The organism is Streptomyces sp. SAJ15 (assembly GCF_007595705.1).
GTDB lineage: Bacteria > Actinomycetota > Actinomycetes > Streptomycetales > Streptomycetaceae > Streptomyces.
Map to the genome: position 1 here is coordinate 1 of NZ_NISY01000023.1, position 54,706 is coordinate 54,706.

The window sequence follows — 54,706 nt, forward strand, 5'->3', positions numbered from 1 at the left end:
GGCCACCGACTGGACCGCCTACCTCGCAGCCCGCGCCCGTGGCGACCAGCGGAATACAGCACGTTCGGAATGACGCTCCCCGCCAGCTGGGGCCTCCGCCTGGAGCGCGCAGGAGCGGCAGGAGTACGCCAACGACCTGGGCGATCCACGCTCCCTGGTGGCGGTGATGGCCTCCGAGAACCGGAAGAAGGCCGACCAGGACCCCGGCGAGTGGCTGCCGCCGGACGACGAGGCCCTCTGTCGGTACGTCACCGAGTGGACCGTGGTGAAGACCCGCTGGCGGCTGGCGGTCGACGGCGGCGGGGCGGCCGCGCTCCAGCGGCTCGGGGCGGGCTGCCCCGACGACTCGATCACCGTGGTGCTCGCCCGCTGACCCGCACGGGCGCCGGAACCCATACTCCGTTGTTCTCCAGTTCACACGGGTCGGGGAGAGTGGTGGGGGGCGCCCGCCAGCGGTCTCGGCCGAGGCGGACGCGGACGCGGACGCCACGGCGCGTGGACGGTCGACGCGAGGCCGAGGCCGAGCCCCCGCTTGAGCGGGCGTGAGTCGGCGTGGGCGAGGGCCTGACCGGCGGGTGCCGACGACGGCACGGCCGGGGATTGGTCTTGACCAAGGGTGAACGCCGTCCTATCGTCGCAGTCATACATACTGAAACAACCTTTAATAAAGAAGCGCGCATATCTTGGCGGGGACGCCCGTCCCCGGGGGACACTCGGCGATCGCGGAGGACAGGGTGGGGACCACGCAGCTCGAATCGGTGCCGGAGCCGAAGTACTGGCACCTGAAGACCGTGCTCAGCGACGCGCTCGACTCGGAGTTCGCCGTGGGCGAGATCCTGCCCAACGAGCGCGAGCTCGCCGCCCGCTTCGGCGTCGCCCGCGCGACGCTTCGGCAGGCCCTGGAACAGCTGGAGCTGGAAGGGCGGTTGCAGCGTCGTCGCGGTGTCGGCACCACCGTCGCGCCGCCCCGGGTGGGCGTGGCCGTCGGCGACCCGGAGCACAGCTGGCCCGGCGCCGACGACGCCGCCGACACCTGGGAGCCGGTCGAGTGCGAGGAGGCCGCGCCGCCCGCGGCCGTCGCCAGGCTGCTGGGCGTCGCCCAGGACACCCCGGTGCACGTCGTACGGCGCAGCCGGATGTCGCACGGCCAGCCGCTCGCGGCCGAACTCGTCTACATCCCGGCGGAGTCCGTGCCCGGCCTCAGCGCCATCGACGCCCCCAGCGGCGCGGCCCGCGCCCGCACCGTGCTGCGCGAACTCCGCCGGCTCGAGCTGGAGGGCCGGGAACAGTCCGTGGAGCTCGGCTCCGCCCGCGCGGACGACGCCCGACAGCTCGACCGCCTCCCCGGGGCGCCGGTCCTGCTCGTCACCACCCGCTATGTCGCGGAGGGCCGTACCGCGGCCGTCGCGATCGCGACCTACCGCGCCGACACCTGCCGGTTGACCTTCGGCGACGCGGGCGCGGGCGTCCAACTCCTGGCCGGCTGACCCACCGTCCGTTCGACGAGGCGCGGCCGGAAGACCACCTTCCGGCCGTGCCCCAGCCCTGCTCGACGCCTCACGCCCGACGCCTCACGCCCGATCCCGCGCACCGGATGCCACGCGTCCGGCGCCCCACGCCCGATGCCGCGCGTTCGACGCCGCGCTCCCACGCCCGACGGGCCCTCAGAAGTGAAGGTGTCGGCCGGTGTCCAGCGGCCGTGCGGCCCGATCGGGCTCGGGGTGCGGCCGCCACCGGCCGCGTCGCGGCGTAGGACGTCGTACGGCGAGCCGCAGGGGGAGATCGCGGCAGGGACGCCGCGCGGCACCGCGTGAGGGCCTCAGCGCGTCGAGCGTCGGGCGGTCACCGTGCTCTCCACCGCGAAGAGCGCCTCCTCGACATGGTCGAGGGCCAGCCGCAGCGCCCCCGTGGCGACGGCGGCCTCGCCGAGCAGCGACTGGGCCACCAGGGGCGGGCGCAGGCAGTACCGGGCCAACTGTTCGCGCAGCGGGTCCAACACGCCGTCCAGCCCGGCGGCCCAGCCGCCGACGACCACCACCTCCGGATCGAGCGCGAGGACGAGCGCGGCGACGTCGTGGACCAGCCGCTGGATGAAGCGGTCCACCGCGGCACGGGCCCGCGGATCGCCCTTGCGGGCCAGCGCGAAGACCCGGGCGACCTGGGCCTCGTCGAGGGGCAGGAGCGGCTCGCCGGTGGTGGACAGCATCTGTTCCGGCGTCGCCTCGCGGCCCAGCAGATGGAGCGCGCCGATCTCCCCGGCCGCGCCGCCGAAGCCGCGGTGCAGCCGCCCGCCGATGAGCGAGCCCGCGCCCGGGCTCAGCCCGGCGAGGACGAACACCACGTCGTCGGAGCCGACCGCGGCGCCCTTCCAGTGCTCGGCCACGGCCGCGGCGTTGGCGTCGTTCTCCACCAGAACCGGGCAGTGGAAGGAGCGGCCGAGGCGCTCGCCGAGCGCCAGCCCGGTCCAGCCGGGGAGCGCGGTGCCCAGCCGTACGGTGCCGTCCGCCTCGATGATGCCGGGGGTGCCGACGCCCACGGCGCGCAGTCCGTCCCGGCTGACCCCGGTGCGGCCCAGCAGATCGGCGACGGCGTCCCGGACCCGCCGCAGGCGCTCGTCGGCCGGCGCGCTCTGGGCGACCTCGCGCACCGCCGAGCCCAGCACCCGGCCGTCGAGGTCGGAGAGCAGGGCGGCCACCCGGTGCGGGCCGATCTCGATGCCGAGCAGATGCCCGGCCTCCGCGCGGAACCGGAAACGGCGGGCGGGACGGCCCTGGCGGCGTACGCCGTCGTCCTCGGGTGCCGCCTCCGCGGCCAGACCGCTGGCCATCAGGCCCTCCACCACGCCCTCGACCGTCGGCCGGGACAGCCCGGTGGAACGGGTCAGGTCGGTGAGGGTGGCGGAGCCGGGAGTGCGCCGGCCGGAGCCCGGTCGGGGGGCCGTGGCCGCACGGAGGGCATGCAGGACCACGGCGGAGTTGATCCGCCGGAGCAGCGACGGATCCCCGCCGGTGAGCCGCCCCACGTCGGCCTCCCTACCTGTGCGTGTGTGCCGGATCGTATCCGGTGCCCAGGGGAGCGGCGAGGGGCGGTACCCCGTCCGAGCTCAGCCGGGGGTGACGAATCCGGACTCGTACGCCGCGATCACCGCCTGGGTGCGGTCCCGGGCTCCCAACTTGCTCAGCACCGCGCTGACATGCGTCTTGACCGTCTCGGTGCCCAACAGCAGAGTCCGCGCGATCTCCGCGTTGGACATCCCGCGCGTCATCAGCCGCAGCACCTCGGCCTCGCGGTCGGTCAGCGCGGCCCGCGCCATCGTCTCCCGGGCGCCCGCGTTCGCGCGGCCGGCCGCCAGCTCCCGCACGGCGGCGGGGAACAGCAGCGAGTCGCCCTCGGCGACCAGCCGCACCGCGTGCACGATCTCGGCGGGCCGGGCCCGCTTGAGCAGGAAGCCGTCGGCCCCCGCGCGGAGCGCCTCGTAGACGTACTCGTCGTTCTCGAAGGTCGTGATGACCAGGATCTTCGGAGGGTCCGGGACCGTGCGCAGCACCGCGCGGGTCGCCTCGATGCCGTCCAGCAGCGGCATCCGCACGTCCATCGCCACCACGTCCGGCCGCAGCTCGCGGACCAACGGCAGCACCGCCGCCCCGTCGGCGGCCTCGCCCACCACGTCGATGTCCGGTTGCGCGCTGAGGATGGCGGCCAGCCCGGCGCGCACGAGCTGTTCGTCGTCGACGAGGAGAACGGATATCGGCACGCGATCACCTTAAGCCGGTGGGGTCGGCCCGGCCGACGCCTACACGTCCGCGGGCAGCCGGACCAAGACCCGCCACTCGCCCTCGTGCGGCCCGGTCGCGGCCTCGCCGCCGAGGAGGGCCGCGCGTTCGCGGATCCCGCGCAGGCCGCTGCCGGAACCGGCGCCGCGCAGCGTGGCCTGGGCCCCGTCGCCGGGAAGGGGGTTGCGGATGTCGAGCTCCAGCGCACCGGTGCGGTCGTCGGCGGCGACGCGGACGGTCACCGGCACCGGACCCGCATGGCGCAGGACGTTGGCGAGCGCCTCCTGGAGGATGCGGTAGCCCTCGCGGGAGACCGGGCCGGGGAGGGCCGCGAGGTCCCCGGTGACACGCGCGTCGAGGGACGAGCCGGCGGCGCGGGCGGACTCCAGGAGTCGGTCCGCGTCGACGATGCCGGGACGGTCGGCGGGGCGCTCCGCCGGATCCTCGCGCAGCAGCCGCAGCACGCGCTCCAGGTCCTCCAGGGCCTGCCGTCCGGTCTCCTCGATGGCCGACAGCGCCCGGTCGGTGAACTCGGCGGAGCCGGCGGCCCGCGCGGCGCCCGCCTGCACGACGGCGACGGTCAGGGCGTGCCCGATCGAGTCGTGCAGCTCGCGGGCGAGCCGATTGTGTTCCAGCAGACGCTCGGTGCGCTCCTCCAGGGCGGCCAGCCGCTCGCCGGCCGACGGCCCCAGGAGACGGGTGGCGACGGCCGTCATCAGGGCTCCGGCGCCGACGACGTACGCCGCCAGGGCGACCAGGGGAAGCGGCGCGAGCAGCGCGTACCAGCCCTGGTGGCCGCCGGGTCGCGGCACCGGAAGGCCGTCGCCGGCACCCCCGGCCGGATCGCCGGTCGCCGCGCCCAGCAGCGCCCCGGTGAGCCCCGGCAGCCACATGCACAACAGGACCGTCACACAGCCCGCTTCCAGCCGCAGCACCAGCCACAGCGCGGTGAGCCAACGATCGCCCCAGGAGGCCGCGGGGGCGGCGGCGATCCGAGCGACGGCGACCGGCTCAACCGCCGCCCCGCGCGGGCCGCCCCGCGCGTGGGTGCCGGACAGGAGCAGCAGCCGCGCCTGGAGGCCCTCCGCGAGCCGCGCGCCCGGCACCATGGCCCACCCCACCAGAAACGGCACCGGCAGCACCAGCAGCCACAGTGCCCCGACCGTGGTCAGGCCGGAGAGGCCGGGATAGACCAGCGAGCAGACCGCGGCCGGCACCGCCCCGCTGAGCAGGTGCAGCCACCGGGTGTAGAGGACCGCGCGGGTCAGCGGAAGCACCAGCGCGCGCACCGGGCTCAAGATCGTCGTCACCCCGTCATGCTGTCACCGCGCGGCGCGCCCGGCCTCCCCCGCGCGGGGGAGGCGGAACCCGCGCCCGGGGGAGGGCGAACCCGCGCCCGAGGGAGGCCCGGAACCCCCGCCGCGCGGCACCGTTGACGACATGACAGCGATCGACATCCACGAACTCACCAAGGAGTACGGCTCCGTCCGCGCGGTGGACGGCCTCACCTTCAGCGTCCGGCCGGGCCGGGTCACCGGATTCCTCGGCCCCAACGGTGCGGGCAAGTCCACCACCATGCGGGCGGTGGTCGGCCTGGACCGGCCGACCTCCGGCACGGCGACCGTCGGCGGCCGCGCCTACCGCGAACTGGCCGAGCCGCTCCGCCACGTCGGGGCGCTGCTGGACGCGGGCGCCATCCACGGCGGCCGCACCGCCCGCGACCACCTGCGCTGTCTGGCCCTCGGCAACCGGCTGCCGTCGCGTCGGGTGGACGAGGTGCTGGCCGAGACGGGCCTGACCGCGGCGGCCGGGCGGCGCGTCCGCACCTTCTCGCTGGGCATGCGGCAGCGGTTGGGCATCGCCGCGGCCCTCCTCGGCGACCCGTCGGTGGTGATGCTGGACGAGCCGACCAACGGGCTCGACCCCGAGGGCGTCATCTGGATCCGCACGCTGATGAGGCGGCTGGCCGACGAGGGCCGCACGGTCCTGGTCTCCAGCCATCTGATGGCGGAGACCGCGCGGGTCGCCGACCACCTGGTCGTCCTGGGCCGCGGCCGGCTGCTCGCCGACGCGTCCCTGGAGGGCTTCCTCCGGGAGCACGGCGAGCGGCGGGCGCTGGTCCGCTCCGCGGAGCCCGAGCGGCTGCGCGAGGAGCTGACCCGCGCGGGATACACCGCGGTGCCGGACGGCACCGGCCGCTGGGCCGTGGAAGGCGCCGAGGCCGGCGACATCGGCGCGCTCGCCGCGCGGCACGGGATCGCGGTCCTCGAACTGACCGGTGAGGGGGGATCGCTGGAGGAGGCCTACCTGCGGCTCACCGCGGGCGAGACCGAGTACGCGGCACCGGCCGCGGCAGCCACGACACGGAAGGTCTGAACACATGTCCCAAGACACCCGGGAGCAGGTCCTCACGCACCCCGCGGACCACCTCGGCCAGAGCCGCGCGGGACGCGCCTCGATCAGAGCGGTCGTCCACTCCGAGTGGACGAAGGTCCGCACCCTGCGCTCCCTGTCGCTCGCCCTGGTCGGCGGCCTGGCCGCGACGGTCGGCGGCACGATGCTGGCGTGCGGCACCTACGGGAAGGCCGAGCTCGAGGCGGCGGACTTCGACCCGGTCTTCGCCTCCTTCTTCGGCCTCAACTTCGGGCAGATCGCCGCCATCTGCTTCGGCGTGCTGGCGGTCGCCGGGGAGTACGCGGACGGGGGGATCCGCGTCTGGCTGGCCGCCGTTCCCCGGCGCGGACTCTGGTACGGCGGCAAACTGGCCGTCGTCGGCGGGCTCTCCCTCGCCACCGGACTGGTCACCGGCTTCGCCGCACTGCTCGGCGGGCAGGCGCTGCTCGACGGGCACGGCGTGGGGCTGGGCGCACCGGGAGCGCTGCGCGCCGTCCTGGGCTGCGGGCTCTACCTCACCCTGCTGACCCTGCTGGCCGCAGGTGTCGCGGCGGCGCTGCGCAGCACCGTCGGCGCGATCGGGGTGCTCGTCCCGGTGGTCTGCTTCCTGTCCCCGGTGCTCGGCGAGGGAGCGACGACCCGGTTCCTGCCCGACCGGGCCGGACAGCAGATCCTGCACGCCGCCCCCGAGGGCGGCCTGGGTCCCTGGTCCGGGCTGGGCGTGCTCGCCCTGTGGACGGCGGCGGCGATCTGGGTCGGTTGGCGCGTGCTGGAACGCCGCGACGCCTGACGCCCCGGTGACGGCCGGCCCGTGGTCAGACGGCGCGGGTCGCGCACGGGGAACGCCCCACGGTGGGACGGCCGGTGGGCGGTCGCGGACGCCGATTGTCAGACCCCCCGGCTTTACTGACGGCATGACGGACATCGCCCGGCACCTGGCCGCCATCGACGAGCTGCGCGCCCGACCGTTCCCGGACCGCCCCGTGAGCGGACCGTTGCTCGAGAGCGGACCCGGGTTCCACATCGCCGACCTCCGGGTCAGCGAGGACTTCTGGGACGCGGACCTGGCGCGCGTCGCCGAGGTGGACGAGGAGTTCGACGCCGAGCTGCGATGCCTGATCCAGGCGCTGTCGCGGCGGTGGGGCGAGCCGGAGGCCGTCGACCTCACCGACCATCTGGAGCGCTCCGCCCTCCACGAGCCGGTCCCGCCCCCGCTGGACTCCCTCTGCTCCTACGTCGGCCGGCTGCACGCCTGGCGGGTTGACGGGCGCTGGGTGGCGGTGGGAGTGGGCCAGGGCGACCGCGAGCTGCCGATCCAGCTGGTGGCGGCGATAGGCGAGGGCGACATGCGCTGATGAGGGGGCCGGTCGTGCCCGGCGGGGTCGTTGGCGACGAGCGGCGCCGGCGAAGGAGCCGGCGGAGGCGTCAGCGACGAGGGGCCGGTGACGCTTCGCGGGAGTGGGCGTGGACGAGTGGCGGCGGTGGCGTTTCGAGGGGGTGGGCGTGGACGAGCGGCGGCGGTGGCGTTTCGAGGGGGTGGCGGCGATGAACGCGTGCCGGTGGGGCCTGGTGGGCGCGTCAGTCGTCGGCGAACGCCGCCGCCCGCAACCGCCCGTACTCCTCGGCCATCCTCTCGAGCGTCCAGTGGGCGTTGAGACCGCTGGGGTTGGGCAGGGCCCAGACACGGGTGGTGCCTATGGTCCGCTCCTGCGGGCCTATCTGTGCGCGCTTGTCACCGAAGGCCGCGCGGTAGGCGGTGACGCCGGCCACCGCGAGCCAGCGCGGCCGCAGCCGAAGCACCTTCTCGGCGAGCAGCCGCCCGCCTTCCTGGTACTCCCGGGCAGACAGCTCGTCGGCGCGCGCGGTGGGACGGGACACCACGTTGGTGATTCCGAGCCCGTAGCGGAGCAGCTCGCCCTGCTCGGCGGGGGCGAGCCGGCGCGGGGTGAAGCCTGAGGCGTGCAGCACCGGCCAGAAGCGGTTGCCCGGCCGGGCGAAGTGGTGGCCGGTGGCCGCCGACAGCAGCCCCGGGTTGATCCCGCAGAAGAGGACATGGAGCCCGTCCGCGACCACGTCGGGAACGACGCGGTCGCGGGCGGCCTCCAGCTCCTCAGGCGTGAAGGAGGAGGTCAGAGGATCGCCCCCGGCGTGTAGCCGGCCGCCTCCGGGTGCTGCTTGACGATCTCCTCGACGCGGGCGACCACGGCGGCGACCTGGTCGGCCGCGGCGCCGGTGAAGGACAGCTTGTCGGCCATCAGCGCGTCCAGCGCCGCCCGGTCCAGCGGGATGCGGGCGTCGGCGGCGAGCTTGTCCAGCAGGTCGTTGCGCTCGGCACCCTGCTCGCGCATGGCCAGCGCGGTGGCGACCGCGTGCTCCTTGATCGCCTCGTGCGCCTCCTCGCGGCCCACCCCGGCGCGCACCGCGCCCATCAGCACCTTGGTGGTGGCGAGGAAGGGGAGGTAGCGGTCCAGCTCGCGGGCGACGACGGCGGGGAAGGCGCCGAACTCGTCCAGCACGGTCAGGAAGGTCTCCAGCAGACCGTCGAAGGCGAAGAACGCGTCCGGCAGCGCGACCCGGCGCACCACCGAGCAGGAGACGTCGCCCTCGTTCCACTGGTCGCCCGCCAGCTCACCGGTCATCGAGGCGTAGCCGCGCAGGATGACCGCGAGGCCGTTCACGCGCTCGCAGGAGCGGGTGTTCATCTTGTGCGGCATCGCCGAGGAGCCGACCTGGCCCGGCTTGAAGCCCTCGGTGACCAGCTCGTGCCCGGCCATCAGCCGGATGGTCTTGGCGAGCGAGGAGGGCGCGGCGGCCAGCTGCACCAGGGCCGTGACCGCGTCGTAGTCGAGCGAGCGCGGGTAGACCTGGCCGACGGAGGTGAAGGCGTGCCCGAAGCCGAGGTGCGCGGCGATCCGCCGCTCCAGCTCGGCCAGCTTGCCCGCGTCGCCGCCCAGCAGGTCCAGCATGTCCTGCGCGGTGCCGACGGGGCCCTTGATACCGCGCAGCGGGTAGCGGTCCAGCAGGTCGGTCAGCCGGCCGTAGGCCACCAGCAGCTCGTCCGTCGCGGTCGCGAAGCGCTTGCCGAGGGTCGTGGCCTGCGCGGCGACATTGTGCGAGCGGCCCGCCATGACCAGCTCGGCATGCTCACCGGCCAGCTTGGCCAGCCGGGCCAGCACCGCCACCGTGCGGTCCCGCGCCAGCTCCAGGGAGAGCCGGATCTGAAGCTGCTCGACGTTCTCGGTCAGGTCGCGGGAGGTCATGCCCTTGTGCACGTGCTCATGGCCGGCGAGGGCGTTGAACTCCTCGATCCGGGCCTTGACGTCATGCCGGGTGACCTTCTCGCGCTCGGCGATCGAGGCCAGGTCGACGTCCTCCAGGACCCGCTCGTAGTCGGCGAGCGCGGCGTCCGGCACCTCGATCCCCAGGTCCTTCTGGGCGCGCAGCACGGCGAGCCACAGCCGCCGCTCCAGCGTCACCTTGTACTCGGGGGACCACAGGACGGCCAGCTCCGCGGAGGCGTAGCGGTTGGCCAGGACGTTCGGGATGCGGGGCTTCGCAGACAGAGCAGCAGTCACGTGACCAGAGTCTACTGGCGGTTTACGCAGGCCAGCGCCCCGCCCCGCTTTGTGGCTTACTACGAAAGCCCGCGGGCGCGGGTGGGCCCGTACGGTCGGCACCCGCCCGGCGCGCCGGCCCGGTGTCCGGTCGGTCACGCGGTGGCGCCTCGCCCCGGTGTCCGGTCGGTCCCGCGGCGCGGCCTCGCTCCGGTGTCCGGTGGGGCGGCGGCTCCGGGGCCCCGCCGGGCCCCGCGCCCTGCGGCCTCGGGTGTGGCGCGGCGCCGGGCGACGCTCACCTCTCGTACGGCAGCAGCTCGGCCCGCTTCGGCGGCCGTCCGTCGCCCGAGGAGCGGCCGGTCAGCCGCCGGCCTATCCAGGGCGCCAGGTGCAGACGGGCGAACCGCAGGTCGGCGCCGCGGCGGGCGCCCCAGCTCGCCGGCGCGGCCAGCGGCAGCGGCGCGTCCCAGTCCTCCACCGGCTCATGGCCCAGCGCCTGCCACACCGCCTCGGCGACCCGTCGGTGCCCCTCGGCGTTCAGATGCAGCCGGTCGTCCGCCCACATCCGCGGATCCCCCAACGCCTTGGAGCCGAAGAGATCCACCACGACCGCCCCGTGTCGCCCGGCGAGCGTGTCGAGGTGCGAGAACAGCGTCTCCATCCGGGGCCGAAACCGCTCGAAGACCGGCCCGCGCCGGCCCGGGCTGCGCATCAGCACCAACTGGCGGCAGCTGGGGGCGAGCCGCTCGACGGCCTCCTCCAGCAGGGCGCACACCCGCGCCACGTCGCACTTCGGGCGCAACACGTCGTTCAGCCCGCCGACCAAGGTCACGAGGTCGGCGCCCATCGCGGCTGCCGGCGCCGTCTGCTCATCGACGATCTGCCCGATGAGCTTGCCGCGCACCGCGAGGTTGGCATAGCGGAAGCCGGGGGTACGCGCCGCGAGGCGCGCGGCGAGCAGGTCCGCCCAGCCGCGGTAACCGCCGTCCGGAAGCTCGTCGGACATCCCCTCGGTGAACGAGTCGCCGACCGCGACGAAGCTGGTGTAGGTGGCGTTCATCTGCATGGCGCGGTGATCATACCCATCGGTATGTCGGCTCCCTCTTCTTGGGGCTCGGTTCGCCTCCGGGCGCTGCAAGCGACTGCCGACGGTCGACCGTGCTCGCCTGCGCGCCCCTTTTCAGGGCTCGGTTCGCCGGTGCGTGCGGGGTTGGAGTGCGTACGCGGCCGTGGGGCGGCGAGTCGGGGCGACCCTCACTCGGCCAGGAATCCGGCGTCCAGCAGCTCACGGGCCAGCTCCGGGCTCCGGGCCGCCACGAAGGAGATCGGCTCGTCGTGCCGCGACCGCTCCGCCGTCGTCGGGTGGCCGTGCGGGTCCAGCACGCAGCCGCCCGCGGCCTGGACCAGGAACAGCCCGCCGCACACGTCCAGGAGATAGCCCCCGTGGCAGACCATGCCGTCCAGCACCCCTTCGGCCACCAGCGCCAGGTCCAGCGCGGGCGCCCACAGGTTCACCGCTCGCCGGCACCGCTCGGCGGCCAGGGCGTCCGCGCGTCGGAACCAGGCGTGGCCCCCGTCGGAGTAGTTGGTGACGAGGGAGATCACCGCCTGCCGCAGGGGGACGCCTTCGGCGGGCGGGGCCGGCGGCCGGGCGCGGTCGCCCCCGCCGACGGTGCCCGCGGCGTCGACGGCGAAGCACTCGCGGTCGAGCAGGGGATCGAAGACCAGCGCGAGGACGACGCGCTCCCGCTCGAAGAGGCTGATGGCGATCGCGCAGTGGGCGATGCCGAAGCCGAAGTTGTTGGTGCCGTCGAGGGGATCCACCGCCCAGGTGAGCGGGGTGTCCGGCCACCGGGTGTACGGCTCCTCCTCCGCCACCACCCCGTAGTCGGGGAACTCCGCCCGCAACTGCCGGGCGATGATGTCCTGCGCGGTGACGTCGGCCCGCAACTGCACGTCATGGGGGCCCTTCGCGGCGCTGATCAGCCGGGAACCGAACTGATCGCGCAGGGCTTTTCCGGCGCTCCGCGCGGCGTGCCGCGCGACGGCCAGTTCGCGCTCCACGTCGCGCCGGTGTCGGTCGTCCGCCCCGCCCGCCGACGAGCCGGTGGAAGCCATCTCAGTCCCCGTCCTGTCGTCGGTTCGCCGAGCGCCGTCCGCGCCTCAGGCGGTGTTCCTCGATCAGAACGGCGGGCACGGTGGCGCCCGCCACGGGAAGCACGATGCTCGCGGCGGCCGCGAGCACCTGGCGCGTCCCCGAACTCGACTGCAACTGCTCGAACACGCCCCCCTGCCAGAGCCCCAGCATCGTCACGGCCACGGTCAGGGCCGACAGCCACACCGCGCCGACGCGCCCGATGCGGCCGCCCGCCGCCGCGCCGTCGGACGGCTGGGCGACGACCCGGCCCAGATGGGCCTGCATGACGCGGCGGTCCTGCTGGACGTACTGGTCGACGGCGACCGGCACCAGCGTGCGGGTGCTGGCCCGCAACACCGTGCGCAGGGCGAGGACGGCGTCGTGTGTCGCCCACACCGGTGGTGAGTCGGGTGCGGTCACGCTGCACCTCCAGGTGCCGTTGGGCTGTTGGAGTGCGAGGAGTCGACGCACTCCGTCCAGCACCACGGCCTCGTCCAGGTCGTGCCCGGCCAGGCTCAGCGCCGTCAGCGCCCAGGGTGTGGCGAAGTGGCGGTAGTCCATGCGGATCGAACGCCCGGGATCGACCGGGGTGTTGGCCGTCGTGGACTCCCACGGCTCCTCCCGGAGCGCGTCGAACGTCTCCACCAGATAGTCGCAGCCGGCGACGACCGCCGTGTCCGTTTCGGGGGAACGGGCCGCGAGCAGCGCCACGATCGCGTAGCCGGTGTACGCGGGGGACGACGGCCGCGCGCTGTCCGTCGCCCGCGGTGAGGCCCCCCAACCGCCGTCCGGACACTGCGCGTGCCGGAGCCAGGACACGCCCCTGGAGACCGAGTCGACCCGGTTGAAGCCCGCCAGCGCCCGGATCGCCGCGGTGGTGGGGAAGACCATGGACTGGCTGTCCTCGGCGGAGGAGGCCCAGCCGCCGTCCGGCCGCTGCTGCTCTTCCAGCCAGGCGATGCCCTTGGTCACGGCGGAGTCGGTGTGCGACCAGCCCGCCTCCCGGAGGGCGGTCAGGCAGGCGGCCGTGGACTCGGTGATCGACAGGCTGCTCATTCCGCCGATGAGCGAACTGCGCACCCGCCAGCCGCCGTCGGGGTTCTGCTCCGCGGCCAGGGTCTGGGCCGGGCGGCTGACGAACTCGCCTCGCGCCCCGGCGTGGATATGGGCGAGCACCGCCTCCGCGGTGGACAGGATGCCGATGCTCCTGCCGTCCTGCCACTGGTTCCACCCCCAGCGGCCGTCCTCCGTCGACAGGTGGCTGTCGAGGTAGGCGATGGAGGTGTCGAAGGCGCGTCGGATGGCGGTGCTGAGCTCGGCGGCCCCGCTGGCCGCGCGGTGCCAGCGCACCGCGGTGACCAGGTGTGCCGCGTGCTCGATGTCGGCTCCCCGGTTGCAGACCTCCGCGACGCTCAGCGTGCGCCAGCGCGCGTCGTGGGGCATCGCCAGCCGCTCGGGTCTCAGCACCGCGGCGGCCACCAGCCGCCCGGTGCCCCCGGTGTGCTCGTAGGCCAGCAGGCCCATGAACGCGACGTCCACCCCGAACTCGCGGGCGGCCGTGCGCTCCACCAGGGTGTCGATCCCGTCGTCGGGGCGCCGGCCGGTGTCGTCGGGGAGTCCGGCGAGCTCCAGCCGGAGGCAGACGAGGCGGGAGCCCTCGGCCCGCAGCACCACCCGGTCGCCCTCGGGCGCCAGCAGGATCAGATCGACTCCGGTGGTCACAGGGCGAGCTCCTGGGGCGGTGGGGGACTCCGGCGCGCGGGGGGCGCGGACGCTCGGTCTTCGGGCGTGCGGCGTTCGGAGGCACGGCCATCGGACGCGCGGTCTTCGGGTGTGCGGCGTTCGGAGGCGCGGCCATCGGACGCGCGGGCTTCGGGCGCGCGACACTCGGGCGCGAGGGCGTCGAGTGAGCACCGCTCGGGTGACGTGCGTCGTTCCGGGGGCTCACCGCCCCCGGCGAGATGACCCAGCAGCCGGGTCAGCTCCTCCGCCAGCTCCCCGGGGGACCGCCTGCGGAGCGCGATCGCCGCGCCGTGGGCGAGCGCGTGCTCGGCGTAGACGTCCACCGTCGAGCGGCGGTCGCGGCCCTGGAAGACCAGGCTGGCGGTGGTGGCGCGACGGTCGCCGATCACCCGGTGCAGGACGTCGGCGGAGAGTTCATAGCCGGTGCCCGCCGCCATATGGGCGTCGAAGACGCGCTCCAGCCGCTGAACGCCGACCGGGACCAGGGAGTACGTGGAGGAGTCGTCCGCGGAGGCGTAGCTGTAGGCGTGGAACTCGCGCGCGGGCGCCGCCCCCGCCCGCGGGGCGGACGAGGAGCGGGCGGGCGGGGGCGTGAACTGCTGGTAGCGGTAGCCGCCCGAGATCAGTGTCGAGGCGAAGTCCCAGCGGTGGTTGTGCACATTGGGGGCCTCGTCGTCGTCCGGCCCCTCGCGCCGCCACCAGATGTGCAGTCGCAGTCGGTGCGCCGGACCCGAGGCGAGGACGATCTTGGAGAAGCCGTTGGGGTGGGCGTACGAGCGCTCCGCCACCGCGGCGAGGCGGCGCTCGTCCCGTAACAGGGCGCGCAGCATGGCGCACACCGATGCCCTGTCCGACAGGGGGGCGAGGGCGGCGGCGAGCGAGCCCGCGCGGCCCTGGGCGTGCGCGTCCGCGAGGGCGGCGAAGCGCGCGTCCAGTGCCGCGAGCGACGAGGGGTTCGAGGAGGTCGCCATGGCCTCAGCCCCGCGCGATGTCGGCGTTGGAGAAGGCCGGATGGCCGGTGACCTCCCTGTCGATCAGCAGGAACTCGGGCAGGGACACCTGCTGCCGCTCCTTGTCGAGCTGGACCTCGAGGATGCGGCAGGCGCGGCTCGCGGGCTCGCGGATGATGTCGAGCTCGAACAGCCGCCCCCGCCAGTCGAAGAGCCATCTCTCCTTGACGACCGGCTGCCGGCCCGGATCTCCCCGCCGGCGGAGCCGCGCGTACGCCTCGGGGCCGATCTCCCGCTCGTCGATGGTGCGCACCCCTGGTCGCAGCGGGGTGAGCAACGTGTGGAAGAACCGCTCGGTGTCGCCGCAGCGCCAGTGCCGGATCCGCTCCTCCCCGGCCGGGCCCACGCTGAGATAGATCTGCTCCAACTGCACCCGCCGTGCGGCGCTCAGCACGGGATGCCCGGGGTCGGGTGGAGCGGCCAGCAGGAACTTCCGTTCGATCTCCACGGACAACGTGCCCCCCAGGACGTCGTCAAGGATTGCGCCGCCCGCCTCGCGATGAGCCGAGACGGTGAGGATGAGCTCATCGTACCAATCCGGACACGCTCCGTGGGCGGGTTCGCCGGAGTCCGATCGCCCGGCGGTGCCCGGCTGCGTGGGGCGCCGGGGGCGCGCATCATGAGCCCCATGGTGATGACCCATATCTACTTCGAGGGCGGTGCGCGCAACGGCACGACGGTGATGTGGAACCTGGAGCCGGGCGCGGACGTCTACGACGACAACATCTTCCGGCCGCCCGAGCTGTACCGGCGGACGCATCGGGCGAAGGTCATCGGCGGTATCGAGTACGCGGTCTTCCGCTACGACCCCACCACCACCCGGCTGCCGGGCGCGGGTACGCCGGGAACGGGTGCGTCGAGCGGTGCGCACAGGCCCGGCGGAGCGCCGAGGTGAGCCGGGCTGCCGCCGAGCGAGGGCACCGCCTGACGGGGCGGGCCGACCGGGCGGGTGCATGCCGCCGTGTCCCGGGCGTCCCCCGCGGCCATACCCCGCCCTACCCGGGCCGGAACCGCCGCCGTCGGGCGCCGCGGGGTTCCGGAAGCCGCCCGGCGGGCAGCCTGATCAGCGTGGACGCCTATGAGTGTGATCGAACGACGATGGCAGTGGTCGCCACCGCGCTCGCCGACGACGGAGAGGCCGCCGTAACCCTGCTCGCGCCGCTCGAAGCGCGCGACGTGTGCCGGGTCGCGGTCCGCCTGGCCGCGATGGCCGCCGACACGCTGCTGGCCGTCGCCGAGGCGGAGGGCGGCGGCCGCGCGGAGGCCCTGGCCCGCTGGCAGGCATGCATCCTCGCCCACGAGGCGCAGCGCGCCGCGCGGGAGGCGGGGCCCGGCCCTGACGGCTGCTGACGGCGGGAGGCGGGACCACGGCGGACCCGGCTCCGACGGTCTGCTGACGCGCCGGCGACGACTCCCCGGTGCGGGCGGCGCGGAACGCCTCCTCCCGGGCCGGGCCGCCGGCACGCCGGCGGACGGCTCCGGGGCCGCGCGGCCGGGCCGGGGCCGGGGCCAGGAGTGGCTCCCGGCCCCGGCACCCGACACCGCGCCCGCTGGCCGCGACCTCGGCCGAGCGATGCCGTCGGACGCCCCGAACCGCGCGGAGGCGCGCGGTGCCGTGATCAGGCGACCAGTTCCCGCAGCAGGTCCTCCATGGTGACGAGCCCGGCCAGCCGGCCGTCCTCGTCGACCACGGCCGCCAGATGGGTGCGGCTCTTCCGCATCGCGGTGAGCACGTCGTCCAGCGGTGTCGTCGCCCGCGCCCGCGCGATGCGGCGCAGCTGGCGGAGGGTGAACGGGACGTCGCGCGGGCGGGCGTCGAGGGCGTCCTTCACATGCAGATAGCCCAGGATGCGGCCGGCGTCGTCGACGACGGGGAAGCGGGAGAAGCCGTGCTTCGCGGTCAGCTGCTCCAGCCCCTCCGGAGTCACCCCCAGCGGCGCGGAGACCACGCGCTCCACGGGCAGCACCACGTCCCGCACCGGTCGGCGGCCCAGCTCCAGGGCGTCCCGCAGCCGCCCGGTGGCACGGTCGTCCAGCAGTCCGGCCGCACTGGAGTCCGCGACCACCCGGGCCAGCTGGTCGTCGGAGTAGGTCGCCGATACCTCGTCCTTGGGTTCGACGCGCAGCAGCTTCAGGATGCTGTTGGCGAAGGCGTTGACCGTGAAGATCACCGGACGCAGCGCCCGGGCCAGCGCGACCAGCGGGGGGCCCAGCACCAGCGCGGTGCGCACCGGCTCGGCCAGCGCCACGTTCTTGGGCACCATCTCGCCGAAGAGCATGTGCAGATAGGTGGCCAGAGACAGCGCGATCACGAACGAGACGGGGTGGATCAGCCCGTCCGGCAGCCCCACCGCGTGGAAGACGGGCTCCAGCAGATGCGCCATGGCGGGCTCGGCGACGATACCCAGCACCAGCGTGCACAGCGTGATGCCGAGCTGGGCCGCCGCCAACACCGCGGAGACGTGCTTCATGCCCCACAGCACGCTGTACGCCCGGCGCTCGCCACGCTCCGCGTGCGGCTCGATCTGGCTGCGCCGCACCGAGACCAGTGCGAACTCCGCGCCCACGAAGAACGCGTTGACGACCAGGGTGAGCAGACCGATCAGCAGTTGCAGCAGCGTCATCGTCCGGCCTCCCCCTCATGCCCCTCGCCCCGCGGGTCGTGTCCCGCGCGGTCGCGGCGCTCGGTCCGCGCCTCGCGCCTGCCCCGACGCGAGCGGCGCTCGTAACCGGCCATGTCCTCGTGCTCCCGGCCCGTGGACGGGTGCGGGCCACGCAGCCGGACCCCGGCGGCACGGCGGCCGGAGGCGTCCAGCACCTCGATCCGCCAGCCGGCCACCTCCAGGATGTCCCCGACGGCCGGTATGCGGCCGAGCTCGGTGGCGATGAGGCCGGCGAGGGTCTCGTACGGGCCCTCCGGGGCGCGCAGGCCGATCGCCTCCAGCTGGTCGGTACGGGCCGCGCCGTCGGCGTCGTACAGCCGGCACCCGCCCCGGTCGGTGCCGGCCGGGGCCAGGTCCGGGGTCTCGTGCGGGTCGTGCTCGTCCCGCACCTCGCCGACGACCTCCTCGACGATGTCCTCCAGCGTCACCACGCCCGCCGTGCCGCCGTACTCGTCGATGACGACGGCCATGTTGCGCTTGGCGGACAGCTGGTCCAGCAGCCGGTCCACGGTCAGCGAGGCGGGCACCAGCAGCGGTTCGCGCAGCAGCTCGGTGACCGGGTACCGCGGGCGCCGCTCGGCCGGCACGGCGAGCACGTCCTTGATGTGCGCCACGCCGATGACGGTGTCCAGGCTGCTGCGGTAGACGGGGAAGCGGGACAGGCCGGTGGCGCGGGTGGCGTTGGCGACGTCCTCGGCGGTGGTCTGCGCCTCCAGCGCCACGACCTGCACGCGCGGGGTCATCACGTTCGAGGCCGTCAGCTCGCTGAGCCCCAGGGTGCGGACGAACAGCTCGGCGGTGTCCGCCTCCAGCGCGCCCTCCTTGGCCGAGTGCCGCGCGAGCGCGACCAGCTCCTGCGGCCCCCGCGCGGAGGCCAGCTCCTCGGTGGGCTCCAGGCCCATCCTGGTGACGGTGCGGTTGGCGGTGTTGTTCAGGTGCCGGATCAGTGGGCGGAAGGCGGCGCTGAAGGCGCGCTGGGCGCCCGCCACCCGCTTGGCGACCGGCAGCGGCCGGGAGATCGCCCAGTTCTTGGGCACCAGCTCACCCACGACCATGAGGACCACGGTGGAGACGACGGTGCCCAGCACCAGGGCGACGGAGGAGGCGGTGGACTCCGGCAGGCCCAGCGCCCGCACCGGCCCGGTGAGCAGGGTGGCGATCGACGGCTTGGAGATCATGCCGATGATCAGGCCGGTGACGGTGATGCCGAGCTGGGCGCCGGACAGCTGGAAGGTCAGCCCGCGCGCCGCGCGCAGGGCGCTGTCCGCGCCGCGCTCGCCGCGCTCCGCGGCGCGCTCGAGGTCCGCGCGGTCGACGGTGGTCAGCGAGAACTCCGCCGCGACGAAGACGGCACAGGCGAGCGTCAGCAGCAGGGCGACCGCCAGGAGGATCAGCTCGGTCATCGGTTCTCCTGCGTCCCATGGTCGGACAGGGAGGGAGGGAACGCGCGATGTCGACCAGGTCGACTACTGGGAGGCTCGCCCATGGGCGGACGCTCACACCTTTCACCACACTCGGCGCGGCGGCTCTCGCCGCGCCCACCACGTCGGCCCGGTGGCCGCGTGAACCCTCATGGTAAAGGATCGGCAAAATGGCACCGTCGGAGAGTGATCACACCTCCGGTCGGGTCGGCAGGGGCTTGACCCAGCGGCTCCACTGCGGCTCCGGCTCGTACCCCGCCGCGCGCCAGGCGTGCCGCGCCGTCTCGTTGCGGTCCAGCACCATCGCGTCCCCGCGCCGCCCGCCCAGCGCGACGAAGCGCTCCTCGGCCGCCCGGAGCAGCGCGGAGGCCACTCCCCGCCGCCGGTGGTCGGGGGAGACGGCGAGCCGGTAGAGATGGCAGCGCCAGCCGTCGAAACCGGCGATGACCGTCCCGGCCAGTTCCTCGCCGCGCAGCGCCAGCAGCAGCGAGCCGGGGTCGCGGGCCAGCAGCCGGGCGACCCCGTCCCGGTCGTCGCTGATGCTCCTGCCCTCGGCTGCCCGCTTCCAGAAGGCGAGGACGTCGTCGAGGTCCGCCCGCACCGCCGCCCGTATCCGTAGTTCGTTCACGGTGTCATCCCACCACCGCGCACGCCGCGCGGTCGACGGGATAACCGGGCCTCGACGGGAGGCCTCGCGCCCGCCCGGCGGCCCGGGGCGCGCCCAGGCCGCGTCCCGTCGGGCCGGCGCCGTCCCCCCGGTTCACTCCCCGCGCAGCTCCTCGATCACCTCGGCGAAGGGCTCCATGAAGGGGTCCAGTACCACGAAGTACGAGAAGCCGTACCGCTCGCGGTGGGCGCGCAGCTGCTCGGCCATCTCCTTGACGCTGCCGACCAGCACCGCGGGGTGGTCCAGCAGCTCGTCCTCGGTGAGCACGGGCACGAGCGTCGGTCCGGGCGGGGCGTATGAGCGCACTGCGGCGCGGCGGTCGTCGGTGATCTCGACCATCTGCACCAGGTAGTTCAGTTCGGCCGGCGTGGTGCGGCCGACCTCGGAGGCGAAGCGGTGGTAGGCCGCCACGCGCGCCTGGAGGGTGTGCGGGCCGGCCAGGCGGAGGGTGCCGGCGGGCTCGCCGGGCGCCTGCTCGGCTCCGGTGAAGGCGACGACGTCGGCGTGGCGCGCGGCCAGCCGCAGCAGCCGGTCGCCGTTGCCGCCGAGGGCCAGCGGCGGGCGCGGGGTCTGGGCGGGGCGCGGCCGGTGTTCGGGGTCGCGCAGCAGCCGGTCCACCTCGGTGACGACGTGCTCCAGGTGGTCCACGCGCTCGCGCGGGGAGCCGAAGGGCAGTCCGGCGGTGTCGTGCTCGGCCTTGACGTACCCGGTGCCCAGTCCGAGCTCCAGCCGCCCGTCGGTGAGCGCGTCCGTGTCGGCGACCTCGCGGGCCAGCAGCGCCGGGTTCCAGAACCCCGCGTTGAGGACGAAGGTGCCCAGCCGGGGTCGTTCGGTCGCCTCGCCCGCGGCGACCAGGGCGGGGAACGGCGCGGGCATGCCCAGGTGGTCGGGGACCAGCAGCACGTCGTACCCGAGCCGCTCGGCCCGGCGGCACTTCTCGCGCCAGGCCGCGCGCGGCGCCGGGCTGATCATGACGACTCCGAAGCGGAACGGCCGTAACATGCGTCCTCCTTGGGTCCGGGCCATGGTCATCGCTCTCGCGAACGTAGCGGAGTTGGACTCCGGTTTCCGCGTCAAACCGGCCAATCACCAGCCGTTCGAGTCGTACGCGAGGCCCGCGTCGGATTCCGTACCCGGATTCCGTACCCGGAGTCCCCCGGCCGTCCCGCTCCGCCGGAGGTGTGATCCGTCACTCGTGGGCGATGGCGGAGAGCATGTTCATACGGGATGCGCGCAGCGCCGGGAGCAGCGCCGCGACCAGGCCGATGACGATCGAACCGATGAGCACGGCGACCACCGTCGGCCAGGGGATGGCCAGGGCTTTCATGCCCTCCAGGGCCAGCACGTGCTGCATCACCACGCCCCAGGCCAGTCCGAGGCCCAACCCCAGCACCGCGCCGAAGACCGCGATGATCACCGACTCCAGCCGGATCATCCGGCGCGTCTGGAGCCGGGACAGCCCGATCGCGCGGAGCAGCCCGATCTCCCGGGTGCGCTCGATCACCGAGAGGGCGAGCGTGTTGACCACACCCAGCACCGCGATGATGATCGCCAGGCCGAGCAGCGCGTAGACGAGGTAGAGCAACACCGCGATCTGATCGTGGATCAGCTCCTTGTAATCCGCCTGGTTGCGGACCTTCATCTGGGGGAAGGGCTCCAGCCTCCGCTCCAGGTCGTGCCGCAGCCGCTCGACGTCGGTCCCGGGGGCGGCGTTGACGTACAGCCCCGAGTCCTGGCTGCCGGGCAGGTACTTCGCGGCCGTGGCCAGGCCCATCACGATGCCGCCCTCGGCCCCGAAGCCGTTGCCCGACTCCGACGCGGCCAGCGCGCCGACCGTGAGCGTGACGGTCCGGCGGTCGCTGAACGCGACCCGGATCCGGTCGCCCACCTCGATCCCGTGGTCCCGCGCGAACTTGCGTTCCATGCCGATCCGGCCGGGCCCCATGGCCGACGCGGTGTTCCCCGCGGCGTAGTCGAGCGAGACCACCTCGTCGAACCCCCGGTCGAAGGCGACGCCGGTGGTGGTGACGCTCTTCCCGTCCGGCAGTGCGAGCTTGAGCGGGACATAGCGCTGGCGCACGAACGTGCCGATGCCCGGCGTGGCGCGCACCCGGTCGGTGACCTCCCGCGGGAACGGGCCGAAGGTGGTGCTCTGCGCCACCAGGTCGGCCCCCAGCGTCTTGTCGATCTGCTGGTCGAAGGAACGATTCATCGAGGTGCCCGCCACCGCCATTCCGGTGACCAGCGCCAACCCCACCATCAGCGCGGCGGCCGTCGCGCCGGTGCGTCGCGGATTGCGCAGCGCGTTGCGCTGGCTCAGCCGCCCCACCGGGCCGTACAGCCGCGGGAAGACGCCGCCCAGCACCCGCACCAGCGGCCGGACCAGCAGCGGGCCGGCGATCACCATCGCGACCAGGGTCAGCGCCACGCCGGCGCCCAGCAGCGCGGCCGCGCTCTGGGTCCGCCCGCTGGCCATGCACGCTCCCAGCGCCGCCCCGCCCGCCACCCCGGCCAGCAGCCCGGCCACCGCGCGGACGCGCAGCGGCCGGCCCACCCCCGCGACCTCCACATCGGCCAGCGCCGCCATCGGCGAGACCCGCGCGGCGCGCCGCGACGGCAGATACGCGGCCACGAAGGTCACCCCGAGACCCACCGCGTACGCGATCACCGGGGTGCTCCAGCGGATCGCCGGGTCCGCCGCGTCCAGGTTCATCCCCAGCAGCCCCAGCAGCCGGATCAGCGCGATCGCCAGCCCGATCCCGGCCGCGAGCCCCAGCGTGGCGCCGACCACCCCGAGCAGCAGCGCCTCGATCAGCACCGACCGGCGCACCTGGCGGCGTTCGGCGCCCAGCGCCCGCAGCAGGCCCAGCTCCCTGGTGCGCTGCGCGATCAGCATCGAGAAGGTGTTGACGATCAGGAAGGTGCCCACCAGCACGGCCACCCCGGCGAAGCCCAGCATCACGTACTTGACGATGTCCAGGAACCGGCCGAACCGCTCCGCGTCGGACTGCGCCTGCTCCGCGCCGGTCCGCAGGTCGTATCGGTCCCCGTCGCCGAGGGCCTCGGCGATCCTCCGCTTGAGCTCGGCGTCCGAGACGCCGGGGGCCGCCTGGGTCTCGATGGAGGTGGCGGCGTCCGCGCTGCCCAGCAGCCTGCGCTGCGCCGTCTGCGGGTCAAGGAAGACCAGCGCCGCGCCGGGGTTGGTGCCGGTGAAGGTGGCGATGCCCACGATCCGCACCGGAAAGGCCCCGGGGCCGGCGAGGACCCGCAGCCGGTCGCCGATCCCCAGCCCGGTGCGCTCGGCGGTGTCCGCGTCGATCAGCGCCTGCCCGTCGCCGCGCGGGGCGTGCCCCTCGGTCAGCCGCACCGGGCTGCGGTCGGTGGGGTACCAGTCGCTGGCGAGGGTGGGCGCGTTGGCATGGGCGCCGATCTCCCGGTTGCGACGGTCGACGACGGTGATCCGCTCGGCGGTCACATCGATATGGGCCGTGGCGACGCCGTCCACCTTCGCCACGCGGTCCACCAGCGAGGCCGGGAGGGTGGCGATCCGACCGGTGCCGTAGCCCTCGTTCTCCGCGAACTCCGACCTCGGCTCGATCGACACGTCCGAGGAGGTCGAGGCGAACAGTCGGTCGAAGGTGCGGTTGACGGTGTCGGAGAAGATCAGACTTCCGGCGACGAAGGCCACCGACAGCAGCACCGCCAGCGCCGACAGCAGCAGCCGGCCCTTGTGGGCGATGAAGCCGCGCAGCGTGGCCCGGAGCATGGCCGCGCTCAGCCTCTGCCGTCAGGGTCGAGGTCGGGGTCGAACGCGCCGCGGCGGGCGTCGCCGGTGGACGCGCCGGGGTCGGCGTCGTACGGCCCGGGGCCGGTGCCGGGCGCCGGGCCGCTCGGGGTGCCGTCCGCCGGCGCGTAGCGGCCGGTGAACAGCCGCAGGCGCTCCAGCACGGCCTCGGCCGTCGGGTTCGGCATCTGGTCCACGATGCGGCCGTCACCGAGGAAGAGCACCAGGTCCGCGTGGGCCGCGGCGCTCGGGTCGTGGGTCACCATGACCACGGTCTGGCCCAGCTCGTCCACCGCCTCCCGTAGGAAGCGCAGCACATCGAGGCCGGAGCGCGAGTCGAGGTTCCCGGTGGGCTCGTCCGCGAAGATCAGCTCGGGGCGGGAGGCGAGCGCGCGGGCACAGGCGACGCGCTGCTGCTGGCCGCCGGAGAGCTGGCTGGGCCGGTGCCCCAGCCGGTCCCGCAGCCCGAGGGTGTCGATGACCTTGTCCAGCCAGCGTGGATCGGGCCTGCGGCCCGCGATGTCCATCGGCAGCGTGATGTTCTCGGCCGCGGTGAGGGTGGGCAGCAGGTTGAACGCCTGGAAGACGAAGCCCACCCGGTCCCGGCGCAGCCGCGTCAGCTCCCGGTCGTTCAGCCCGGTGATCTCGGTGTCGCCCAGCCAGACCCGGCCCGAGGAGACCGTGTCCAGCCCCGCCAGGCAGTGCATCAGCGTGGACTTGCCCGAGCCGGACGGGCCCATCACCGCGGTGAACCGGCCCCGCGCGATCTCCACGTCCACCGCGTCCAGCGCCACCACGGCCGTCTCACCGCTGCCGTACGCCTTGGTCAGGGCCGTGGCGCGGGCGGCGGTGCCCGACCGACGCGCCCTGCCCTCCTCCGCTGTGGACACCACGCCTCCCCGTGTCGATGAGCGTGTATGTGCCGAGACTAGGCGCGGGTACGCCCGACCGGCCACCGTTGTGCACCGCCCATCGACGACGGCGCCCGCGCGGAGCCGGCGCGCCTCCACGGGCGACGCCCACCGAGGGCATACGGGTGAACCGCCGCCGCCGGCCGGCTCTTGCCGGTGCTAGCGCTTCGGCGCTAGCTTCGAGGCATGGCGAAGACACAGCTGAACGTCCGGGTGGACGAGGCCACCGCGGAGGCCGCGCGGGAGCGCGCGCTCCAGCGCGGCGTGAGCATGAACCGCTACATCGAAGAGCTGGTCCGCAAGGACGCCGGCGAGGCGGGACAGACCTTCGTGGAGGCCGCCGCCGACTTTATGGAGCAGTACCGCACGGTGTTCGCGGAGGAGTTCGGGCGGCAGGGCGACGACCGCCCTTGAACCTGCGGATCGACCTCGCCTGGCTACTCATGATCGCGGAGCGCCACACCCCCGGCGACCCCGCGGTCACCGACTACGGCGCCCTCGTCGCCGCCGTGAGTCGGCACGAGGCGGAGATCTTCGGCACGCCCATCTACGGCGACCCCCAGACCCGCGCCGCCGCACTGCTGCAACTCCTGCTGCTGGTCCCCGCCCTGGAGCGGTCCAACGCGCTCTTCGCCTGCGCCGTCGCCTACGGCTACCTCGTCGCCAGCGGCGTGAGGGTCACCGCCACCCCCGAACGCGTCCGCGACCTCGCCCGGCTGGTCCGGGACGGCGCGGTCGACGTGCGGCTGATCGCGGCCGAACTGCGCTCCTGGAGCCGCTGAGCGCTCTGCGAGAAGTGTCGTAACGGGCCGTCGTTCGCCTGCGGGCCCGTTGTGGCTGGTCGCGCCCGCGCGGCGGAGCCGCACACGTCACGGCCCCGCGCCCCTTCAGGGCGCTGCCGAACCGCAGCCGTGTTCACCAGATCCGCTCAGGCGGCGCCCTCCTCCGCGGCGCGTCGCCCGGCCGGGCCGTCGTGGTGGTCCGGAGCGAGGTGGTCGCCGGGAGCGATCTGATCTCCGGGCCGTCGTGGTCGTCCCGACCGCTAGGGGCATCCGGACCGATGTGCCACCCCGAGCACGCACGGGGACGAGGGCAGCGTCAACCGGCCCGGCGGGACCCGCAGCCGTCGATGGCCGGTCACCTCGAAGCCGGCCGCCTCGATGAGCGTCAGCGGCTCCCGCGCCGTGTGGCAGCCGCCGAACAGCAGCGGCCAGACCGTACGGTCCAGGGCGCGCTGGGTCAGCGCCAGCGCCCGGCCTTCCGCCCGTCCGTGTTCGAAGAAGCGCAGCTCGCCGCCGGGACGCAGCACCCGCAGCAGCTCGGCGAGGGCGCGCCCGGGGTCCCGAACGGAGCACAGCACCAGTGAGACGACGGCGGCGTCGAACGCCTCGCTCTTGACCGGCAGCGCCTCCGCCGTGCCCGGCACCACGTCCACCGGCACCTGGGCCCGCACTCCGGCCTGGACGGCCAGGTGACGCAGATGCCGCTCGGGCTCGATGGCGACCACCTCGGAGACCGTGCCGGGGTAGTGCGGGAAGTTCAGCCCGGAGCCGGCGCCGATCTCGATCACCCGCCCGGACAGCCCGGCCAGCAGCTCCCGCCGCACCTCGGCCACCCCGGCGCGCTGGTCCGCGAGCGCGCCGACTCTCGCGTAGCAGCGGGCGAAGAGCGGGTGGTGGACGGCGTCACGCGGGGGTTTGCGGCTGAGCACGGGCATCGAGGTACCCCTTCCCGACGGCTGCGGTTACCGCGATTGTGCCCCCGTGGCGGGTGGTTGAGCCCTGGCGGCTCGACCCCGTCCGCCCACAGGGCGTGCCGTGCCGCCGCCCCGGGTCCGGCTCAGCGATGGTCGGCCGCGAACCGTGCCGCGTCCCAGGTGCCGGCCAGCTCCGGGGCCAGCCAACCGCTCGCGGCGGCGCGGAACTCGGCGGGCGACAGCGTCCCGGCGCCCTCGGGGACCGCGCCCAGCAGCGGGGCGCCGGTGACCTCGGGGAAGTCGGCGAGGTTGCAGCGGTCGGCCAGGCCGGGGGAGTCCGGCCAGCTGCCGACGACCAGGCCGCGGCAGGTGAGCCCGCGCGACCTGAGCGCCTCCGCCGTCAGCTCGGCGATGTTGAGCGTGCCCAGGCCCGCCTGGGCGACGACCAGCACCGGCGCGTCCAGCAGCCCGGCCACGTCCGCGAGAGTGGCGCCGGCATCGTCCATCCGCACCAGCAGCCCGCCCGCGCCCTCGACCAGCACCAGATCGTGGTCGGCGGCGAGCTCCCGCGCCGCGCGCTCCACCTCGCGGGGCCGCACCGGGGTCAGCCCGGCCCGCCGGGCCGCCGTGTTCGGGGCCAGCGGCTCCGGGAACCGGGCCAGCTCCCGGCCGGTGACCGGCCCGGCAAGCCGCGCCACCTCGGCCACGTCGCCCGGCTCGCCCTCGGCGACCCCGGTCTGAGCGGGCTTGAGCACGGCCACCGAGCGGCCCCGCGCCAGCGCCGCCGCGGCCAGCGCCGCGGTCACCACGGTCTTGCCGACCTCGGTGTTCGTCCCGGTGACGACCAGTATCGACATGTCGCTCTTCGCCTTCTCTTCCGTGGCTTTCGTCCGCCGACCGCGGTGCGTCGTCAGGCCGCCGCGGCCGCGGCGGCCGCCGCGCGTACCGCCGTGCAGATCCGCGCCAGATCCTCGTCGTCGGTCACGAACGGCGGCATCGTGTAGAGCAGATCGCGGAACGGCCGCAGCCACACGCCCTCGCGGAACGCCGCTCGCGACGCCGCCGCCATGGCCGCCGTGTCGAGGGGCCGGTCCAGCTGCACCACGCCGATGGCGCCCAACACCCGTACGTCCCGGACCCCGGGCAGCTCCAGCGCCGGGGCCAGCCCCTCCCGCAGCCCGGCCTCGATGCGCTTGACCTCGCCCGCCCAGTCCTGGGACAGCAGCAGGTCGAGGGAGGCGTTGGCCACCGCGGCGGCCAGCGGGTTGCCCATGAAGGTCGGCCCGTGGGCCAGCACGGGCACCTCGCCCCGCGAGATCCCCTCCGCCACCCGCTCGGTGCACAGCGTGGCCGCCATGGTCAGATACCCGCCGGTGAGCGCCTTGCCCAGGCACATCACGTCGGGGGAGACCCCGGCGTGGTCCGCGGCGAAGAGCGCGCCGGTGCGCCCGAAGCCGGTGGCGATCTCGTCGAACACCAGCAGCACGTCGTGCTCGTCGCACGCCGCCCGCAGCGCCCGCAGATAGCCGGGGGAGTGGAAGCGCATGCCGCCGGCGTTCTGCACCACCGGCTCCACGATCACCGCGGCCAGCTCGTCGGCGTGTCGGGCTATCAGTTCCCGCAGGTGCGCCACGTACGCCGGGTCGGGTTCGGCGTCGAAGCCGGTCGGCGGCGCGTCCGCGAAGATGTGCCGGGGCAGCGCCCCGGACCACAGGTCGTGCATGCCGCCGTCCGGGTCGCACAGCGCCATCGGCTGCCAGGTGTCGCCGTGGTAGCCGGCGCGCCAGGTCAGCATGCGCTGCTTGCCCGGTCGGCCCAGCGATCGCCAGTACTGGAGGCACATCTTCAACCCGACCTCCACCGACACCGAGCCGGAGTCGGACAGGAAGACGTGCCGCAGCGGCTCGGGGGTGATCTCCACCAGTCGGGTGGCGAGCCGGACGGCGGGCTCATGGGTGAGCCCGCCGAACATCACATGGCTCATCCTGTCCAACTGGCCGTGCGCCGCCTCGTTGAGCACCGGGTGGTTGTAGCCGTGCAGGGCCGACCACCACGAGGACATCCCGTCGACGAGCTCGTGGTGGCCCTCCACCGGTTCGGCGAGCCGCAGCCGGACGCCGGCCGCGGACTCCACGACCAGCGGGTCCTGACGTCCCGGCATCGGGCCGTAGGGGTGCCAGACGTGCTGCCGGTCCAGGGCGAGCAGTTCGCTGGTGGTGAGCGGCTCAGGCATTGGGCGCCACGTCCGTGCCGGCGCCGCGGCGACGGACGGCGACCAGGTCCGTACGGGCCCGACCCGGGTCGGCCTGGGACGGTGCCACGTCCGCACCGCCGCCGCACGGCCCACAGCCGCCGGTCTCCTCGTGCCCGCCGCGGCCGCTCGACTCGTGGCTCCCGCAGCCGCCTCCGGCGTGCGAGCCGCAGCCGCCCGCGGCGGCCGCGAGCGCGTCGGCGCGGTGCGCGGGCAGCGTGGTGGTGTCGGCGCCCTCCACCTCGAAGCCGGCGTCAGCGATCATCGCCAGGTCGTCCTTGCCGGCCTGGCCCTCGCTGGTGAGGTAGTCGCCGAGGAAGATCGAGTTGGCCAGGTGGAGCGCCAGCGGCTGCATCGACCGCAGATGGACCTCGCGCCCGCCGGCCAGCCGCACCTCCACGTCCGGGCAGACGAACCGCACCATGGCCAGGATGCGCAGGCAGCGCTGCGGGGTGAGGTTCCACTCCTTGGCCAGCGGGGTGCCCTCGAACGGGATGAGGAAGTTCACCGGCACCGAGTCCGGGTCCAGCTCGCGCAGCGAGAAGACCACGTCGACCAGGTCCTCGTCCGTCTCGCCCATGCCCGCGATCAGTCCGGAGCAGGCCGACATGCCCGCGGCCTGGGCCTGCCGCACCGTGGAGACGCGGTCCGCGTAGGTGTGGGTGGTGGTGATGTCCCCGTATGTCGCCTCTGAGGTGTTGAGGTTGTGGTTGTACGCGTCCGCGCCCGCGTCGCGCAGCCGCTCCGCCTGCCCCTCGGACAGCAGTCCGAGGCAGGCGCAGACCTCGATCTCCTCGTTCTCCTCCTTGATGGCGGCGATGGTCTTCGAGACCCGCTCCACGTCCCGGTCGGTCGGGCCGCGTCCGCTCGCCACCAGGCACACCCGCTTGGCGCCCCCGGCGACCCCCGCCTTCGCCGCGGCCGCAGCCTCGTCGGCCTTGAGCCAGGTGTACTTGAGGATCTCGGCCTTGGAGCCGAGCCGCTGGGAGCAGTACGAGCAGTCCTCGGGGCACAGCCCGGACTTGAGGTTCACCAGATAGTTGAGCTTCACCCGACGTCCGAACCAGGCGCGGCGCACCTTGCCGGCCGCCGCCACCACGTCGAGCAGGTCGTCGTCGGACGTCGCCAGCACGGCGAGTGCCTCTTCGCGGGTCGGCGACTCGCGCCGCAGTCCCTTGTCCACCAGGGTGTTCAGCAGGTCCATGGCGATGATCCTGTCCTACGGCACCGCCTACGGCCAAGGTAGACATCGCACAACTCGGTCCGTTCGAGGTGTGTGTATTGCCACACCCTGCCCACGCGCCGTCACCGCTACGTTCTATGGACTGCATACAACAGCGGCCCCTGGCCCGCGGCGCACGGAAGGCGAAGGACGGCCGATGCCCCAGCACCCTCACCCGGACCCGTTCGGCTGGCTCGACGCGGAGCGAGAGCGCCGCCACCGCGCGGGGCTGGTCCGGGCGGTGCGCCCCCGCCCGGCCGACTCCCCGCTGCTGGACCTGGCGAGCAACGACTACCTCGGGCTCGCCCGCCATCCGGAGGTCACCGCGGCCGCCGGGGCGGCGGCCGGCCGCTGGGGCGCCGGAGCGACCGGCTCCCGGCTGGTCACCGGCTCCACCGAGCTGCACGCGGAGCTGGAGGCGGAACTCGCCGACTTCTGCGGCTTCGAGGCGGCGCTGGTGCTGTCCTCCGGCTACGCCGCCAACCTGGCCGCGGTCACGGCGCTGAGCGGGCCCGCGGTGTCCGCCCCCGACGGGCCCGGCGCGCTCATCGTCTCCGACGCGGGCAACCACGCCTCGCTCATCGACGGCTGCCGGCTCGCCCGCGCCCGCACCGAGGTCGCCCCGCACGCCGACCCCGAGGCCGTCGGCAAGGTGCTGGCCGGACACGACGGCACGGCGCTGGTCGTCACCGACTCGGTGTTCTCCGTCGACGGCGACGCCGCCCCGCTGGCCGCGCTCGCCGACGCCTGCCGGGTCGGGGGAGCGGCGCTGCTGGTGGACGACGCGCACGGCCTCGGCGTGCTGGGTGAGGGCGGGCGCGGCGCCCTGTGCGCGGCCGGACTGGCCGGCGCGCCGGATGTGGTCGCCACCGTCACCCTGTCCAAGTCGCTGGGCAGTCAGGGCGGTGCGGTCCTCGGGCCGGCGCGGGTCATCGAGCACCTGGTCAACGCCGCCCGTACGTTCATCTTCGACACCGGGCTCAACCCGGCGGCCGCCGGGGCGGCCCTGGCGAGCCTGCGGCTGCTCCGCCGCGAGCCGGAGCGCGCGGCCCGCGCCCGCGCGGTGGCGGCGGCGCTGCACCGGGGCCTGACCGAGGCGGGTCTCGCCGCGGTCAGACCGGACGCCTCGGTGGTCTCGGTCCGTGCGCCGGGTCCGGAGCAGGCGGTGCGCTGGGCGGCCGACTGCCGGACGGCGGGGCTGGTGGTCGGGTGTTTCCGCCCGCCGTCGGTGCCGGACGGCATCTCCCGGCTGCGGCTGACGGCGCGTGCGGACCTGACGGACGCGCAGGTGGCGGAGGCCGTCGCGGTGGTCGTGGCCCACGCGCCGGCCGGCTGAGGGCTCAGCGCGCCGCGGGGCCCGCCGGCCTGTTCAGTCCGGTGAGGAAGGCGGACCAGGCGGATGGCGAGAATTCGAGCACGGGACCCGCGGCGCGCTTGGAATCCCGAACGGCGAGCCGACCGGCGACGGTGACGGCCGTCTCGACGCAGTTGTTCATTCCGACGCTGTAACTGCTGCGCCGCCATTGCGCGGCGCCCGGGACCGGACTTTCGGGCCGGTGATTCACGATGGGACATTCAAGGGTCGAACAACGTGCCGCCGAACTCATGGGCGCCCGGCTGATGATCGGCGGACCGGAAGTAATGGACCGGGACAGGGTGGTCATGGTGTCCCCTCACGCTCCTTCGCCGATGGCGGCGATGAAATGCAACGAGTCCTCTTGAGACAGGGCGTTCGCGCGCAGCGTCTCGAATGCGCTGGCGTACATCCGGAGGTCTTCTTTCCGCTCCAGGTAGAGGCTACTCGTCAAATGGTCGAGAACAACCACGTCTAGGTCAGAAATACGCGGAAAAGAGAAGATGATGAAAGGACCGGTGATGCCGATCGGCATTCCCCGGGAGAACGGCAGCACCTGAAGGCGCACCTGCCCCAGCTCTCCCATCGTCAGAAGGTGTTGCAACTGCCCCGCCATCACCTCCCTGTCGCCCACCACGCGCCGCAGCACCGCCTCGTCCAGCACCACGTGCAGCCGTAGCGGTCGGGCGCCGCGCAGCACCGACTGGCGCGCGATCCGCACCTCCACCAGCGCATCCACCTGGGAGGCGGGCAGCTCCGGGAGCGCCGCGCGGGTGACGGCCCGCGCATAGCCCGCGGTCTGCAACAGCCCCGGCACCACCGTCGTCTCCAGGGAGCGGGCCCGTGCCGCCTCCGCCTCCAGGCTGATGAAGTCCCGGTACGCGGGCGGCAGCAGGTCCCGGTACGCGTACCACCAGCCCCGTCGTGAGCCCTCCGGGTCCTCGGCGCCCCCGCCGCACAGCGCCTCCAGCAGTGCCCGCAGCTCGGGGTCGGCAACCCCGTAGACATCCAGCAGCCGCACCACATCGGCCGACTTCGCCCCGCTGTGCCCGGTTTCCAGGCGGCTGATCTTCGACTGGTGCCACCCCACCCGGTGCGCGGCCTCACCGCTCGTCAGTCCGGCCAGATCGCGCAGTCGGCGAAGCTCGGCGCCGAGCTTCCTCCGGCGCACCGCGGGACCGTATCGCATGCGACTCCCTCCGACTCGACCGTCCGCTCCCGACCTCCGACGGCCTCGCCGCCACCCCACCGGGACCGCGTCGAAGCCGATGGGCCAGTGTGGCGGGTAAATACGCTCTTCCGTCGAAGAGTTCACCGCTTCGAGCGACAGATATATGCATATCTTGGTGGATCGCCTACGACACGGCGGCATCGGTGGCACTCTGGCGCATAGAGCCGTCCGAGGCCGGTCTCGGCTTTTCCGACGTCGCCCGTGGACGTGCGACGTGCCGTGGACCGGCCCCGGTGGGAAAGGGACAGGTCGCCATGGCTGACCACCAGGAAGCATCCGTCACTCTGCCGAGCTCCCCCGCCTCGGTCGCCGAGGCCCGAAAATACGTGACGAGCGTGCTGACCGAATGGGGTCTGCCCGCGAGCGCGGAAGCCGCCGAAACGGTGCGGCTGATCGTCTCCGAGCTCGCGACCAACGCCGTCCAGCACACCTCGGGCCAGTCGCCGGTCTTCACCGTCGACGTCCGTCTCGACCGGGACGAGCGGCTGCGCATCGGCGTCACCGACAGCCACCCACGATGGCCCCGGCGACTGCCGGCCACCGTCCAGCAGGACAACGGCCGGGGCATGGTCATCATCCGATGTCTCACCGCGGAGTCCGGTGGCAGTCTCTTCGTCACCCCGACCCCGGAGGGCGGCAAGACCGTGTGGATCGCGATGCCGTGGACCGCGGCGGTGCGCTGAAACCGTTCAGCACCGGGCGCCACGGGCCGCGGAGCGGGCCGCGCGCGTCACCCGCCGGGCCTCGCGGGGCCGGGCGCCGTGGCTCGCGCGTCACCCATCGGCCACGCGCGTCACCCGCCGGGGCTCCCGGGCCCGCGCGCCGCGGCTCGCGGGTCACAGCACCCGCTGCACATTGCCCTCCGTGCCGCGTACCTGCGCCAGTTCGCGGATGCGGTGGAAGACCCGGCCGGCGGCCGGGCTGATCAGGTAGTGCGGCATGTCGCCGCGCTCGATCACCCCGTAGGGGCTGGTCCCCGTCAGATACGCGGAGTAGAGGATCAGCCCGCTGCGGTCGTCCATGTCGACCGTGAGCGCGGAGAAGCCGGGGAAGGCGTCGGTCTGGTAGACCTCCAGACCCTCCGCCTCCGCGCCGTAGCGCTCCTTGAAGCGGCCGAACCGCTCCAACGAGTCCTTGATCTTGCGGGTCATGTCCTCCCGGTGCTGGCGTGCCAGCGTGGTCGCGGTGTCCGAGACCGGGTCCAGCAGGAAGCAGCGGTAGACGCCGCCCCGGCGTAAGAACCCCAGCACGGCGTCGCGGAAGTGGGCCGGGCGCTCGGTGGTGACCAGCCGGCTGGACGAGGCGCGCAGCGCGGTGCCCATGTCGAGCACCTCCGTCGTCGCCGCGTCCAGCAGCCTGGCCTTCTCCCAGGAGCTGGGGCGCTCCGGATAGGCGTGCACCACCGTGCTGTCGGTGAGTCCCCGGGTGGCCAGCCACGCCTTGCGGGCCCCACCGGCGCTGCCGTCGGCGGACAGCAGATAGACCAGCTTGCCCTCGTGGCTGCCGACCGCCTCGAACAGCTCGGCGAACGGCCCCGCCGTGCGGTAGACGTCCTCGGAGACCGCCAGGCAGTCGCGCGGGGTCGCCTTCTCCAGATGCGCCGCCAGATTGATGTCCGGGGAGTGGATGGCCCCGGTCTTCCCCTCCCCGGTGTGCTGGATGGTGCCCTTGTGCACGGCCATCCGCAGATGCAGCTCACCGCGGACGCCGGTCTGGGCGAACTCGTCCCGCAGATGCGGCAGATCCAGAGTCAGCAGGGTGCGCGCCGTCTCCAGCGCCACGTCGCGCGCGACGCTCTCGCTCTCGTCATGGATCGCGAAGAACCCGCCGTCGCCCCGCCACGACCACAGGTCGCTGCGGCTGCACCGGTACTGCGCGGCCAGTTGGGCCATCCGCGACCGCACCCGCTCCCGCAGCAGGTCGAAGGCGCGGGCCGCCTGGTCCCGCGGGTTGGCGAGCACTATCGAGGAGTATCCGGCGGTGTCGATGAAGACGAAGTACACATTGTCGTAGGTCCGGTCGGACTGGAACTGTTCGCTCATCTAAGAGGCCCCCAGCTGTGTCCCGTCGCACACCATGATGCCGTCGACGGCGGGCCACGGCAGGCCATCGCCGAACTCCCGCGCCGCCGCCCGGGCCCGGCGGTCGGGGCCCGCTCCCCGGGGCCGGTCGGCGGCGGGCCCGCTCGCCTGAGGTCAGGACTCGTCCGGCCCGAGCTCGGACACGCCGCGCTCGACACAGAATTCGTTGCCCTCGGGGTCCGTCAGCACGACCCACCCCTTTCCCTCGCCGGTGCGTCGGTCGTCGACGACCCGCGCGCCGAGTCCGACCAGCCGCTCCACCTCGGCGTCGCGGGTCCCCGTGGTCGGCCGGATGTCGAGGTGGACGCGGTTCTTGACGGTCTTGCCCTCCGGCACCTCGATGAACAGCAGGCCGGGGACCGCTGGCTCCGGCGACTCGATCGCCACCGTCTCGGCCCCGGGCCTCGCGCCGTCCTCCAGCGCGTAGCCGGTGAGCTGGGACCAGAAGACCGCCTGGGCGTAGGCATCGTGGGCGTCGACGGTGATGTGGCGAACCGGGTTCTGATACGACATGGGTGTCCCTCAGGGCTGTTGGCCGGTGTTGTCTCACCGGCCAACGTAACCCCGCTCCCCGTAGCCCATACGACGGGTGACGGTGACGGTCAGCGCACCCGCCCGTAGAGGACGCTACGACTCCAGATCCTCTCCTTGCGGACCACCTCGCCGGACTTGGGGGAGTGCCAGACGCGGCCCGTGCCCGCGTAGATGCCCACGTGGTAGACGCGCCCGCCGGAGTGGAAGAAGACCAGGTCGCCGGGTTGCCGGGAGGCGGCGCGCACATGGCGGGTGTGGTTGTACTGCCCGGCCGCGGTGCGCGGCAGCCGCTTGCCGACCTTCCTGAAGGAGTAGTGGGTCAGTCCGGAGCAGTCGAACCGGTATGGCCCGGCGGCCCCGTACTGGTACGGCGAACCCTTCTTCGAGGCGGCGATCTCCAGCGCTCGTGCGGAGGCGCCGAGCGCCTCGGCCTCACCGGTGAATCCGGGTGCGAGCACGCTGCCGCCGACGGCGGCGATGGCGAGTGCCGAGGCGGTTCCGGCCCGGGAGAAGAGAGCGGGGACACGTTTGCGCGCGTTCATGGCGCAGCCCTTCGTCAGCCGCCTGTGAGGGGAGTCCTGTCGGGTTCGGGCAGGCGAAGATGCCCGGCCGCCACGGCGGCTTCACCCCAAGGGGCGGGCCCTGACGACGGGCCGCCCCGATGTGCCTGGGTCCTCCACTCCCGCCGATCCACGGTGTCGACCAGACGCCCGGTGCGGCGGCGGGACTCGGCGTCCGCCCGGACCGCCCCGCCGCGGCGGCGGGGGCTTGTCGTCCCAGGGATCGTCACGCACGACCGCCGCCGATACCGAGACGAAACGGTGTTATGTGAGTCTCATCACGTATGGGCCGTTCGGGTGGACACATGGCTCTTGGTTGGGATCCGGTTTACCGTGCGGATGCCCGTACCAGCGGCGGAGCGTCATCTTCCGGCTCGCGAGTACGCACGGTGCGCAACTTTCCCACCCCGCGGCGGCGTAGCCGGGTGTCCCCCGAACGGCTCAACGGGGCCGGAGGTCGCCGCCCGGCGCGGCGGAGCGCGGGACGGTCGCAGAGTGATCACTTTGGGGGGACGGTCACCCGACCCGTGCGCCGTTCACCGTCCAGCACCCGCAGGGCGCGCGCCAGGGTGTGCGCGTGCAGTCGGTCTTCGCCGCGCTGGTGCATCAGGGTCAGCGCGTCCCTCAGCGCCGCGGACTTGGCGGCCAGGGCCTGCGCCGCGCGCAACGCCGCGTAGGTCTGGTCGCCGCGCGCCGGATTGATCCGGCCCAGCAGGTCCACCACGCCCAGATAGTGGTCGATCAGGTCCGCCTCCGCGCGGGTCAGCGCGGGCAGCGGGGGTAGCTCGGGGATCACGGGCTCACCGCCCCGGGGTCGGAGGAGTGGGGGGCTTACGGCTGGCGGTGATCTGGTCCACCAGGCCGTACGCCACCGCCGCGGGCGCGTCGAAGATCGTGTCGCGCTCGAGGTCCGCCCGGACCCGAGCCGGGTCCTGCCCGGTGTGCCGCGCCAGCATCTCCTCCAGCGTCTCCCGGGTGCGCAGCAGCTCCCGCGCCTGGATGGCCAGGTCCGAGGCCGTGCCCCGCGCCGGCTCGGCGAGCGCCGGCTGGTGGATGAGGATCCGCGCGTGGGGCAGCATCAGCCGCTTGCCCGGCGTGCCGGCGGCCAGCAGTACCGAGGCGGCCGAGGCGGCCTGGCCCAGGCAGGCCGTCTCGATGTCGCAGGAGACGAAGTGCATGGCGTCGTAGATCGCCGTCATCGCGCTGAACGAGCCGCCGGGGGAGTTGATGTAGAGCGAGATGTCCCGGTCGGGGGCGGCGTACTCCAGGTGCATCAGTTGCGCGATCACGTCGTTGGCGCAGGTGTCGTCGATGGGGGTGCCGATGAAGACGATGCGCTCCGAGAGGAGCTTGGAGTAGGGGTCCAGGGTGTGGACGCCCGCGCCGGTGCGCTCGGTGAGCTCGGGCAGGACGTGGCGGGTGGTCGGGGTGGGATGGTCCATGGCTGCGGCACCTCTCATACGGGCCCCCGCGGCCGGGAGGCCGTCTGTAAAAAATGTACAGGACGTACAGGCCGGTATGATGGCGAGCATGGCCTACGAGATTTCGGTGACGCAAGCCCGGGCAGAGCTCGCGGAACTGATCAATCGCGTCGTCTACGGCGGTGAGCGGGTGGTGGTGACGCGCCACGGGCGCCCCCTTGTGGCCCTGGTCTCCGCCGCTGACCTGCAACGACTCGAAGGGGAGGCGGCTGAGGCGGAGGAGCAGGTGATCAGCACCGTCTCGGCCGTGCGTCCGACGGCGTCCGCTCCCCGCGAACGGCGGCGCTTCGGCATCGCCGCGGAACACCGCGGCCCGAACGCCGAGGGGCGTTCGGGCCGGGGAGGGTGAGAGAGGTGGCCGGCGGGGCCGGGCCGGTGCGGCCCGGCCCCCGCGGGCTCAGGAGCTGAGCTTCCAGATGGCGTGCGCGATGGCGTCGCTGTTGGTGTCCAGCGCGGTGGCGTCGATGTTCGCCTTGCCGTCGCAGGACGAGTGGTAGCAGGGGTCGAAGGACTCGCCTGCCTTGCCGCCCCACTTCTTCGCCTGTGCGGTGCTCTTCTCCGCCTCGGCGCCGCTGAAGACGCCGCCGACGCGCACCCCCGCGTCCTTGAACGGGGCGTGGTCGGAGCGGCCGTCGCCCTCGGTCTCCGGCTCCGTGACGATGTTCTTGGCCTGGTACCAGTCGGTGAAGGTCCGCTCCAGCTCCGGATCGTCGTCGTAGACGAAGTAGCCGGGGTTGGGCGAGCCCACCATGTCGAAGTTGAGATAGGCGTCGAGCTTGCCGAGGTCCGTGCGGTTCAGGTTCTCGACGTAGTGCGTCGAGCCGATCATCCCGTCCTCCTCGGCGCCCCACCAGGCGAAGCGCAGGTGCTTGGCGGGCTTGAGGTCGGCCTTGGCGACGGCCAGCGCCACCTCCCAGAGGGCGGCGGAGCCGGAGCCGTTGTCGTTGATGCCGGCGCCGCCGCGCACCGAGTCGAGATGGGCGCCGGCCATCACGACCTGCCCGGCGTCGCCGCCGCCGGGCCAGTCGGCGATCAGGTTGTAGCCCTTGGCCCCGGAGTGGTCGAACTCCTGCACGGTCGTGGTGAATCCGGCCGCGTCCAGTCGGGACTTCAGCAGGTCGACCGATGCCTTGTAGCCGGGGCGGCCGTGGGCGCGGTTGCCGCCGTTGTTGTCGGCGACGGTCTGAAGCTCGCTCAGGTGCGCCTGGACCGCGGCGACGTCGATGTCCGGGGCGGCGGCCCGGGCGCGCGGGGCGGCCGTGTCGGAGGTGGTCGCCTGGGCGCCCCATGCGCCGCCCATGACCAGGGCGGTCAGCGCGGTGCAGGTGCCCGCGGCGAGCGTGGCGTGGCGCCAGGAAGGTATGCGAAACACAGATGGGCTCCGTAGTGATCGTGGGGGGTTGGTGCGGAGCGATGTTGATGCGGACATGAGGATTTCCGGTTTGTTCGCCACTCGTCAAGAGCGAATACCGGACCGGTGGTCCCGGCAACCGGAGACGGCGGATGGCGGAACCGGCGTCTACCTGCGAGATCTCCCTCGGTGACGGCCGTGGAGGGCGAGTGGAATCCGGGACCGGGGAGACCCTTGGGAAGAACATGCGTTCCTGTATACGACTGCTTGACCATCAGCGGAGATCGCGTTAACGCCCCCGAAACGCCACCCAACTAGCCTGCCGGAAAAGGGCGTACGCGGCGGACAGGTGAGGTGGGGCGCGTGCAGTTGACCAGGCACGAACAGGAGCGGTTGCTCGTCCACGTGGCGGCCGACGTGGCCGAGAAGCGGCGCGCCCGCGGCGTACGGCTCAATCACCCGGAGGCGGTCGCGCTCATCACCTCGCACATCCTGGAGGGTGCCCGCGACGGGCGTACGGTGGCCGAGTTGATGGACTCCGGACGCAAGGTGCTCACCCGCGACGAGGTCATGGAGGGCATCCCCGAGATGATCCACGACGTACAGGTCGAGGCCACCTTCCCGGACGGCACCAAGCTCGTGACGGTCCACGAGCCGATCGCCTGACGGAGGGACATCCCGATGATCCCCGGAGAGATCCACTACGCCGAGGGGCCGGTGCGGCTGAACGAGGGTCGGCCCGTCACCCGCCTCACCGTGCTCAACGCGGCCGACCGACCGGTGCAGGTCGGCTCCCACTACCACTTCGCCGAGGCCAACCCCGGGCTCGCCTTCGACCGCGCCGCGGCCCACGGCAGACGGCTGCACATCGCGGCCGGGACCGCGGTGCGCTTCGAGCCGGGCATCCCGGTCGAGGTCGAACTCGTGCCGCTGGCGGGCCTCCGCGTGGTGCCAGGGCTGCGCGGCGAGACCGCGGGCCCCCTCGACGGCCCCTCCGCGCCCGCGCCCGCGGAGGGCGTTTCGGCGGCCGGCGTACGCTCGGCCACGGAGCCGGCGGGGGACACGACGACGGCGGCGGACGCGGCGACGGCAGGGGACACGACGACGGCGGCGGACGCGGCGGCGGATTCGGGCGCGGCGACGGCGGGGGACACGACGACGTCGGCGGACGTGGCGGCGGAGTCGGACGCGGCGGCGGGGCCGGGGACGGCGGTGGACCATGGCTGAGCTCAGCCGCGCCGCCTACGCGGACCTCTTCGGCCCCACGGTCGGCGACCGCGTCCGGCTGGCCGACACCGACCTGTTCGTCGAGATCGAGGAGGACCGCTGCGGCGGACCCGGCCGGGCCGGGGACGAGGCGGTCTTCGGGGGCGGCAAGGTGATCCGCGAGTCGATGGGCCAGTCCCGGGCCGGCCGCGCCGACGGCGCCCCGGACACCGTGATCACCGGCGTCGTGGTGCTGGACCACTGGGGGATCGTCAAGGCCGACGTCGGGCTGCGCGACGGCCGGATCACCGCCCTCGGGAAGGCCGGCAACCCCGACACCATGGACGGCGTCCACCCCGACCTCGTCATCGGCCCCGAGACCGAGGTCATCGCGGGCAACGGCAGCATCCTCACCGCCGGCGCCATCGACGCCCATGTGCACTTCATCTGCCCCCAGCTGGTCGAGGAGGCGCTGGCGGCGGGCATCACCACCCTCGTCGGCGGCGGCACCGGACCCGCCGAGGGCAGCAAGGCGACCACCGTCACCCCCGGCGCCTGGCACCTCGCCCGGATGTTCGAGGCGATGGAGGCGTACCCGGTCAACGTCGGACTGCTCGGCAAGGGCAACACCGTGTCGCGGGAGTCGATGCGCGCCCAGCTGCGCGGCGGCGCCCTCGGCTTCAAGATCCACGAGGACTGGGGCGCCACCCCGGCCGTCATCGACGCCTGTCTGACGGTGTGCGAGGAGAGCGGGGCGCAGCTGGCCATCCACACCGACACGCTCAACGAGGCGGGCTTCGTCGGCGACACCCTCGCCGCCGTCGCCGGGCGCACCCTCCACGCGTACCACACCGAGGGAGCCGGCGGCGGGCACGCGCCGGACATCATCACCGTGGTCTCGCTGCCCCATGTGCTGCCCAGCTCCACCAACCCCACCCGGCCGCACACCGTCAACACCGTCGAGGAGCACCTCGACATGCTGATGGTCTGTCACCACCTCAACGCCGCCGTCCCCGAGGACCTCGCCTTCGCCGAGTCGCGGATCCGCCCGAGCACCATCGCCGCCGAGGACGTGCTGCACGACCTGGGCGCGATCTCGATCATCTCCTCCGACTCCCAAGCGATGGGGAGGATCGGCGAGGTCGTGCTGCGCACCTGGCAGACCGCGCACGCCATGAAGCGGCGGCGCGGCGCGCTGCCCGGCGACGGCGCCGCCGACAACCGCCGGGCGCGGCGCTATGTCGCCAAGTACACCATCAACCCGGCCGTGGCCCAGGGTCTCGACGACGAGATCGGCTCCGTCGAGCCCGGCAAACTCGCCGACCTGGTGCTGTGGGAGCCGGCCTTCTTCGGTGTCAAGCCGCGACTGGTCATCAAGGGCGGGCAGATCGCCTACGCGCAGATGGGCGACGCCAACGCGTCCATCCCCACCCCGCAACCGGTGTTGCCCCGACCGATGTTCGGCGCCGTCGGCCGCGCCCCGGCGAGCAACTCCGTCAACTTCGTGACCCAGGGCGCGCTCGACGACGGGCTCGTGGAGCGACTGGGCCTCGGTAAACGCTTCGCGGCCATCCGCTCCACGCGCGGCGTCACCAAGGCGGACATGCGGGAGAACGACGCCCTGCCGCACGTCGCGGTGGACCCCGACTCCTTCACCGTCACCATCGACGGCGACCCGGTCGAATCCGCACCCGCCGCGGAACTGCCCCTGGCCCAGCGCTACTTCCTGTTCTGACGGCCGGCCATCGATGAACACCCCACCCGAGGCCGCCGGCCGTCCCACGGCGGCGCCGCGCCGCGCCGCGCTGCTGGTGCTGGCGGACGGCCGCTTCCCGGCCGGCGGCCACGCGCACTCCGGCGGTGCCGAGGCGGCGGTCCGAGCGGGCCGCGTCCACGACCCGGCGAGCCTGGAGGAGTTCTGCCGGGGCCGGCTGCACACCGCCGGGCTGACCGCGGCCGGGCTGGCCGCCGCGGCCGCCGCCGGCCTCGACCCGCTGCTGCTGGACGACGCCGCCGACGCGCGCACCCCCAGCCCCGCGCTGCGGGCGACCGCGCGACGGCTGGGCCGACAGATGGCGCGTGCGGTACGGGCGACCTGGCCGTCCCCGGAGCTGGACGCCCTGCTCGCCGCCCGCCCGCGCGGAGCCCACCAGCCCGTGGTGCTCGGGCTCGCCGCGCGGGCGGCGGGCCTGGCCCCGATCGACGCCGCCCACGCGGCGGGGTACGAGTCGGTCAGCGGGCCGGCCACCGCCGTCGTACGGCTGCTGAGCCTGGACCCGTTCGACGCCACCGCGGTCCTCGCCCGGCTCGCCGGCGACCTGGACGCCGTCGCCGCGCGGGCGGCGGAAGCCGCCGAGCGGGCCCGGCACGAGGGCACCGGCGCGCTGCCCGCCGCCTCCGCCCCGCTGCTGGACATCGCCGCCGAGCAACACGCCACCTGGCCCGTACGCCTCTTCGCCTCATGACCCGCGGCCGGCGCGCCGCCGGCCGTGACACCCTCACCCTGGAGCCGTCATGCACCTCGACCACGCCGAGACCTATCCCCACCGGCACACCTACAGCGCCGCCGACCCGCGGCGACAGGACGGCAGCCGGCGCGCGCTGCGGGTGGGCCTGGGCGGCCCCGTGGGCTCCGGCAAGACCGCCACCGTCGCCGCGCTCTGCCGCGCGCTGCGCGACGAACTCCGGATCGCGGTGGTCACCAACGACATCTACACCCGCGAGGACGCGGAGTTCCTGCTGCGCAACGCGGTGCTGCCGCCGGAGCGCATCACGGCGGTGGAGACCGGAGCCTGCCCGCACACGGCCATCCGCGACGACATCTCGGCCAACCTCGAGGCGGTGGAGGAGCTGGAGGACGCCGTCGGCCCGCTCGACCTGGTGTTGGTCGAGTCCGGCGGCGACAACCTCACCGCCACCTTCTCCAAGGGGCTCGTGGACGCCCAGATCTTCGTCATCGACGTCGCGGGCGGCGACGACATCCCCCGCAAGGGCGGTCCCGGCGTCACCACCGCCGACCTGCTCGTGGTCAACAAGACCGATCTGGCTCCGTACGTCGGCTCCGACCTGGAGCGGATGGCCCGCGACGCGCGGGACCAGCGCGGCCCCCTTCCGGTGGCCTTCACCTCGCTGGTCGCCGAGGACGGCGTCAAGCCGATCGCGGACTGGATCCGCGAGCGGCTGGCCGACTGGGCGGCCGCCGCGTGACGACCCTCGCGCCCGGGGCCTCCACACCGCGCGGGAGCACGACCGGCGCGGGCGTGCGGGCCGCCGCCCGGGTGGTCGCCGCGCCCGACGGACGCGGCGGCACCCGGCTGCCGACGCTGGCCGGCCAGGCGCCGTTCGCGCTCCGGCGGACCGGCGCCCGGGGCCGCGAGGCCCGGGTGAGCCTGGTCGGGGCCATGAGCGCGCCGCTGGGCGGCGACCGGCTGGAGCTCGCCGCGACCGTCGAGCCCGGCGCCGCGCTGTGCTTCACCACCACCGCGGCCACGATCGCGCTGCCCGGCCGGGGCCCCGACCCCGCCGGCTACGACACCCGGCTGTCCGTGGGCGACGGCGCTGCGCTACGTTGGCTGCCCGAACCGCTGATCTCCGCCCGAGGCAGCGACCTGCGGCTGACCACCCGGGTCGAACTCGCCCCCACCGCCCGTCTCGTGCTCCGTGAGGAGCAGGTGCTGGGCCGGTCCGGCGAGGAACCGGGGCGGCTGGCCAGCCGGCTGACCGTCCACCACGGGGGGCGTCCCCTGCTCGACCAGGAACTGCGGTACGGTCCCGGGGTGCCCGGCTGGGACGGCGGCGCGGTGCTCGGCGGCCACCGGGCCGTGGGGCAACTGCTCGTCGTCGACCCGGCCTTGACGGACCGGCCGCCCGCCGTCGTGCCGCTCGGGGAGACGGCCGTGGTGACCCCGCTGGCCGGCCCGGCGCTGCTGGTCACCGCGGTCGCGCCGGACGCGCTGGCGCTGCGCGGGCTGCTCAACCAGGCGTTCGAGCTCACAGCTTGGTAAAGAAATCCCTGTTTGACCTGTACTGAGGGATATCGGAGGCGCGAGGATCCTCCTGCAACCACGTGATTTCGTCGCCTTGAGCGGCGCACCATGGAGGGGGAAATCTCCACGTGAGACGTACTGCGATGTTCGGCACGGCCGGCACCGTCGTGACCGGCGTGCTGATAGCGGGGGCGCTGGCCGCCCCCTCGGCGAACGCGAGCGCCGGCACCGCCCAGTCCGTGCCCGGCGGTGCCGCCGAGGCCAAGGGCGTGAAGATCGCCGCTGAGCGGGCCGCCAAGGCGGGCGTCAAGTGGCAGGACTGCCCGGCCGACTGGGCCCTGGAGAAGCCGATCCAGTGTGGCTGGGTGACCGTCCCGCTGGACTACGCCAAGCCCGACGGCCGCAAGATCAAGATCGCCGTCGACCGCGCCCGTGCCACCGGTACGAAGGCGCAGCGCCAGGGCTCGCTCATCTACAACCCGGGCGGCCCCGGCGGCTCCGGCATGCGGTTCCCGAAGCGGGTCACGACCAAGAACCCGCTGTGGACCAAGACCGCCGAGGCCTACGACTTCGTCGGCTTCGACCCGCGCGGTGTCGGCCACTCCACGCCGATCTCCTGCGTCGACCCGCAGGACTTCGTCAAGGCGCCAAAGCTCGACCCGGTGCCGGACAGCGAGGCCGACAAGAGCGTCCAGCGCAAGCTGGCCCGCCAGTACGCGGACGGCTGCAAGAAGCGCAGCGGCTGGATGCTGCCGCACATGACCACGCCGAACACCGCCCGCGACATCGACGTCATCCGCGCCGCGCTCGGTGACAAGAAGCTCAACTACCTCGGCGTCTCCTACGGCACCTACATCGGCGGCGTCTACGCGACGCTGTTCCCGACCCATGTGCGCCGGCTGATCGTCGACAGCGTGGTCAACCCCTCCAAGGAGAAGATCTGGTACCAGGCCAACCTGGACCAGGACGTCGCCTTCGAGATGCGCTGGAACGACTGGAAGAAGTGGCTCGCCAAGAACGACGCCGCCTACCACATCGGCGACACCCCGGCCAAGGTCCAGAAGCAGTGGGAGAAGCTGCGCGCGACCGCCAAGAAGAAGCCCATCGGCGGCGTGGTCGGCCCGGCCGAGCTGCTCGGCTTCTTCCAGAGCGCGCCCTACTACGACTCGGCCTGGACCACCGTCGCCGAGGCGTGGAGCGCCTACCTCGCCGGTGACGAGAAGCCGCTGATCGAGGCCGCCGCCCCCGACATGACCGACCTCGCGGGCAACATCGCCTCGGAGAACAGCAACGCCGTGTACACCGCGGTCGAGTGCGCCGACGCCAAGTGGCCCACCAGCTGGAAGAAGTGGGACCGGGACAACACCGAGCTCCACAAGAAGTACCCGTTCCTGACCTGGTCGAACGCCTGGATGAACCTGCCGTGCGCCACCTGGGGTGCCAAGCAGCACACCCCGCTGGAGGTCAAGGCCGGCAAGAACATCAAGCCGATCCTGATCGTCCAGGCCACGCGTGACGCCGCCACCCCGTACGAGGGCGCCGTCGAGCTGCACAAGCGGATCAAGGGCTCGCGCCTGATCACCGAGAAGAACGCCGGCTCGCACGGTGTGACCGGTCTGGTCAACCCCTGCATCAACGACCGTGTCGACGCCTACCTGCTCAAGGGCAAGGTGGACGCCAAGGACGTGACGTGCGCCCCGCACGCCACCCCGAAGCCCGCCACCAAGTGACGCGGTGAGCTGACGCCCACCCAGACGGCGGCGCCCCGTTCCCCACACGGAGGGGAACGGGGCGCCGCCCCTTGTCGTCCGGACATCGGTCCCGTCGGCACCGGCGTCTCGGCGTCACCGGCGCCCCGTCGGCACGCGACGCGCCGTCAGGAGAACGCCGTGGCGAACGCCGCCCGGGTCGGGGAGTCCGCCCGACGGTCCAACACCCCGAACACCACCCGCTCGAAGTGGCCGGCGAACCGGCCGGAGCCGGTCAGGTGGACCCGGAACGCGGCGGCCACCTGTGCCGGGTCGTTCCCGAAGACCCCGCACCCCCAGGCGCCCAGCACCAGTCGCGGATATCCGTGCGCGGCCGCCACCTCCAGCACCCGCTCGGCGCGCGCCGCCAGCGCGGCCGGAACCCGCCGTACCGCCGCCGGGTCACGCCGTGCGATCACCCCCGCGTTCGGCGCCGGGGAGGTCAGGAAGCCCACCGCGTACGGCTCGTCCAGCAGCGCGCCCCGGTCGTCGCGGAAGACCGGGACGGCGGGGGAGTGGATGACCCGGTCGCTGTAGAAGGGGCTGGGGTCCGCGCGGTGCGCGGCGTAGAACTCCGGCGCCCGCCGCACACACGTGTACAGCGCCGAGGCCCGGCACAGCGCCTCCTCCTGAGCCTGCGCCCCGTTGAGGAAGCCGCCGCCCGGGTTGCGCGCGGAGGCGAAGTTGAGCACCGCCACCGGGCTCCCCGCGTCCTCCGTCACCAGCCGGCGCGCCGCCTCCAGGCTGCTCTCCGCCGTCACCTCGAACTCGGTGGTCCACTTCGCGCGCGGCGCGCACTCCACCGGTTCCGGCCCGTACAACCGGGTCCCGTCGGCCGCGCGGGCGATCTGTTCCACCAGCCGCACCTCGCGTCCGCCCCGTGCCCGATAGCCACCCGCCGCGACGATGCGCTCGGTCTCCTGGGCGATGCCGCGCAGTCGCGCGCTCATGTCTCAACCTCCGTCATATCGGTTGAGAGGCTACGGACAGGATGATCACGGCGCGAGGGATTTACCGGCCGCGGCGCCCCCTAGGCGGCCTCGGAACCGGCGTGCTCCTCCGCGCCCGCGGAGCCGGCCCCGTGGTTCCGCTGCCGCACACGCGGGAAGTGCCGGGTGGCGGCGGCCTGTTCGGCCTTGACCTCGGAGGCGTAGCGGTCGACGTACTCCTGTTCGGAGAGTCGCAGGATCTCGTACATGATCTCGTCGGTGATGGCGCGCAGCACCGCGCGCTCCCGCTCCATCCCCGCGTACCGCGAGAAGTCCAGCGGCTCCCCGAAGCGGATCGTCACCCGGCGCACCCGCGGCACCAACCGCCCCGGCGGCTGGATCTCGAAGGTGCCCACCATGGCGCAGGGCACCACCGGCGCCCCCGCCGCGAGCGCCATCGCGGCCACGCCGGTGCGCCCCTTGTACAGCCGACCGTCGTGCGAGCGGGTGCCCTCCGGATAGATGCCCAGCAGTCTGCCCTTGGCCAGCACCGCCAGACCGGAGCGCAGCGCCGCCTGGGAGGCGGTGCCGCCGCTGCGGTCGACCGGGATCTGTCCCGCGCCGCGGAAGAAGGCGGCGGTCAGCCGGCCCTTGAGGCCGCTCCCGGTGAAGTACTCGGACTTCGCCAGAAAGGTGATCCGCCGTGGCGCGATCGCCGGCATCAGAAAGTGGTCGGAGAACGAGAGGTGGTTGCCGGCGATGATCGCCGGTCCCTCCGCCGGGAGGTGCTCCAGGCCCTCGATCCGAGGTCGGAACACGAGCCTCAGCAGGGGACCCAGGAACACGTACTTCAGCAGAAGGTAGAACACGAGTTCGCTCCCAACTAGGTACCGAATCGGCTCAGAAGCTGCGTCGCGCCAGGTCGAAGGGCCTGTCGGAGAGCGTCAGTGTAGGCGCCGGAGTCGCCGGCTGTAACCACCCCCGATCAGGCCCGTGTCGGCCCCCGCGCGCCCCGCCCCTGCCTGGCATCGGTGTCCCCTACGATCTCACCACGCGTGAGCACCGCCATCCGTCGGTGATCGCGTGCCGCGACGGTGCCCGTACGGTGAGCGTCCACCGCTCCGAAGACCCCGACGCCTGCGCCCGGTCGCTGCGCCTGACGGGTGGGGAGTCGGCCGCCCTGCCGGGGGAGACGCGCCTGCGCACCGAGGCCGGTGCCTCGGTCGTGGCGGTGCTGCGCCGGGCCGAGGTCATCCCTCCCGGCGCCGGACTTCCGGCTCGCCGGCGGCGACACGCTGATCGTCGTCGGCGCCCCCCGACCCCGGCCGACGGGGCCGCCGCCCACGCGGCCCGTACCGCCGTGCCGGTGGGCGAGGCGCGGGCCGGAGCCGCCGACGTGGTGCCCCACACATAGCGAAGGGGCGTACGCGGTCCCACCGCGTACGCCCCTTCGTGCGTCGTTCCTCTTCGGGCGCCCCGTGGTCTCAGGCCCGGGTCGCCAGCACGCCCACCGTCAGCAGGGCCACGACCACCCAGCCGAACCAGAGCCAGCCGTTGCTCCCGAGTGTCACGGTGTAGGCCGTCACCGCGACCAGTCCCCCCACCGTGCACCCGGCCATCGTTTTCGCGGATCCGGACATCGGCATCCGGCAAACCTCCTCGACGAGGCCCGGCGGCTCGCCGCCCGGACCACGGGCAGGAGCACCATGTTCCCCCCGCCGTGACCCGTCCCGCTACCGTCCGGTCACCGGCCGCGGGTCTGGAGCGAGGCGAGGTACGCGTTGTACGCCGCCAGCTCGCGGTCGCCGTCCCGGTCGGCGGTGCGGTCCTTGCGCTTGGCCTGGCGCTGCTCGGACCGGTACCACTGGTAGACCAGCGCGATCAGCACCGCGACGGTGGGGATCTCGCTGAAGGCCCAGGCGATGCCGCCGGCGGTGTTCTGGTCGGACAGCGCGTCGATGCCCAGCGAGGACGGCGGGTTCTTGTAGGTGCCGACCATCGGCTCCGAGGCCATCATCAGCGCGATGCCGAAGAAGGCGTGGAAGGGCATGCCGGCGAAGAGCTCCAGCATCCGCATCACATAGCCGGGGCGGTGCGGACCCGGGTCCACGCCCATGATCGGCCAGAAGAAGACCAGGCCGACGGCGAGGAAGTGCACCATCATTCCGATGTGCCCGACCTTGGTCTCCATCAGCGTGTCGAACAGCGGGGTGAAGTAGAGCGCGTACAAGCTCGCGATGAACATCGGGATGGTGAAGGCCGGGTGGGTGATGACCCGCATGTAGCGGCTGTGCAGCACCGAGACCAGCACCTCGCGCGGGCCGCGGCGGCCGCGCCCGGCGGCCGGCAGGGCGCGCAGCGTCAGCGTCACCGGCGCACCCAGCAGGATCAGGATGGGCGACAGCATGCTGATGACCATGTGCTGCACCATGTGCACGCTGAACATGACCATGCCGTAGTCGTTGAGCTTGGTGCACATCACCAGCGCGACACTGAGCACACCCAGGGTGTAGGAGATCGTCCGGCCGATCGGCCACTCGTCGCCGCGGCTCCGCAGCCGGTACACCGCCCAGCCGTAGAGCGCCAGCCCCACCGCACAGCTGATCAGGAAGAAGGTGTCACCGCCGAACTCCAGCCCCCGCGACAGGGTGAACGGCGGCAGGTCCATCTCCATGCCGCCGTGCCCGCCGCCGTGCCCGCCGCCGTGTTCCATCCGAGTCCCTGCTTCCTTCGGCCGCCGCTTTCGCCTGCATGGTCGGGCGCCGCCTGTTCTGCTGATTTGCGGCGATTACGCCCGCACCAGAGTAGAACCGCCCCCGGCCGGAGCTTCGGCCGGGGGCGGTTCAGTGGAGTCACGGCACGTCACGACGGATCACATCGGGTGACGGCGGTTCGCGGTGGAACACGAGGCGTCCGACGGGCGTGAGGCGCGACGGGGCCGTCGGCGGCGCCGTCCGCGGGCGGGGACCGGATCGGCCCGCCCGGGAGGGTCAGAGCACGCACTCCGCCTCGGTGTACCGCTCGGCGGGCACCGTCTTGAGCGACTCGACGGCCTCGGCCAGCGGCACCAGCGTGATGTCGGTACCGCGCAGCGCGGTCATCATCCCGAACTCGCCGCGGTGCGCGGCCTCCACCGCGTGCCAGCCGAACCGGGTGGCCAGCACCCGGTCGTACGCGGTGGGCGTGCCGCCGCGCTGCACATGGCCCAGGATCACCGGCCGCGCCTCCTTGCCCAGGCGGCGCTCCAGCTCCACCGAGAGCTGGCGGGCGATTCCGGCGAACCGCTCATGGCCGTAGACGTCGGTGCCGCCGGTGTCGAACTCCATGCTGCCCTCGCGCGGCTTGGCGCCCTCGGCGGCCACCACGATCGCGAACTTCTTGCCCGCCTCGAAGCGCGCCCCGACCACCCGGGTCAGCTCGTCGATGTCGAACGGCCGCTCCGGCACCACGATCGCGTGCGCGCCGGCCGCCATGCCCGAGTGCAGCGCGATCCAGCCGGTGTGCCGGCCCATGACCTCCACGATCAGCACCCGCTGGTGCGACTCGGCGGTGGTCTTGAGGCGGTCCAGGGCCTCGGTGGCCACGCCGACGGCCGTGTCGAAGCCGAAGGTCACATCGGTGACGGCGATGTCGTTGTCGATGGTCTTGGGCACGCCCACGATGGGCAGCCCCGCGTCCGACAGCAGCCGGGCCGCCTTCAGGGTGCCCTCGCCGCCGATCGGGATGACGGCGTCCAGACCCAGGTCCCGGACGTGGCCCCTGGCCCGCTCCACGCCGTCCCGCAGATGGGCGGGCTGCACCCGGGAGGAGCCCAGGATGGTGCCGCCGCGGGCCAGAATGCCGCCGACGGCGTCCAGATCGAGCTTGCGGTAGTCGCACTCCAGCAGGCCGCGCCAGCCATCGTGGAAGCCGATGACCTCGTCCCCGTGGTCGACGACCGCGCGGTGCACGACCGACCTGATGACGGCGTTGAGACCGGGGCAGTCACCGCCGGATGTAAGGACACCAATACGCATGTGACCGAGATACCTCTGCAAATCGAACCGGACGGACTCCGGTCAACCGGACGGATTCCGGACCCCGTCGTCCGGTCGGATCCCCGTTACCCTAAGGCACACGCATGGCCCCCTTGCGGACCGTGACCAGAATCTGGACGGGGCCCGCACCGAAGTTCCCTCGGTGCGGGCCCCGTGCCGTCAGGCCGACGCCTGGCTGGCCGCCGCGATGCGCTCCGCGCGGAGCGCGTCGTACCACTGGTCGTTGACCGGCGGCAGCGCGTTGACGTCCAGCGCCAGCTTCAGCAGCAGGTCCGCGATCAGCGGGTTGCGGGCCAGCACCGGGCCGTGCATGTAGGTGCCGAAGACGGTGTCGTTGTACGCGCCTTCGAAGCCGTCGCCGGTGCCGTTGCCGTTGCCGTACCGCACCCGCGCGAACGGGCGGGCGGTCGGGCCGAGGTGGGTGACGCCCTGGTGGTTCTCGAAGCCGGTCAGCGGCGGCAGACCGAGCCGCTCGTCGATGTCGGCCAGCACGTCGCCGACGCAGCGCGCGCCCTCGCCGCGGGTGCTCACCACGTCCAGCAGGCCCAGGCCCGGCTCCCGCTGCCCGAGGTCGTTGATGAACTCGTGGCCCAGGATCTGGTAGCCGGCGCACACCGAGAAGACGATGGCACCGTTGGCCACCGCGCGGTTCAGCCCGCCGTCGCGGCGCAGCCGCTCGGCGGCCAGCCGCTGCGGCCGGTCCTCGCCCCCGCCGACCAGGTAGATGTCCCCGGAGGTGGGGATCGCCTGGTCCGAGCGGACGTCCACGCGGGAGACGTCCAGCCCTCGCTGGCGCGCCCGACGCTCCACGACCAGCACATTGCCCTGGTCTCCGTACGTGCTCAGCAGGTCCGGGTAGACCCACACCAGGCGCAGACTGTTCTGGCTCATGTTCCGATTCCTTCTCCGTACTCGGTTCGGATCCACTCGATACGGGTCTATGTACGGGTCAGTTGCCGACACGACGACGCAGGTCCTGGAAGGCGGTGTAGTTGGCGATGACCTCGATCCGGCCGGCCGGCGCCATGCCGACGGCCTCGTCCACGCTCTCGCAGACGCGGAAGTCGAGACCCGCGACCTCCAGCCGGACCGCGAGGTCCAGCTTGCGGTCGCCGATGACCATGATCGGGTGCCCGGCGAGCCGGGTGTAGTCCACGTCCCAGAGCCAGGACGTGTCGGTGCCGTCGGCGCCGCGCGCGTTCACCGACAGCAGAACCGGCGTGGGCGGACCGTCGATCAGGGAGAAGGTCTCCAGCCAGCCGGCGGGGTTCTTCGCCAGCAGCAGCCGCAGCTGGCGGCCCTGGAACTCCACCACGTCGTACCGGCCGGCCACCGCCTGCACCTGGTACATCCGCTCCAGCGCCACCTGCGGCGGCACGCCGAAGACCGCGGCGACCGCCGCCGAGGTGGCGGCGTTGGCCTTGTTGGCACGGCCCGGGAGCTGGAGGTGGATCGGCCACGCCGAGCCCTGCGGGTCCAGCACATAGTCGCCGTTGAGCACCCAGGTCGGCTGGGGGCGGCGGAAACCGCACTCCGCGCAGCCCCAGTCGTTGCCCGGGCGCTGCAGCACACCGCCGCAGGACGGGCAGGACCAGGCGTCGTCCTTCCACTCCTGGCCGGCCGCGACCCACACCACGTTCGTGGACGAGGAGGCGGCCCACACGATCAGCGGGTCATCCGCGTTCGCCACCACCACGGCCTTGGTGCCGGAGAGGCCCTCCCGCCACTTCTCGGCGAGCATCCGCGTCTCGGCGGCCCGGTCGAGCTGGTCACGGGAGAGGTTGAGCAGCGCGATCGCCTTGGGCTCCACATCGCGCGCCACTCCGGCGAGATACTTCTCGTCCACCTCGATCACGCCGTACCGGGCCTCGGAGCCCCCGGCCAGGGCCGAGGTGATGCCGGCGGGCATGTTGGCGCCCAGCGCGTTGGAGACCACCGGTCCCGCGGCGCGCAGCGCCTCGGCGATCAGCCGGGTGGTCGTGGTCTTTCCGTTGGTCGCGGAGACCAGGACCACGTCCAGGTGCTGAGCCAGCCGCCCCAGCAGATCGGGGTCGAGCCGTAGGGACACCTTGCCCCCGATCACCGATCCGCTGCCGCGGCCCGCGGCGCGCGATACCGCCGCCGCAGCCTTGCCCGCCGTCACGGCCAGCTTGGCCCGCGGCGACAGCGGACCCGAGTTGCCTGCCATCGTCCTAGATCCTCCTTGCGTCCGGCGCCGCGCCCGCCCCCTGGGCCGTCCGGTGTGTGCGCCCCCTCCGTGCCGAATCGCCAGCCGGGAGGCATCGGTCGTGGATCAGCCTATCGAGATCCGGCCGCCGACCCGAATCCCGGGACCTGGGACAGCTCCGCGGACCGTAGGCTTACGGGCATGCGAAACGGCACGATTCCCGGCAGCTCCGGGCGCGTACGCCCCATGCGACTGCTCGGAGATCCGGTGCTGCGCACCCCCTGCGCGGAGGTCGAGACCTTCGACGCGGCCCTGGCGGAGCTGGTCGAGGACATGTACGCGACGATGTACGCGGCCAACGGCGTGGGGCTCGCCGCCAACCAGATCGGCGTGGGCCTGCGGGTCTTCGTCTACGACTGCCCCGACGACGAGGACCGGCGTCACCTGGGGCACATCGTCAACCCGCGGCTGGTCGAGGCCGACGGCGTGAGCATCCGCGGCCCGGAGGGCTGCCTCTCCCTGCCCGGGGTCGAGGCGGGCACCCCGCGCCTGGACCGCGCGGTGGTCGAGGGCGCGACCGTCACCGGCCGACCGGTGCGGGTCGAGGGCACCGGCTTCTTCGCCCGCTGCCTCCAGCACGAGTGCGACCACCTCGACGGCGGCCTGTTCCTCGACCGGCTCACCGGTCTGCGCCTGCGCCGGGCCGAGCGCGCGGTCCGGCGCGCGCCCTGGGCCTCCTCCGACGCGCGGTAGGGCCTGCGGCCCGCGTCGGCGCTTGGGGCTGCGGGCGGTGTGGGCTTGGGGGTGCGTGGGCTGCGGTGGTGGCGTGTTGCGCCGGGTCCTCGGTGTGGTGGTTTCTCGCCGTTGCGGCGGGATGGGGTCCGGGTCAGAAGCCCGGGCCGCCCTCGCGGTCGCCGGCCTGTGCCAGGCGGCCCCAGAGCAGGTCCGTGAGGTGGCGTACCAACTGGGCGCGGGGGAAGGGGCGCTCGCGCAGCCACCAGTCACCGGCGGCGTACATCATGCCGACGATCCCGTGGCCCCAGGCCCGGGCCAGCTCGGCCCCGTCCGAGCCGAGGTCGACCCGCTCGATGATCACCTCGGCCAGTTCCTCGCCCATGCGGCGCAGCAACGGCGTGGAGTGCCGGCCGACGTCGAAGCCCGGGTCGGGCTCGACGTGCTGGTCGCCGTCGGCGGGGTGCATCAGGAAGCGGTAGACCTGGGGGCGCGCCTCGATGGCGGCGAGGTAGGTGTCCAGGGTGGCCTCGACCCGCTCCCGGCGGTCGCTGGGGGCGTCCAGCGCGGCGCGCAGCGCGGAGAGCAGGGCGTCGGTGTGCCGCTCGGCGAGCGCCCGGTACAGGCCGCCCTTGTCGCCGAAGTGCCGGTAGAGGATCGGCTTGGTGATCCCCGCCTCGGCGGCGATGGCGTTCATCGAGGCGTCCGGGCCGTCGCGCAGCACGACGCGGTCGGCCGCCTCCAGCAGCTCCCTGCGCCGTCGCTGGGCCGCCTGCCGCTGGTCGTCCCGATGGCTGATCTCCATGTGTGAGGTGCCTCCCCGCCCTGCTGTTCCGTGAGCCTGCGCAACGTAACACCCGGGCCGCCCGCGGGGTTCCCGGGACGGCGGGAGTTGACATTCGCTACTGGACAGTAACAAACTGCGGGTTACCGCCAGTAACAAACAGGGGAGGGGTCATGGCCGAGTTCTCGTTCGAGCTCAACGACGACCAGAAGGCCGTGCGGGAGTGGATCCACGGCTTCGCGGCGGACGTGATGCGTCCCGCCGCCGCCGAGTGGGACGAGCGCGAGGAGACGCCCTGGCCGATCATCCAGGAGGCGGCGAAGATCGGGCTCTACTCGCTGGACTTCTTCGCCCAGCAGTTCTTCGACCCCACCGGACTCGGCATCCCGATGACCATGGAGGAGCTCTTCTGGGGCGACGCGGGGATCGCGCTGTCCATCGTCGGGACGAACCTGGCCGCCGTCGCCGTCTTCGCCAACGGCACCGAGGAACAGATCGGCACCTGGGTCCCGCCGATGTTCGGCGACGCCGACGAGGTGAAGGTCGCCGCGTTCTGCTCCTCCGAACCGGACGCCGGATCCGACGTCTCCGCGATGCGCACGCGCGCCGTCTACGACGAGGCCAAGGACGAATGGGTGCTGAACGGCACCAAGACCTGGGCCACCAACGGCGGCATCGCCGACATCCACGTCGTCATCGCCTCCGTCGACCCCGAGCTGGGCGCCCGCGGCCACGCCTCCTTCGTCGTGCCGCCCGGCACCCCCGGCCTCTCCCAGGGGCAGAAGTTCAAGAAGCACGGCATCCGCGCCTCCCACACCGCCGAGGTGGTGCTCGACCAGGTGCGCGTCCCCGGCCACTGCCTGCTCGGCGGCAGGGAGAGGCTCGACGAGCGCCTCGCCAAGGCCCGCGAGCGGGCCCGCACTGGCGGCGAGCGGACCAGGAACGCGGCCATGGCCACCTTCGAGGCGTCCCGCCCGGCGGTGGGGGCGCAGGCCGTCGGCGTCGCCCGGGCCGCCTACGAGGTGGCGCTGGAATACGCCCAGACCCGCGTCCAGTTCGGCCGCCCCATCATCGACAACCAGGGCGTCGCCTTCCAGCTCGCCGACATGCGCACCCAGATCGACGCGGCCCGACTGCTGGTCTGGCGCGCCTCCTGGATGGCCGCCACCGGGAAGCCCTTCACCGCCGCCGAGGGCTCGATGTCGAAGCTCTTCGCCGGAGAGACCGCGAAGTCGGTCACCGCCCAGGCGGTGCAGATCCTCGGCGGAAACGGCTTCACCCGCGAGTACCCGGTGGAGC

The 54,706-nt window shown here is 73.4% G+C and carries 56 protein-coding genes and 2 pseudogenes (1 of these 58 cut by a window edge); 22 read left to right on the forward strand and 36 right to left on the reverse strand.

Features of this window, described 5'->3' with window-relative positions:
• Positions 1–166 precede the first annotated feature (166 nt).
• Entirely contained in the window at positions 167–373 is a 207-nt protein-coding gene (locus tag CD790_RS32805) for a hypothetical protein (protein ID WP_144387044.1), read from the forward strand.
• Between the two features lie 361 nt (positions 374–734).
• Positions 735–1,487: a GntR family transcriptional regulator gene (locus CD790_RS32810; RefSeq protein WP_144387045.1), complete on the forward strand. Its 753-nt coding sequence runs from the start codon at positions 735–737 to the stop codon at positions 1,485–1,487.
• A 332-nt stretch (positions 1,488–1,819) separates the two neighbouring features.
• Here CD790_RS32810 and CD790_RS32815 read toward each other — a convergent pair whose 3' ends face one another.
• From CD790_RS32815 to CD790_RS32825, 3 genes are all read right to left on the reverse strand, one after another.
• Positions 1,820–3,022 carry an ROK family protein gene (locus tag CD790_RS32815; RefSeq protein ID WP_144387046.1) on the reverse strand — a complete coding sequence of 401 codons (1,203 nt, stop codon included), beginning with the start codon at positions 3,020–3,022 and terminating at the stop codon, positions 1,820–1,822.
• Positions 3,023–3,103: 81 nt separating this feature from the next.
• Positions 3,104–3,754, reverse strand: coding sequence for a response regulator transcription factor (locus CD790_RS32820; RefSeq protein ID WP_144387047.1), 651 nt, complete (start codon positions 3,752–3,754; stop codon positions 3,104–3,106).
• Between the two features lie 39 nt (positions 3,755–3,793).
• Positions 3,794–5,083 (reverse strand): sensor histidine kinase, encoded by a 1,290-nt coding sequence (locus tag CD790_RS32825; RefSeq protein WP_399218632.1) that lies wholly within the window; start codon positions 5,081–5,083, stop codon positions 3,794–3,796.
• A 130-nt stretch (positions 5,084–5,213) separates the two neighbouring features.
• Between CD790_RS32825 and CD790_RS32830 the strand changes: the two genes are divergently transcribed.
• The 3 genes from CD790_RS32830 (at position 5,214) to CD790_RS32840 (ending at position 7,522) form a co-directional block, all read left to right on the forward strand.
• Complete coding sequence (locus tag CD790_RS32830) at positions 5,214–6,149, forward strand: ATP-binding cassette domain-containing protein (protein ID WP_144387048.1); 936 nt, start codon at positions 5,214–5,216, stop codon at positions 6,147–6,149.
• 4 nt (positions 6,150–6,153) lie between these two features.
• Positions 6,154–6,957 carry an ABC transporter permease subunit gene (locus tag CD790_RS32835; protein ID WP_144387049.1) on the forward strand — a complete coding sequence of 268 codons (804 nt, stop codon included), beginning with the start codon at positions 6,154–6,156 and terminating at the stop codon, positions 6,955–6,957.
• Between the two features lie 124 nt (positions 6,958–7,081).
• Positions 7,082–7,522, forward strand: a complete 441-nt coding sequence (locus CD790_RS32840; protein ID WP_144387050.1) for a hypothetical protein — start codon at positions 7,082–7,084, stop codon at positions 7,520–7,522.
• Positions 7,523–7,745: 223 nt separating this feature from the next.
• On the opposite strand, the gene mug is transcribed toward CD790_RS32840, so the two are convergent.
• The 7 genes from mug to CD790_RS32875 all read right to left on the reverse strand — a co-directional run bounded on the left by mug (position 7,746) and on the right by CD790_RS32875 (position 15,059).
• On the reverse strand, positions 7,746–8,240 hold the full coding sequence (mug, locus tag CD790_RS32845) for a G/U mismatch-specific DNA glycosylase (RefSeq protein WP_260868074.1): 495 nt from the start codon (positions 8,238–8,240) through the stop codon (positions 7,746–7,748).
• Between the two features lie 56 nt (positions 8,241–8,296).
• Complete coding sequence (gene purB / locus CD790_RS32850; protein WP_399218645.1) at positions 8,297–9,730, reverse strand: adenylosuccinate lyase; 1,434 nt, start codon at positions 9,728–9,730, stop codon at positions 8,297–8,299.
• Positions 9,731–10,016: 286 nt separating this feature from the next.
• Positions 10,017–10,787: an SGNH/GDSL hydrolase family protein gene (locus CD790_RS32855; protein ID WP_144387052.1), complete on the reverse strand. Its 771-nt coding sequence runs from the start codon at positions 10,785–10,787 to the stop codon at positions 10,017–10,019.
• Positions 10,788–10,975: 188 nt separating this feature from the next.
• Positions 10,976–11,839: an inositol monophosphatase gene (locus CD790_RS32860; protein ID WP_144387053.1), complete on the reverse strand. Its 864-nt coding sequence runs from the start codon at positions 11,837–11,839 to the stop codon at positions 10,976–10,978.
• A 1-nt stretch (position 11,840) separates the two neighbouring features.
• Positions 11,841–13,580, reverse strand: a complete 1,740-nt coding sequence (locus CD790_RS32865; protein ID WP_144387054.1) for a prenyltransferase/squalene oxidase repeat-containing protein — start codon at positions 13,578–13,580, stop codon at positions 11,841–11,843.
• A complete protein-coding gene (locus CD790_RS32870; protein ID WP_144387055.1) occupies positions 13,577–14,572 on the reverse strand; it encodes a hypothetical protein in 996 nt (331 codons plus the stop codon). Before CD790_RS32870 ends, CD790_RS32865 begins: the two co-directional genes overlap by 4 nt.
• Positions 14,573–14,576: 4 nt before the next feature.
• On the reverse strand, positions 14,577–15,059 hold the full coding sequence (locus CD790_RS32875) for a hypothetical protein (protein ID WP_144387056.1): 483 nt from the start codon (positions 15,057–15,059) through the stop codon (positions 14,577–14,579).
• Positions 15,060–15,239: 180 nt separating this feature from the next.
• Between CD790_RS32875 and CD790_RS32880 the strand changes: the two genes are divergently transcribed.
• On the forward strand, positions 15,240–15,506 hold the full coding sequence (locus tag CD790_RS32880) for a hypothetical protein (protein ID WP_260868075.1): 267 nt from the start codon (positions 15,240–15,242) through the stop codon (positions 15,504–15,506).
• 203 nt (positions 15,507–15,709) lie between these two features.
• Positions 15,710–15,961 (forward strand): hypothetical protein, encoded by a 252-nt coding sequence (locus tag CD790_RS32885; protein ID WP_144387057.1) that lies wholly within the window; start codon positions 15,710–15,712, stop codon positions 15,959–15,961.
• 269 nt (positions 15,962–16,230) lie between these two features.
• Here the strand turns inward: CD790_RS32885 and CD790_RS32890 are convergent, their stop codons facing one another.
• The 6 genes from CD790_RS32890 to CD790_RS32915 all read right to left on the reverse strand — a co-directional run bounded on the left by CD790_RS32890 (position 16,231) and on the right by CD790_RS32915 (position 24,036).
• A complete protein-coding gene (locus CD790_RS32890; RefSeq protein WP_144387058.1) occupies positions 16,231–17,235 on the reverse strand; it encodes a hemolysin family protein in 1,005 nt (334 codons plus the stop codon).
• Positions 17,232–18,677 carry a hemolysin family protein gene (locus CD790_RS32895; RefSeq protein ID WP_144387059.1) on the reverse strand — a complete coding sequence of 482 codons (1,446 nt, stop codon included), beginning with the start codon at positions 18,675–18,677 and terminating at the stop codon, positions 17,232–17,234. The genes CD790_RS32890 and CD790_RS32895 overlap by 4 nt, the downstream gene beginning before the upstream one ends.
• Positions 18,678–18,885: 208 nt before the next feature.
• Positions 18,886–19,323 (reverse strand): GNAT family N-acetyltransferase, encoded by a 438-nt coding sequence (locus CD790_RS32900; RefSeq protein WP_144387060.1) that lies wholly within the window; start codon positions 19,321–19,323, stop codon positions 18,886–18,888.
• Positions 19,324–19,455: 132 nt separating this feature from the next.
• Positions 19,456–20,364 (reverse strand): LLM class F420-dependent oxidoreductase, encoded by a 909-nt coding sequence (locus CD790_RS32905; RefSeq protein ID WP_144387061.1) that lies wholly within the window; start codon positions 20,362–20,364, stop codon positions 19,456–19,458.
• Between the two features lie 187 nt (positions 20,365–20,551).
• The gene (locus CD790_RS32910; RefSeq protein ID WP_144387062.1) at positions 20,552–23,128 is read right to left on the reverse strand and encodes an FtsX-like permease family protein; all 2,577 of its coding nucleotides are present in this window, start codon (positions 23,126–23,128) and stop codon (positions 20,552–20,554) included.
• Between the two features lie 8 nt (positions 23,129–23,136).
• Complete coding sequence (locus CD790_RS32915) at positions 23,137–24,036, reverse strand: ABC transporter ATP-binding protein (RefSeq protein WP_260868076.1); 900 nt, start codon at positions 24,034–24,036, stop codon at positions 23,137–23,139.
• A gap of 207 nt (positions 24,037–24,243) precedes the next feature.
• Between CD790_RS32915 and CD790_RS32920 the strand changes: the two genes are divergently transcribed.
• Positions 24,244–24,471 carry a toxin-antitoxin system HicB family antitoxin gene (locus CD790_RS32920; protein ID WP_144387064.1) on the forward strand — a complete coding sequence of 76 codons (228 nt, stop codon included), beginning with the start codon at positions 24,244–24,246 and terminating at the stop codon, positions 24,469–24,471.
• Positions 24,468–24,839, forward strand: a complete 372-nt coding sequence (locus CD790_RS32925) for a fic family toxin-antitoxin system, toxin component (protein ID WP_144387065.1) — start codon at positions 24,468–24,470, stop codon at positions 24,837–24,839. The genes CD790_RS32920 and CD790_RS32925 overlap by 4 nt, the downstream gene beginning before the upstream one ends.
• Before the next feature lie 260 nt (positions 24,840–25,099).
• Here CD790_RS32925 and CD790_RS32930 read toward each other — a convergent pair whose 3' ends face one another.
• The 4 genes from CD790_RS32930 to bioB form a co-directional block, all read right to left on the reverse strand.
• Positions 25,100–25,774 (reverse strand): class I SAM-dependent methyltransferase, encoded by a 675-nt coding sequence (locus CD790_RS32930; RefSeq protein ID WP_144387066.1) that lies wholly within the window; start codon positions 25,772–25,774, stop codon positions 25,100–25,102.
• Positions 25,775–25,896: 122 nt separating this feature from the next.
• A complete protein-coding gene (bioD, locus tag CD790_RS32935; RefSeq protein WP_144387067.1) occupies positions 25,897–26,610 on the reverse strand; it encodes a dethiobiotin synthase in 714 nt (237 codons plus the stop codon).
• Positions 26,611–26,663: 53 nt separating this feature from the next.
• Positions 26,664–27,986 carry an adenosylmethionine--8-amino-7-oxononanoate transaminase gene (locus CD790_RS32940; protein WP_144387068.1) on the reverse strand — a complete coding sequence of 441 codons (1,323 nt, stop codon included), beginning with the start codon at positions 27,984–27,986 and terminating at the stop codon, positions 26,664–26,666.
• Positions 27,979–29,208 carry a biotin synthase BioB gene (gene bioB / locus CD790_RS32945; RefSeq protein ID WP_144387069.1) on the reverse strand — a complete coding sequence of 410 codons (1,230 nt, stop codon included), beginning with the start codon at positions 29,206–29,208 and terminating at the stop codon, positions 27,979–27,981. Before bioB ends, CD790_RS32940 begins: the two co-directional genes overlap by 8 nt.
• 175 nt (positions 29,209–29,383) lie before the next feature.
• On the opposite strand from bioB, the gene CD790_RS32950 reads away from it, so the two are divergent.
• Positions 29,384–30,562, forward strand: coding sequence for an 8-amino-7-oxononanoate synthase (locus CD790_RS32950; protein ID WP_144387070.1), 1,179 nt, complete (start codon positions 29,384–29,386; stop codon positions 30,560–30,562).
• Between the two features lie 4 nt (positions 30,563–30,566).
• Here the strand turns inward: CD790_RS32950 and CD790_RS32955 are convergent, their stop codons facing one another.
• Together CD790_RS32955 and CD790_RS32960 are read right to left on the reverse strand one after the other, a co-directional pair.
• Positions 30,567–30,890, reverse strand: coding sequence for a DUF397 domain-containing protein (locus tag CD790_RS32955; RefSeq protein ID WP_399218639.1), 324 nt, complete (start codon positions 30,888–30,890; stop codon positions 30,567–30,569).
• A gap of 9 nt (positions 30,891–30,899) precedes the next feature.
• Positions 30,900–31,769 carry a helix-turn-helix transcriptional regulator gene (locus CD790_RS32960; RefSeq protein WP_144387071.1) on the reverse strand — a complete coding sequence of 290 codons (870 nt, stop codon included), beginning with the start codon at positions 31,767–31,769 and terminating at the stop codon, positions 30,900–30,902.
• 296 nt (positions 31,770–32,065) lie between these two features.
• On the opposite strand from CD790_RS32960, the gene CD790_RS32965 reads away from it, so the two are divergent.
• Positions 32,066–32,494, forward strand: a complete 429-nt coding sequence (locus tag CD790_RS32965; RefSeq protein ID WP_144387072.1) for an ATP-binding protein — start codon at positions 32,066–32,068, stop codon at positions 32,492–32,494.
• 153 nt (positions 32,495–32,647) lie between these two features.
• Here CD790_RS32965 and CD790_RS32970 read toward each other — a convergent pair whose 3' ends face one another.
• From CD790_RS32970 to CD790_RS32990, 5 genes are all read right to left on the reverse strand, one after another.
• Complete coding sequence (locus CD790_RS32970) at positions 32,648–33,853, reverse strand: hypothetical protein (RefSeq protein ID WP_144387073.1); 1,206 nt, start codon at positions 33,851–33,853, stop codon at positions 32,648–32,650.
• A gap of 153 nt (positions 33,854–34,006) precedes the next feature.
• Positions 34,007–34,405: a VOC family protein gene (locus CD790_RS32975; protein WP_144387074.1), complete on the reverse strand. Its 399-nt coding sequence runs from the start codon at positions 34,403–34,405 to the stop codon at positions 34,007–34,009.
• 89 nt (positions 34,406–34,494) lie between these two features.
• Positions 34,495–34,968: a C40 family peptidase gene (locus CD790_RS32980; RefSeq protein WP_144387075.1), complete on the reverse strand. Its 474-nt coding sequence runs from the start codon at positions 34,966–34,968 to the stop codon at positions 34,495–34,497.
• Between the two features lie 517 nt (positions 34,969–35,485).
• Positions 35,486–35,782, reverse strand: a complete 297-nt coding sequence (locus tag CD790_RS32985) for a hypothetical protein (protein ID WP_144387076.1) — start codon at positions 35,780–35,782, stop codon at positions 35,486–35,488.
• A 4-nt stretch (positions 35,783–35,786) separates the two neighbouring features.
• Positions 35,787–36,428, reverse strand: coding sequence for an ATP-dependent Clp protease proteolytic subunit (locus tag CD790_RS32990; RefSeq protein ID WP_144387077.1), 642 nt, complete (start codon positions 36,426–36,428; stop codon positions 35,787–35,789).
• Between the two features lie 88 nt (positions 36,429–36,516).
• Between CD790_RS32990 and CD790_RS32995 the strand changes: the two genes are divergently transcribed.
• Complete coding sequence (locus CD790_RS32995; RefSeq protein ID WP_144387078.1) at positions 36,517–36,816, forward strand: type II toxin-antitoxin system Phd/YefM family antitoxin; 300 nt, start codon at positions 36,517–36,519, stop codon at positions 36,814–36,816.
• A gap of 48 nt (positions 36,817–36,864) precedes the next feature.
• Here CD790_RS32995 and CD790_RS33000 read toward each other — a convergent pair whose 3' ends face one another.
• Positions 36,865–37,839: a M28 family metallopeptidase gene (locus CD790_RS33000; protein ID WP_260868077.1), complete on the reverse strand. Its 975-nt coding sequence runs from the start codon at positions 37,837–37,839 to the stop codon at positions 36,865–36,867.
• Positions 37,840–38,181: 342 nt separating this feature from the next.
• Between CD790_RS33000 and CD790_RS33005 the strand changes: the two genes are divergently transcribed.
• The 7 genes and pseudogenes from CD790_RS33005 to CD790_RS33040 all read left to right on the forward strand — a co-directional run bounded on the left by CD790_RS33005 (position 38,182) and on the right by CD790_RS33040 (position 44,740).
• Complete coding sequence (locus CD790_RS33005; RefSeq protein ID WP_144387079.1) at positions 38,182–38,484, forward strand: urease subunit gamma; 303 nt, start codon at positions 38,182–38,184, stop codon at positions 38,482–38,484.
• Between the two features lie 15 nt (positions 38,485–38,499).
• Positions 38,500–38,808 (forward strand): annotated as a pseudogene (locus CD790_RS33010) (urease subunit beta); the annotation flags it as partial.
• A gap of 229 nt (positions 38,809–39,037) precedes the next feature.
• Entirely contained in the window at positions 39,038–40,759 is a 1,722-nt protein-coding gene (locus tag CD790_RS33020) for an urease subunit alpha (RefSeq protein ID WP_144387080.1), read from the forward strand.
• A 13-nt stretch (positions 40,760–40,772) separates the two neighbouring features.
• Entirely contained in the window at positions 40,773–41,489 is a 717-nt protein-coding gene (locus tag CD790_RS33025) for an urease accessory protein UreF (protein WP_144387081.1), read from the forward strand.
• 49 nt (positions 41,490–41,538) lie between these two features.
• Positions 41,539–42,231, forward strand: a complete 693-nt coding sequence (ureG, locus tag CD790_RS33030; protein WP_144387082.1) for an urease accessory protein UreG — start codon at positions 41,539–41,541, stop codon at positions 42,229–42,231.
• Positions 42,228–43,028: an urease accessory protein UreD gene (locus CD790_RS33035; protein ID WP_186319380.1), complete on the forward strand. Its 801-nt coding sequence runs from the start codon at positions 42,228–42,230 to the stop codon at positions 43,026–43,028. The genes ureG and CD790_RS33035 overlap by 4 nt, the downstream gene beginning before the upstream one ends.
• Before the next feature lie 125 nt (positions 43,029–43,153).
• Complete coding sequence (locus CD790_RS33040) at positions 43,154–44,740, forward strand: alpha/beta hydrolase (protein ID WP_144387100.1); 1,587 nt, start codon at positions 43,154–43,156, stop codon at positions 44,738–44,740.
• 146 nt (positions 44,741–44,886) lie between these two features.
• Here CD790_RS33040 and CD790_RS33045 read toward each other — a convergent pair whose 3' ends face one another.
• Positions 44,887–45,708: a TIGR02452 family protein gene (locus CD790_RS33045; RefSeq protein WP_144387083.1), complete on the reverse strand. Its 822-nt coding sequence runs from the start codon at positions 45,706–45,708 to the stop codon at positions 44,887–44,889.
• Between the two features lie 80 nt (positions 45,709–45,788).
• Complete coding sequence (locus CD790_RS33050; protein ID WP_144387084.1) at positions 45,789–46,556, reverse strand: 1-acyl-sn-glycerol-3-phosphate acyltransferase; 768 nt, start codon at positions 46,554–46,556, stop codon at positions 45,789–45,791.
• Between the two features lie 149 nt (positions 46,557–46,705).
• On the opposite strand from CD790_RS33050, the pseudogene CD790_RS33055 reads away from it, so the two are divergent.
• A pseudogene (locus tag CD790_RS33055) lies at positions 46,706–46,997 on the forward strand (cation:proton antiporter regulatory subunit); the annotation flags it as partial.
• Positions 46,998–47,171: 174 nt separating this feature from the next.
• Here CD790_RS33055 and CD790_RS35065 read toward each other — a convergent pair.
• The 5 genes from CD790_RS35065 to CD790_RS33075 all read right to left on the reverse strand — a co-directional run bounded on the left by CD790_RS35065 (position 47,172) and on the right by CD790_RS33075 (position 51,912).
• Positions 47,172–47,333, reverse strand: a complete 162-nt coding sequence (locus tag CD790_RS35065) for a hypothetical protein (protein WP_186319381.1) — start codon at positions 47,331–47,333, stop codon at positions 47,172–47,174.
• Positions 47,334–47,431: 98 nt separating this feature from the next.
• On the reverse strand, positions 47,432–48,400 hold the full coding sequence (locus CD790_RS33060; protein WP_144387085.1) for a cytochrome c oxidase assembly protein: 969 nt from the start codon (positions 48,398–48,400) through the stop codon (positions 47,432–47,434).
• 277 nt (positions 48,401–48,677) lie between these two features.
• Complete coding sequence (locus CD790_RS33065; protein WP_144387086.1) at positions 48,678–49,703, reverse strand: 6-phosphofructokinase; 1,026 nt, start codon at positions 49,701–49,703, stop codon at positions 48,678–48,680.
• 180 nt (positions 49,704–49,883) lie between these two features.
• Complete coding sequence (locus CD790_RS33070) at positions 49,884–50,615, reverse strand: type 1 glutamine amidotransferase (RefSeq protein ID WP_144387087.1); 732 nt, start codon at positions 50,613–50,615, stop codon at positions 49,884–49,886.
• Between the two features lie 58 nt (positions 50,616–50,673).
• Complete coding sequence (locus CD790_RS33075; protein ID WP_144387088.1) at positions 50,674–51,912, reverse strand: MurT ligase domain-containing protein; 1,239 nt, start codon at positions 51,910–51,912, stop codon at positions 50,674–50,676.
• Positions 51,913–52,092: 180 nt separating this feature from the next.
• On the opposite strand from CD790_RS33075, the gene def reads away from it, so the two are divergent.
• Entirely contained in the window at positions 52,093–52,644 is a 552-nt protein-coding gene (gene def, locus CD790_RS33080; protein WP_144387089.1) for a peptide deformylase, read from the forward strand.
• A 133-nt stretch (positions 52,645–52,777) separates the two neighbouring features.
• On the opposite strand, the gene CD790_RS33085 is transcribed toward def, so the two are convergent.
• Complete coding sequence (locus CD790_RS33085) at positions 52,778–53,428, reverse strand: TetR family transcriptional regulator (protein ID WP_144387090.1); 651 nt, start codon at positions 53,426–53,428, stop codon at positions 52,778–52,780.
• Positions 53,429–53,580: 152 nt separating this feature from the next.
• On the opposite strand from CD790_RS33085, the gene CD790_RS33090 reads away from it, so the two are divergent.
• Positions 53,581–54,706 carry the 5' portion of an acyl-CoA dehydrogenase family protein gene (locus CD790_RS33090; RefSeq protein ID WP_144387091.1) on the forward strand. 101 nt of this gene lie beyond the right edge of the window, so the window shows 1,126 of its 1,227 coding nt (coding positions 1–1,126); the start codon lies at positions 53,581–53,583; its stop codon lies off the right edge, out of view.

Excerpts from the sequence above, each read along its gene's own strand:
- CD790_RS32805 (WP_144387044.1), top strand. The coding sequence starts at position 167 with ATGGCCTCCGAGAACCGGAAGAAGGCCGACCAGGACCCCGGCGAGTGG.
- CD790_RS32830 (WP_144387048.1), top strand. The coding sequence starts at position 5,214 with ATGACAGCGATCGACATCCACGAACTCACCAAGGAGTACGGCTCCGTC.
- CD790_RS32835 (WP_144387049.1), top strand. The coding sequence starts at position 6,154 with ATGTCCCAAGACACCCGGGAGCAGGTCCTCACGCACCCCGCGGACCAC.
- CD790_RS32840 (WP_144387050.1), top strand. The coding sequence starts at position 7,082 with ATGACGGACATCGCCCGGCACCTGGCCGCCATCGACGAGCTGCGCGCC.
- CD790_RS32855 (WP_144387052.1), bottom strand. The coding sequence starts at position 10,787 with ATGCAGATGAACGCCACCTACACCAGCTTCGTCGCGGTCGGCGACTCG.
- CD790_RS32860 (WP_144387053.1), bottom strand. The coding sequence starts at position 11,839 with ATGGCTTCCACCGGCTCGTCGGCGGGCGGGGCGGACGACCGACACCGG.
- CD790_RS32870 (WP_144387055.1), bottom strand. The coding sequence starts at position 14,572 with ATGGCGACCTCCTCGAACCCCTCGTCGCTCGCGGCACTGGACGCGCGC.
- CD790_RS32880 (WP_260868075.1), top strand. The coding sequence starts at position 15,240 with ATGGTGATGACCCATATCTACTTCGAGGGCGGTGCGCGCAACGGCACG.
- CD790_RS32885 (WP_144387057.1), top strand. The coding sequence starts at position 15,710 with ATGGCAGTGGTCGCCACCGCGCTCGCCGACGACGGAGAGGCCGCCGTA.
- CD790_RS32890 (WP_144387058.1), bottom strand. The coding sequence starts at position 17,235 with ATGACGCTGCTGCAACTGCTGATCGGTCTGCTCACCCTGGTCGTCAAC.
- CD790_RS32895 (WP_144387059.1), bottom strand. The coding sequence starts at position 18,677 with ATGACCGAGCTGATCCTCCTGGCGGTCGCCCTGCTGCTGACGCTCGCC.
- CD790_RS32905 (WP_144387061.1), bottom strand. The coding sequence starts at position 20,364 with ATGTTACGGCCGTTCCGCTTCGGAGTCGTCATGATCAGCCCGGCGCCG.
- CD790_RS32910 (WP_144387062.1), bottom strand. The coding sequence starts at position 23,128 with ATGCTCCGGGCCACGCTGCGCGGCTTCATCGCCCACAAGGGCCGGCTG.
- CD790_RS32920 (WP_144387064.1), top strand. The coding sequence starts at position 24,244 with ATGGCGAAGACACAGCTGAACGTCCGGGTGGACGAGGCCACCGCGGAG.
- CD790_RS32930 (WP_144387066.1), bottom strand. The coding sequence starts at position 25,774 with ATGCCCGTGCTCAGCCGCAAACCCCCGCGTGACGCCGTCCACCACCCG.
- bioD (WP_144387067.1), bottom strand. The coding sequence starts at position 26,610 with ATGTCGATACTGGTCGTCACCGGGACGAACACCGAGGTCGGCAAGACC.
- CD790_RS32940 (WP_144387068.1), bottom strand. The coding sequence starts at position 27,986 with ATGCCTGAGCCGCTCACCACCAGCGAACTGCTCGCCCTGGACCGGCAG.
- bioB (WP_144387069.1), bottom strand. The coding sequence starts at position 29,208 with ATGGACCTGCTGAACACCCTGGTGGACAAGGGACTGCGGCGCGAGTCG.
- CD790_RS32950 (WP_144387070.1), top strand. The coding sequence starts at position 29,384 with ATGCCCCAGCACCCTCACCCGGACCCGTTCGGCTGGCTCGACGCGGAG.
- CD790_RS32955 (WP_399218639.1), bottom strand. The coding sequence starts at position 30,890 with ATGACCACCCTGTCCCGGTCCATTACTTCCGGTCCGCCGATCATCAGC.
- CD790_RS32960 (WP_144387071.1), bottom strand. The coding sequence starts at position 31,769 with ATGCGATACGGTCCCGCGGTGCGCCGGAGGAAGCTCGGCGCCGAGCTT.
- CD790_RS32965 (WP_144387072.1), top strand. The coding sequence starts at position 32,066 with ATGGCTGACCACCAGGAAGCATCCGTCACTCTGCCGAGCTCCCCCGCC.
- CD790_RS32970 (WP_144387073.1), bottom strand. The coding sequence starts at position 33,853 with ATGAGCGAACAGTTCCAGTCCGACCGGACCTACGACAATGTGTACTTC.
- CD790_RS32975 (WP_144387074.1), bottom strand. The coding sequence starts at position 34,405 with ATGTCGTATCAGAACCCGGTTCGCCACATCACCGTCGACGCCCACGAT.
- CD790_RS32980 (WP_144387075.1), bottom strand. The coding sequence starts at position 34,968 with ATGAACGCGCGCAAACGTGTCCCCGCTCTCTTCTCCCGGGCCGGAACC.
- CD790_RS32990 (WP_144387077.1), bottom strand. The coding sequence starts at position 36,428 with ATGGACCATCCCACCCCGACCACCCGCCACGTCCTGCCCGAGCTCACC.
- CD790_RS32995 (WP_144387078.1), top strand. The coding sequence starts at position 36,517 with ATGGCCTACGAGATTTCGGTGACGCAAGCCCGGGCAGAGCTCGCGGAA.
- CD790_RS33020 (WP_144387080.1), top strand. The coding sequence starts at position 39,038 with ATGGCTGAGCTCAGCCGCGCCGCCTACGCGGACCTCTTCGGCCCCACG.
- CD790_RS33025 (WP_144387081.1), top strand. The coding sequence starts at position 40,773 with ATGAACACCCCACCCGAGGCCGCCGGCCGTCCCACGGCGGCGCCGCGC.
- ureG (WP_144387082.1), top strand. The coding sequence starts at position 41,539 with ATGCACCTCGACCACGCCGAGACCTATCCCCACCGGCACACCTACAGC.
- CD790_RS33040 (WP_144387100.1), top strand. The coding sequence starts at position 43,154 with ATGTTCGGCACGGCCGGCACCGTCGTGACCGGCGTGCTGATAGCGGGG.
- CD790_RS33045 (WP_144387083.1), bottom strand. The coding sequence starts at position 45,708 with ATGAGCGCGCGACTGCGCGGCATCGCCCAGGAGACCGAGCGCATCGTC.
- CD790_RS35065 (WP_186319381.1), bottom strand. The coding sequence starts at position 47,333 with ATGCCGATGTCCGGATCCGCGAAAACGATGGCCGGGTGCACGGTGGGG.
- CD790_RS33060 (WP_144387085.1), bottom strand. The coding sequence starts at position 48,400 with ATGGAACACGGCGGCGGGCACGGCGGCGGGCACGGCGGCATGGAGATG.
- CD790_RS33065 (WP_144387086.1), bottom strand. The coding sequence starts at position 49,703 with ATGCGTATTGGTGTCCTTACATCCGGCGGTGACTGCCCCGGTCTCAAC.
- CD790_RS33070 (WP_144387087.1), bottom strand. The coding sequence starts at position 50,615 with ATGAGCCAGAACAGTCTGCGCCTGGTGTGGGTCTACCCGGACCTGCTG.
- CD790_RS33075 (WP_144387088.1), bottom strand. The coding sequence starts at position 51,912 with ATGGCAGGCAACTCGGGTCCGCTGTCGCCGCGGGCCAAGCTGGCCGTG.
- def (WP_144387089.1), top strand. The coding sequence starts at position 52,093 with ATGCGAAACGGCACGATTCCCGGCAGCTCCGGGCGCGTACGCCCCATG.
- CD790_RS33085 (WP_144387090.1), bottom strand. The coding sequence starts at position 53,428 with ATGGAGATCAGCCATCGGGACGACCAGCGGCAGGCGGCCCAGCGACGG.